Source organism: Enterobacter sp. 5-4, assembly GCF_000612205.1.
GTDB lineage: Bacteria > Pseudomonadota > Gammaproteobacteria > Enterobacterales > Enterobacteriaceae > Enterobacter > Enterobacter roggenkampii.
The window spans coordinates 1-57,671 of the sequence record NZ_JFHW01000008.1 but is presented as its reverse complement, the minus strand read 5'-3'; the positions used below and the strand labels follow the sequence as shown (position 1 = coordinate 57,671).

Here is a 57,671-nt window from a genome sequence, read left to right as displayed (position 1 = left end):
GTGAGGGTGGTTGTTGGCTTAACTGACGTAAACATGTTATGACCTTCGCTGATATATCTTTTAAATCATATCCGGACGAGCCGTTAAACTTTAAAAATTTGCTGCCGATAGTTCTTTTCAATGCCATCAATATGCCTGTAAAGATGAACAAAATCATATCAGCATATTTGGTAGTTGCGTATTTGTCGGCTCGACTTATTGCACATTCCAATAGTGCGAGAGACTGGATAAAAACCGTTGTGTTTCGATAAAAAATCACAAAAAGGATGTGCGTATGTTGAAAAGATTAGTCGCGGGGCAGATGAGCTTACCGATGACTTTCTGGGGATGGGGAATTTGCGGTAATTTTCTACTGGGTCTCATGGGGCTTGCTGGAGTGCAGACCGGTCACCCGGCCATGGTGCCGCTTTCCTATATACTTAAAGCCATTCTGTTCAGTGCTGTACTTTCCGGCATAACTTTCATTCTGCGTCGAAAAATCACGGTATTGGGTGGGATCGCTTTTTTTATTATTTTGATTCAGGTGATTATGAGTGTAGTGATGACGATAGGCCTTTTCTCGTTATTTTTTGAATAATCACAAGAAAGAGCGTTCCGGTTTGCCAGCAGGATCCCTGACGGTTAGTAACATCGAGAACTCGTGCCTCCTTATGGCGAAGGAGGCACGCCGTTGCTGGCTGGATAGCCGATATTATTTTAGGTTGCCGATCTCGCTCAGGAATTCGTCAACCTGCTCGGGCGTCGCCGTGTCTGCCTGGTAAAGGATATCGAGCTTAACGTTCTTCAACCCGCAGAAGCCAAATACCCCTTCGATGATTTGCGTCTGAATCGCCGTCGAGTAGCCGTGTTTGTCGAACCCGGTAAGATCGCTACCGCCAGTGGCAATCAGGCGGACGGGAACATCCCTTAAGTTGCCCACAATCCGGCCGTCGTCGGCCACCTTATACGCCCAGTTCAGGGTTAACACGCGATCGAACCAGCCTTTCAACAGCGCGGGAACCGACCACCAGTACACCGGGAAGACGAATACCAGCATATCCGCGCGCTCGACGCGCTGCTGCTCGCGCAGAATATCGTCGGGGAGGGCGCTCGGATCGCCGTGATACAAATCGAGATCGGCTCGGGTCATCGACGGATTAAACCCTTCAGCATGCAGATCGGCGATCTCAACCTGCGTACCTTCCTCGCGTAATTTCCCGGCAATACGAGCTGCCAGCGTATGGGATAACGAATTGTCGATCGGGTGTGCCGTCACGATCAGCGCGTTTTTAAGGGCATGTGTTGCAGACATAGCGACCTCCAGATGGGGGAGAAGTGATTTCTATATTACTGTTGGTAACTTAGGTGTCAATCCGCCCCCGGCGATCATTTTGTGCTATTCGCGTAGGTCTCCAGCACCCCGGTCATGGCGCCGCAGAGCATATCTTCTGCCACATTTCGGGCGAGCACGCCGTTGCCCGCCGCGGTGCTGAGCGCCTCCGCCGCGCCAATGATGGCCGTCAGTACCGCTTCTCCCTGAACGCCTTTTAAGACGATAAAAGGAGAAAGCGCGGTGCGCAGGCAGTCGGCACATTCGGCCACGCACGCTTCCCGAAACGTCTGCAGCGCGCGAGAACCGGACAGCGCCGCAGCGATTGGCCCGGTTTCAGGCCCGGCGGCAATCGCACAGTCGATATAGGCCGCGCTGAAAAAGCGGATCGTCTTCTCCAGCGTTTTGCTGTCCACCGCCAGCGTCTCGCGGAATTTTGCCAGCTGCCGATCGCTATAGTCCTGGTACAGCGCCATCAATAGCCCTTCACGATCGCCAAAGTGGTCGTAGGGGATGGGCTTGGTCACGTTAGCCCGTTCTGCCAGATAGCCAAGGGTCAACGCCTCCGTGCCTTGCTGACGCACGATCCCTCGCGCAACCTCCAGCAGCTGCACGCGGCGGTCCTCTTTTCTTAAGCGCTTAACAACCATGCTTGCCTCAGGTCAGTTATCTACTGATGGTAGTTTACACGTTTTCCGTGGCAGGCTGCACGCGTTGTTCAACCGGGCGGATCCGGAACCAGATCGCATACATCGCGGGCAGGAAGACGAGCGTAATGATCGTCCCGCCCAGCGTTCCGCCGATCAGCGTCCAGGCCAGCGTGCCCCAGAACACCGAATGCGTCAGGGGAATGAACGCCAGCACGGCCGCCATGGCGGTGAGTAAGACCGGCCGCGCTCGCTGGACCGTCGCCTCGACCACCGCCTGGAACGGATCGAGGCCGTCCTTCTGGTTATGATCGATTTGACCGATCAGGATCAGCGTATTGCGCATCAGAATGCCGGAGAGGGCGATCAGGCCGACCAGCGCGTTGATGCCAAACGGCTGATTAAATATCAGCAGGGTCGGCACGACGCCAATCAGCCCCAGCGGCGCGGTTAAGAACACCATGACCATCGCGGAGAGTGAGCGCACCTGCAAAATGATGATCAGCAGCGTCAGGGCAATCATGATCGGGAACAGCGGTAACATGGCCTGCGTGGCTTTGCCCGACTCCTCAATCGACCCCGCCATGTCAATGCGGTAGCCGGCCGGCAGCGAATCAACGATCGGCTGGAGCTGCTTCATGATGGCGACCGACACGTCCGGCGGCTGAAGATTGTCGGCGATATCGCCCCGTACGGTAATTGTGGGGGTGCGATCGCGGCGGCGCAGGACCGGGTCTTCCATGCCGACCTCTATCCTGCCAATTTGAGACAGCGGCACGCGCTGTCCCGCATTGCCGACCAGGGTAAAGCCTTCGATTTTTGCCGGGTCAAGGCGGATATCTCCCGCCGCGCGGGCAACGACGTCTACCGATCGAATATCCTCCCGCACGGAGGTGACAGGCACGCCTGATAACAGGAACTGAAGCTGCCCGGCAACGGCGCTGGAGGTTAAGCCGGTCGCCTGCAGGCGGTTCTGATCGAGAGTGAAATGGAGCACCGGAACGCGCGAGCCCCAGTCGGTGTTAACGGTTCGCATCATCGGGCTTGCCTGAAGCACGGCTTTCACCCGTTCGGCGATGTCCTGCACCTGTTTGACGTCCGGCCCCGACACGCGCCAGGCAACCGGGAAAGGCGAGTAGGGGCCAAACACCAGCTGCGTCACCCGCACGCGGGCTTCGGACGCAAGGCCGCTGGCGACGGCCTCCCTGAGCCTGAACTTGAGCGCCTCGCGTGACGTCTCGCTGTCCGTCAGGATCACGATTTTCGCAAAAGAGGGATCGGGCAGCTCGGGGGCCATTGCCAGATAGAAACGGGGCGAGCCCTGACCAATATAGGCCGTGACGATTTTGGCTTCCGGCTGCTTGCCCAGCCACGCTTCTATTTTTGCGGTAGCGGCGCTGGTTTGTGCAATCGAGGTGCCATAGGGCATCTGCACTTCAACCAGCACTTCCGGGCGATCGGAGGTCGGGAAGAACTGTTTTTTTACCAGCCCCATACCGAGCACGGCCAGAATGAAAATGGCGACCACGGACCCGGCCACGCGCCACTTTCTGGCGATAACGCGGCCAAGCAGCTGGCGAAAGCGGTTATAGCGAGGCGTGTTATAGATGGCGGCATGGCCGCCTTCCACTTTGGGGATCGCCGGCAGGATCTTCACCCCCAGAAACGGCGTGAACACCACCGCCACAAACCATGAGGCAATCAGGGCGAGGCCGACAATCCAGAACATATTGCTGGTGTATTCCCCGGCGGTCGACTGGGCAAACCCATTCGGCATAAAGCCAATCGCCGTCACCAGGGTACCGGCCAGCATCGGCGCGGCGGTGTGGCTCCAGGCGTAGGCCGAGGCTTTGATTCTGTCGTAACCTTCCTCCATCTTCACCACCATCATTTCGATGGCGATAATGGCATCGTCAACCAGCAGGCCGAGGGCGAGGATCAGGGAGCCCAGCGTGACGCGGTCAAAGTTTATTCCCGCGGCCTCCATCACTACGAAAACGACCGCCAGCGTCAGCGGTACCGCCGCCGCAACCACCACCCCCACGCGCCAGCCCATGCTGACAAAACAGACCACCATGACCACAAGCAGGGCGACGAAGAATTTGATCATAAACTCATCGACCGAGGAGCGGATATTCACGGACTGGTCGGTGACTTTGGTCAGGGTCATGCCAAGCGGCAGGCTATCGTTGATTTTCGCCGTCTCCGCATCCAGCGCTTTACCCAGCGCCAGGCCGTTCCAGCCCTCACGCATGACAACGCCCAGCAGCAGGGCGGGTTCATGCTGATTGCGTATCAGCATCGTCGGGGGATCTTCGTAGCCTCGTTCAACTGTTGCCACATCAGACAGCGTGAGCGTTTTGCCCTGAGCGACTAAAGGCGTATCGCGGATTTTCTGCAGTTCATCGAACGCGCCGTCCAGGCGGATAAAAATCTGCGCGCCCCGGGTCTCAATGGCACCCGCCGCGGCCAGGGCATTCTGGCCGTTGAGAGCATTGAAAATATCCTGCGGTGAGAGGCCCATCGTCGCCAGACGGTCATGGGAGAAGGCGATATAAATCCGCTCGGCCTGTTCACCGATGATGTTCACTTTTTTGACCCCTGGAACGTGCAGAAGCTGCTGGCGCAGGCCTTCGGCATCGCGTACCAGCTGCCGCTGCGGTTCGCCTTTTGCTTTCAGAGCAAAGAGGGCAAAGGTGACATCCGAGAATTCGTCATTGATCATCGGGCCGATGACGCCCGCCGGGAGACGCTGGGATTCATCCCCAAGCTTTTTACGCGCCTGATAGAACTCCTCCTGCACCTCAGAAGGCGGGGTCTTGTCCTGCAACGACAGCGTGATATACGCCATGCCGGGACGAGTATAGGTTTCGGTACGGTCATACCATTTGAGTTCCTGCAGGCGCTTTTCCAGCGGCTCCGCGACCTGATCCTGGATCTCCTGCGCGGTCGCACCCGGCCAGACGGCAATCGCCGTCATCTGCTTCACGGTGAAGGGCGGATCTTCCGCGCGTCCCAGTCCAAAAAAGGCGTAAATACCGGCAATCGTCACCAGAACGATCAGAAACAGCGTGACGGAACGCTCGCGGACGGCCAGCGCTGACAGGTTGAAGCGGCTTTGGCTCATGGCGCGTTCTCCGCCGGAGCGGCATGGCGCTGTTCTGCCAGCCTGACAACTTCACCTTCGTGCAGAAGATGGGCACCTAACGCAACGATCTTCTCCCCGGGCTTCACGCCGCCCGTGACCTGGACCGCATCTTCGCCCACGCTCAGCACCGTAACCGGCGTCCATGTGACCTTTGCCGGCTGGGCGGAAATGCGCCAGACGCCGGGCCCTTTACCCGCATCGTAGAGTGAGGCCAGCGGGACTTGCATGGCCTGACCTTCCGCTTTCGGGTCTTCAAGGCTGAGCGTGACGGTCGCCCCCAGCGGCGCGTTCGCCAGCTGGCCAGCCAGCACGTAGCGTGCTTCATACGTACGGGTTGTGGCATCCGCGGAGTCAGACAGCAGGCGCAACGTGGCGGTGACCGGGTGTTGTTCACGGCCATAAAGCGTGGCCCGTGCTTCGCTGCCGACGGCAGGGCGCAGCGTCTCCGGAAGCTGCACGAGCGCTTCGCGCTGTCCCGCTCTGGCAAGGCGGATCGCCACCTGTCCGGCGCTGACCACCTGACCGGGTTCGGCAAGCGTCTCCATCACCACGCCGTCTGAATCCGCCAGCAGGACGGCATAGCCCGTGGCGTTTTGCGCCACGTTGGCCTGCGCCCGGGCGGCGCTGAGATCCGCCCTGGCCGTATCGGCCGCCGCTTTAATCTGATCGTACTCCGCGGCGGACACCGCGCCGGACGCCACCAGACCGCGATAACGCGCCTCATCGCTGGTGGCTTTTCTCGCCCGCGCCTGGGCAGCATCCACCGCGCGCTGCTGCGCCTGAGCCTGTAATTTCAGGTCAACCGGATCCAGACGCAGTAAGGGCTGGCCCTGTTTGACGGTCTGCCCCGTATCCACCAGGCGTTCGAGGATTTTACCCTGAACCCTGAAGCCCAGGTCGCTTTGCGTTCTTGCCACCACCACGCCCGTAAAGGTGCGAGCGGCTGGATTCGCCCTCTCGACGGAGGCGGATCTGACAAGCGGTGGCCTGGTGCGCGGATCGTCACTCGCGGAAATATCGCCGCATGCCGCGAGGGCAAACGGCAGAAGACATATGGCAAGGCGGGCTGAAGTGAGCCTGAGCATGGGAAACCCTTTTGAAGTAACAGGACAGTTTCCGCATTCTGTGATTAGTGACCAATAAAGTCAATGGTCACCAATCAGGGGGCCAGGCTTCTTAAAATCAGTGAGGAGAGAAGTACCGCCGCCGTTGGGGCAGTTTCAAGGTTGTACTGCAGCTGAACGGGGTTAATGTAAGGGCACATCACCATGTAAACGGCAAAGGTGACCTCGTCCAGCGGCGTCTTCCTTTCGAACTCTCCAGCCTGTCTGCCTTCGATAATGATGGTCTCAATCAGCTTCAGGAGGCTTTCGGTATACCTTTCCGTCGAAGGCCACTTCTCCCGTGACGCGACGGCGGCGATGTCGTAGAGCTTGCGATCGTGGAAAAACAGCTCGCTGCCGGCCTCGGTGAGCGACTTAAAAAGACGGCGGAGTTTTTCGCTGGCTGACGGCGCATCCTCAATGGCGGAAAGCACGGCCGCCATGATCAGCTCCAGGCGGTTAGCGCAGATCACTTCGCCGATAGCCTGCTTGGAATCGAAGAACTTATAAATGTAGGATTTTGAAAAACCGATAGATTTCGCCAGCTCGGCGACGGTGGTTTTTTCATAGCCGTAATGGCCGAAGTGCTCAAAGGCCGCTTCGACGATTTGCTCTCTGACAGAATGGTCAAGTGGACCACGTATTGATGGGGCGTTCATAGTTTTAGTCATTATGTAAGCTTAGCGTGACGGGCCAGGGTTGGCAACGAGTGACCGTTTTGCACTTTGGTTACTGTTATGCTGTCTTACGTCGTGAAGACGGGACAATCGGCCAGGTGGAGTAAGTGTATCACTGTTTTTTACGTTAATGTTTTTTAAGCCAGTCGAGAAAAAACTGGCTGAACGCCGTAACCTGAAGCGGCTGCAGCTTGCGCTGCGGGTAAACAAACTGCAGCCCGACATCTTTGCGATCGTAGCGGCTAAAGCCGGTGAAGCTGTCGGCAAACAGCACCGTGAGTCTTCCGGCGTCAACGTCGTCTTTGACGTCCCACCACGATTTCCCGGCGATGCCCGCTCCGCCCAGGGCCCACTGACGAAGCAATGCCCCGTCGTCGCACACCATGGCGGGCTCGACGCGAACAACGCTTTCCTCTCCCTCATGTTCAAAGCGCCATTCGTTCATCACCACGCCCTGAGACTCCAGCGCCAGGCACCGGTGCCGGGCTAGATCGGCAAACGTGGCGGGGATACCGTGGTCGTTAAGATACGCCCCGGAGGCAACCAGCACCCGACGGTTCGGGCGGATGTTTCTGACGACAAGGCTGCTGTCCGGCAAATTGCCGAAGCGCACGCTCATATCCAGCCGGTTAGCGACCAGATCCTCAACGTGTTCTTTTAGCGAGATGTAAAATTTTACGGCAGGATGGTGACGCGAAAATTCAATGACGGCGGGGCTGAGATACTGTCTGCCAAAGTCCGAGGGCGCGGAAAGGCGAATATTGCCGCTGAGCACGCCCTCTTTTTGCGTCAGCAGCGACTCGGCGTGATGCACCTCTTCCAGCACGCGCAGCGCGGCGTGGTAAAACTCTTCCCCTGCGCGGGTCAGGGTGAGGGATCGCGTTGAGCGATGAAACAGGCGCGCCTGGTAACGCTCCTCAATCGCCTTCAGCCTGGCGGTCATCGTGGCAGGAGAAAGCGACAGGCGACGTCCGGCGGCGGAAAGACTCCCGGCCTCGGCAACTGCCACCAGTAAGGCCATGTCTTCGAGTTTACCCATTATTCATCTTTTCCGAAAAGTGCATCTATTTTTAGCGTAATTATCAAAATCAGATGCCGACTGTAAAGTGATTTCATCCAAACCATAAGGGATGAAAACATGAAACCTGCTTCACTCTTTGAACGCTACAGGCTGGGGTCGCTGGACCTGAAAAATCGTATCGTCATGGCGCCGATGACCCGCGCGCGCTCCCTTCAGCCGGGCAACATTCCCTCTGCGCTAATGGCGGAGTATTACCGGCAGCGGGCCAGCGCGGGGTTAATCATCACCGAAGCCACGCAAATCTCGCCTCAGGGTCAGGGATACTCCTGGACGCCCGGCATCCATTCGCCGGAGCAGGTTTCAGGATGGCAGCTCACGACGGGGGCCGTGCATCAGGCGGGCGGGGTCATTTTTTCTCAGCTCTGGCACGTTGGGCGAATGTCGCACGCCAGTTTTCACCAGGACGGTCAGCCCGTCGCCCCGTCAGCGCTGGCCCCGGACGCGCAGGTGTGGGTGGTGAATGAGCGAGGAGAAGGCCAGATGGTTGACTGCCCGCAGCCGAGAACGCTCTCACGCAAGGACATTCAGAACATCGTCGCGGACTATCGCCAGGCCGCTTTGAATGCCGTTCAGGCCGGGTTTGATGGCGTGGAGGTCCACGGCGGAAACGGCTATCTGATCGACCAGTTCCTGCGCCAAACCTCCAACAAACGCACGGACGAGTACGGCGGTACGGTGGCTAACCGGATCCGCTTCGCCCAGGACGTGTTAAGCGCGATTGCCGGGGCGATTGGTCACGAACGTACGGGCATTCGTCTTTCGCCGTTTATTACCCAGCGCGGGATGAACGACCCGCAGGTCTCTGAAGCCATACTCGCGCTTGCGGCCTGGTGCGAACAAAAAGGGATTGCGTTTATCCACCTGGCGGAAGCCGACTGGGACGACGCGCCGCAGATTCCTGAGCATTTCCGTCAATCGCTTCGCGAGACCTTCAGCGGCACCCTGATCGTCGCGGGTAACTATGACCTTGCCAAAGCCGAAGACATTCTGGCGGCGGGCTATGCCGATTTGATTGCCTTCGGACGACCGTTTATTGCCAACCCGGAATTGCCTCACCGGCTGGCGCACCGCTTGCCGCTGGCCCAGGTGTGCGACCCCGCCACGCTGTTTGGCGGCACCGCCACGGGCTATACCGATTACTCAACGTACACCCAGCAGGAGGAAACTTTATGACCCGTAAAACCTTAATTATCGGCGGCGCTTCCGGCATCGGTTTCGCCGTGGGCACCCTGCTTGCCGGGCGCGGCGAGGAGATTATGCTTGCGGGACGCGATAGCGCGAAACTGGACGCGGCACGGCAACGACTGGGCGCTCATGCCGCGTCTGTTAGCACTCTCGTGCTCGATTTCAGCCGTGAGGAAGAGCTTGTTGCGCTCAGTGAAACGCTGGGCGAGGTCAATAATATTGTCGTCACGGCGGGTTCACAGGCGCCGGGCGGGCTGCTTTCCGGACTGGATCTCCGTGCGGCAAGACAGGCCTTTGATACAAAATTCTGGGGAAGCCTGAATGTCGCCCGCTATCTCAGCGGGAACATCGCTCCCCGCGGTACGCTGACCTTCACCAGCGGCTTTGTGGCGCGCCGCACCGTGGCGGGCGCCATCGTAAAAACCACGATGAATGCCGCCATTGAGGCCGCGACAAAAGTGCTGGCGAAGGAGCTTTCCCCGCTGCGCGTCAACGTCGTGAGTCCGGGGCTGACCGACACGGAAGCGTATGCGGGGATGGACGCCGCCGCGCGGGAAAAAATGCTCGCAGGCGCGGCGGAAACCCTGCCAGCCAAAGCCTGGGGAAGGGCGCAGGACATCGCACAAGGGTATCTTTTCGCCATGGACAATCCGTTTGTCACCGGGTCGGTCATTGATATTGAGGGCGGGGCGTTAATTAACTGACCCCTCATTAATGTGATCCGCAGGGCATCGTCTGCGGGTAATGTAATACTCTGTAGAGAGACATCATGAAATATACGACGTGCTTTCGTCCCGCTATCGCGGCGCTTATTTTTGCTGGTCTGTCGGGCAATGCTATTTCCGCGCAGGGGGAAAGGGTACAGCCGAAACAGCTGATTGTGGACAAGAGCCTGCCCCAGGTGCAATTAAAGACGAATGAAGCCGTTGCCAGAGAATATGCCACGTTCTGGAACACCGGTAATGAAACTCTGGCGCGTGATGCCCTGGCGGCAAACTTTGTTGATAAAACACCGCCGGAAGGCCGTAAGCAGGGGCCGGAAGGCGCTATTTTAGCCTCGCGGGCGTTTCGCACGGCCGTGCCCGATTTGCGCTGCGACGTTGAGCAGATGATTATTTCAGGCGACCGCGTGGTCTCACATTTACATTTTTACGGCACATTCACCGGGACATTTGGCAGGCTGAAAGGAAAGGGGCAGAAAATAGATTTTATTGCCACGGATATCTATGCAATCCGTGACGGTAAAATTGCAGCGAACTGGCATATTGAGGACAACCTGACGCTGATGAAACAGCTGGGCTCGCTGTAAAGTCATCACTCCGGGGCGGCCCGGAGTAATGCGAAAATCCTATAACCCCAGATCGCTCAGCGAGGGGTGATCGTCCGGGCGTCTGCCCAACGGCCAGTGGAACAGTCGCTCGGATTCTTTTATCGGCATATCGTTAACGCAGGCAAAGCGGCGCTTCATCAAGCCGTCCGGTGCGAACTCCCAGTTTTCGTTGCCGTACGAGCGGAACCAGTTTCCTGAATCATCATGCCATTCATAGGCATAGCGGACCGCGATGCGGTTATCCGTAAAGGCCCACAGCTCTTTAATCAGACGATATTCCAGCTCTTTTTTCCATTTCCGCGCCAGGAACGCCTGCGCTTCCTCCCTGTTGGTGGCGAATTCTGCACGGTTGCGCCATTGGGTATCGAGCGTATAGGCCAGCGCAACGTTCGCCGGATCGCGGCTGTTCCAGCCATCTTCTGCCAGCCTGACTTTTTCAATAGCGCTTTCACGTGTGAAGGGCGGTAAGGGAGGACGTGTGTTCATGGCAATTACCTCGTTATGTGATTATGTAGACAGATCTGTCTACTTGCGCTAATCTATGCCTGAAAAATAACGCTGTCAACATCCGTTTTGAGGCCATCGACAAATGAAAGCAGAATTCGAAAGCAACGATAAAAAAATAAGCGTCAGGGATAAAATATTACTGACGGCGCACGATCTGTTTTATTCCACAGGCTTCAGAGCGACGGGGGTGGATACGCTGATTAAAGAGGCGAAAGTGACGAAGGTGACGTTTTATCGCCATTTTCCGAGTAAGAGCTTGCTTATTCTCGCCTATTTACACTATCGACATGAAATATGGATTAACTGGTTTGAGGCCACGCTTCGTCGACATCTCGTTGAAGGCCAGACGCCTGCGGACGCTCTATCGGCTACCCTTTATGAATGGTTTATTTCGCCTGAGTTTCACGGCTGTGCGTTTATTAATGCCAGCGCCGAAGCCAAATCCGAAGATATTGAAAGCGAAATAAAAGCGATATGCCGCGATCATAAAATCGAAACAAAGAACATTATTGCGTTGCTGACAAAGATTGCGGATGAGCGCGTCGTCAATGAAATCATGCTGCTCATTGACGGCGCCATTATTCATGCGCAGATGGGCATGGAGACGGATGAGGTCATCGCGTCGTTGAAGAGGGCGCTGGCAGACTTAATCGGGGGCTAGCGAGGATCCCCTTAGTCCTCCAGACGAAGGCTGACAGGTGCATTCAGCATTTGCGAATAACAGTCGGCTGGCGTGCGCCGAGGATGAACAATCCTCGGCCTCAGCATGTGCCGCTATACCATGCTGTAAACCCCCGCTCCCCAGTACCCCTTACCCGGACGAGTCTGTTCTTTCCAGCCTGATGCGGTCAGTTCTTTTGCAATGAACCGGTTGATGACCCCGTGCCCCATGAGCAAGACGGGGCCGTCAGAGTCCTTCGCTACATTCACCAGGATTTCTGCCGCCTTAACGGCACGTTCTTTTGCGGCGCTTACGCGCTCTGACTCGCCAGACAGGCCGCAGAGCCAAAGAACGCGAAACAGCGCTGCCCAGTAAAAAGGCGATAGCCGGAACCCCGGAATACGGAACACCGGCAGCTCTGCTTCCCGAAAAACCTCATCAATTAAGCCCGGTTCACACCCCAGCGTTTTCAACGATGAAAGGGCTCGCGGGAGAGGGCTGCTGAGAAACGTCAGTGCGCGGTACGCGAGGATTTGAGCCATCTCCGAAGGTCTGTCGCGGCCCGTTGAAGAGCGGTTATAGCTGTCGATCCATCCCACCATTTCCCTGTACGACACCTTTCCGGCGCCCCTGTATTCGGGTTCGCCGTGGCGCATCAAAATAATTTCCATATGTCTTCATCGCTCACCATCCATTCACCAGAGGCAGACTAGCGCGTTCTCACACTGATGTTCACCCACCCGTTTTGGAGTGTCAGGGCGGTGATCGCACTTATCAGACTTGTCGGTCTGTTAATTAATAAGTAGACTAGCCAGTCTTTTAAATGATCAAAGAGATAATTCAGTGTCAAAAATCACGTCATCTATCACAACACTCTGTCTTTCAAGAATTTTATTGACCTTTTTCTTCTGGATGGCAGGCTTTTATGGGTTGTTCAACTTTGGAGAGATTGTGCTGGAAATGGTGGATGTGGGTCTCCCCTGGCCCGTCTTATTCGCGACAGGCACCATTCTCTGTCAGCTTGTAGGCTCTGCTCTGGTGATTTCGAATTTTGCCGGCTACGGATGGATTGGATCGGCAATGCTGATTGTGTTTACATTACTCACCATTCCGGTGGGGCATCCATTCTGGAAATTTAGCGAGCCCCAGCGCACCCAGGAGTTTCATATCGCGCTTGAACACATAACCGTTATCGGGGGGCTCATGATGAGCATGCTTTTGTCAGGTCGTAAACGATGAGAGAAAAGGTTCGGCAGAAAGGCCGCCCAAAAGATCCGTCAAAGGAGCAGGCGATACTGCAGGCCGCAAGAAGCCTGTTTCTCGAGAAAGGCCTCGATGTCACGACGGAAGAAATTGCCCGCGTTGCCGGGGTGGCAAAAGCCACGCTTTATGCCAATTTCGCGGATAAAGACCTGCTTGTTGAGGCCGTACTCCGTAAGGAATCGGATCTGACCATCAGTGACAGTGATTTTTCCGAGCGGCATCATCTGTCGTTGACCGAGGTCTTAACCGCGTTTGGCAACCGTTTTGTCCGCTTCATCAACCAGCGCGAGCTGACGGGCTGGGACCGCTTAATTGCCTCCGCCGCTATTCGTCATCCGGAGTTACCCGCGCGTTTTTATGCGGCAGGTCCCGGCAGGGCGCAGCAGATGCTGGAGACAATTATCGGTGAAGCCGTTGAAAAGGGCTTACTGATCGCGTGCTCCCCGCGCGAAGCGGCTGACGACCTGGCCGGGTTGTGGCTCGGGATGACAAGCCTTGAGATAAAGCTTGGCGCCAGAAAAAGCTTATCTGATGAAGAAATTGCTCGTCGGGTTACGCATGCGATCGCTGTTTTTATGTGCGCGTATTCAGTGGAAAAGCGCTGAGCATAACCATTTAGAGTAAAGGTAACGGAAATGAGAACACAGAAACGATGCCTCGGCTGCGTGGCTATTGTGGTTGATGACTACGATCGCGCCATTGAGTACTACACAGACAAGCTGGGGTTTACCCTCGTAGAGGATACGCCGCAACCGGGTAAACGCTGGGTGGTCGTCTCGCCCAACCCGGAAAGCGACTGCAATATTTTGCTGGCTCGTGCGTCTAACGAGAGGCAGGAAGGTTTTATCGGTAATCAATGCGGTGGCCGAGTATTCCTGTTCCTTCAGACGGATGATTTTTGGCGCGATTACCATGCCATGAAGGCAAAAGGCGTTCATTTTTGTGAAGAACCTCGTGAGGAAGAGTACGGTACGGTGGTGGTGTTTGAAGATATGTACGGCAACCGCTGGGATCTCTATCAACATGCCCAACGCGGGTGATTACGCGGGATACCTTCCATGACGCTTCGAATTCGACAGGCCACCGGGGCCGATTCAACGCTATTAAGCGAGTTAGGATATCGTATCTATCCCGCGCATTTTCAGCATTTGTGGGTATCAGACGCCGAGATGACGGCTTTTCTGGACGCCGAGTATGCCCCCTCCGTCATTGAGCAGAGCCTGACCGAGAGCCATGTTTCCTGGTTTGTGGCAGAAACCGATCGGCCAGTGGGATTCATAAAAGTGACCTGGGACGCCATGCTTCCGGAAACGGACAAGAGGGGCGTTCTCCTCAACAAGCTCTACCTCGATCCTGCCGAGACCGGCAAGCACTATGGTCAGGACATGTTCAATAAAATTATCGACATGGCCCGGAGCAGGGGAAAGGACTCTCTCTGGCTGGAAGTGCTTGAGCAGAACGCAGGAGCGTACCGGTTCTACCAGAAGCAGGGCATGCTCTGCATTAAGAACGTCCTTTTTGAAACAGCCTCACAGCAGAGCATACTCAAAATTATGGGGATGTCTCTTTAGGGCCAGGGCTCTCGTCCCGCTGTGCCAGCGACAGCGCGCTGGCGCTAGCGGGATCGAACAGCGAGATGCTCTCAATCTGATTGAGTAAAATCACCTTGCGGAATGACATGGCGCTGCGGGGTTCCGAGTCGAGCGTAATGTCATGCTCCGCATACCACCGGCTGTAATTATTCTCGATGCGCAGGTTCATCGTCTTCGCATCCCGGTACCCGCTCAACATCGGGATCAGCACGATATTGGCCGTTTTTTCATATTCCAGCGTTGCGGTGTGGATCATACCCACGTATATCCGCCTCGAGCGGAGCGTGACCTGCGCCAGCTCGCCTTGCTCCATACACTGATAGAGCAGTTGTTCAATCCCGCTCGCCTGCGCAAGCCGTTTGTAGAGCTTTTTCCGACTCTCACCGTCCAGCCTGGCGCTGCCTGCCCAGTTAGAGCGGTAGAGGCAAAACAGAATGGCAAACGCCAGCATCACCACCACCGGTGCCTGAATGCCTAAAAAACTCCAGTTCATAAAGTCGATTTGCCAGTCGGTGTATTTCGGTGAGGCAAAGTGGAAAGCGTTGTTGGCGGCAGAAAGGGTGAGCAGCAGCAGCCAGAGCAGCCCCGTAGCAATCACCCCCTGCAGAACGAAAATACAGCCGTAAAGCGCAACGAGAAAATAGACGTCCCAGCCAAAGGAACGCTTGATTTTAAAGCGGGTCGACAGGTCGCGGCTGGTGTACCAGTACCCGCAGACCATCAGCACCATAAATATCGCCGTTCCCATATCAGGCCCTCTTCAGCGCGTTAACGTGACGCAGAAAGTCCTGCCGCACCTCGTTGCTCTTGTAGTTCACCGAGGCGTTCCCGTCCTGGTCGATAATGATGCGGTCGCCATCTTCCACGGCTTCAATAATTTCCTGCTGACTCATCACCTGCAGTAAGGATTCCGGGCTTGAGAAGAGGGAGAGAAAGAAACGTTTCATGTCAGGCATCCTTATGAATAAAAAGGATAAGCCTGGAAGATGACCGCTGAATTTGCCTTAAGGATAACCTGAAAGTGAAAGCCGGGTGGCGGCTACGCCTTACCCGGTCGACAAAACCGTCAAATGATTGAGTTATCAAGTTGTTGATATTTATGGTTAATAAAAAATAAATTTGCACAAACTTGGACAAATAACGTTAATTGTGTAAGTTTTAAGTATGCGATTACGCCACGTTGTTTACAGCCAGGATGTGACCCATGAGCACTTTGCCCTCTGTCGTGAGTCGGTTTGTTGAGTACTACGCCGCACTGGATAGCCAGCCGCCGTCCGCGCTGGTCGGGCTTTACCATTCAAATGCCACGCTTGTCGATCCGTTCGGCGAGCACGACGGTATCTTTGCGCTTCAGCGCTATTTCACCCATCTGCTGGCCAACGTCGAGAACTGCCGTTTTTCTATCGACCCGCCGCTCTGCAGCGGGAACCGGTTTGTTGTCACCTGGGTGATGCACTGGTCGCATCCGCGCATTGCCGGAGGCGAACCGCTCGATCTGCCGGGGTGCTCGGTGGTGGAGACGGAAAACGATCTCATCACCCACCAGCGCGACTACTACGATGCGGGAGAGATGATCTACGAACATCTTCCTCTGCTGGGCTGGGCGGTACGCGGCGTGAAGCGGAGGGTCAAATCATGAAGACGGTACTGATTACCGGTGCAAGTTCGGGCATTGGCGCCGGGCTGGCGAAATCCTTCTCCGCTGACGGCTATCATGTGATTGCCTGCGGGCGCGATCCGGCGCGTCTGGAAGCGCTGCATCAGACCTGCCCCAATCTCACCGTTCGCCTGTTCGATATGACGGACCGGGAGGCCTGCCGACAGGCGCTGACCGGCAGCTACGCCGATTTGATTATTCTCTGCGCCGGTACCTGCGAATACCTCGACGGTGGCGTGGTGGATGCAGCGCTGGTGGAGCGGGTCATGAACACCAATTTCCTCGGGCCGGTGAACTGCCTTGAGGCGCTGCAGCCGCAGCTGGTTCGAGGCAACCGCGTGGTGCTGGTGAGCTCGATGGCCCACTGGCTGCCTTTCCCCCGCGCAGAGGCCTACGGTGCGTCCAAAGCGGCGCTGAGCTGGTTTGCCGAAAGCCTGCGCCTGGACTGGGAGCCAAAAGGGATTACCGTTACGGTTGTCTCTCCGGGCTTCGTCGATACGCCCCTGACGCGAAAAAATGATTTTGCCATGCCGGGTCGGGTGACCGTCGATGAGGCGGTGAAGGCGATCCGTATCGGGCTGGCGGCCGGGAAAATGCACATCGCGTTTCCTGCCGGATTTGGCTTCATTTTGCGGCTGCTCTCAGGGCTGCCTGCTTTTCTTCAGCGCACGCTGCTGCGCAGGATGGTGCGTTCATGAACATTGCAATTATCGGCAGCGGCATTGCCGGGCTGACGTGCGCCTGGCGACTGGCAGGGCACCATCAGGTGACCCTGTTTGAAGCGGGATCCACACCGGGCGGCCATACCGCAACGGTTGACGTGACGACGCCACAGGGCACATACGCGATCGATACCGGGTTTATCGTCTACAACGACCGCACCTATCCGCGCTTTATGGGCCTGCTCAGCGAGCTGGGTATCAGCGGGCAAAAAACCCAGATGAGCTTTTCAGTACACAACCCCGAGACGGGGCTGGAATACAACGGCCACACCCTGACGTCGCTGTTTGCCCAGCGCCGAAATCTCGTCAATCCGACATTCTGGCGGCTGCTCGGTGAAATCGTCCGCTTCAATCGTCTGGCAAAACAGGCGCTGGACGGGGAAGTGGACCCGAACGCCACGCTGCAGACGTTTCTGGACCAGCACGGCTTTACGCCGTTTTTTGCGCGCCACTATATTCTGCCGATGGGGGCCGCTATCTGGTCATCCTCGCTGCAGGAGATGAAGCGTTTCCCGCTGCCGCTTTTTTTACGTTTCTTCCAAAACCACGGTCTGCTGGATATCACCCATCGCCCGCAGTGGTACGTGGTGCCGGGCGGCTCGCGAGAGTATATCCGCGCGATGCTGGACAAACTGGGCGATCGGCTGACGCTGCATCTCAATTCACCGGTTCAGCGGGTGAGCCGCCACGAGGACGGGGTCACGCTCCAGCTTGAAAACGGCAGCCATTCCTTCGACCAGGTGATATTTGCCTGCCACTCCGGCAGTGCTCTGGCGATGCTTGACGACCCGACCTCCGCAGAGCGCGAGGTGCTGGGCGATATCGGCTGGCAGCGCAACGAGGTGGTGTTGCACAGCGACCCGCGCTGGCTGCCGGTGCGGCCGCGCGCCTGGGCGAGCTGGAATTACCGGCTGAGCGCGCAGGCGCAGGCCAGCGCCTGTGTGACCTACAACATGAACATTCTGCAGGGGCTGCCTGCGGGCAGCCCGCTGTTCTGCGTCACCCTGAACCCGGACGCGCCGGTGGATGAGCGCTTCGTTCTGCAACGCTTCGTTTATGAGCATCCGCTGTTTAACCCGCAAAGCTGGCGGGCGCAGGCGCGGCGCGGCGAGATCAACGGTCACCAGCGGAGCTGGTTCTGCGGAGCCTATTGGTACAACGGTTTTCATGAAGACGGCGTGCGCAGCGCGCTGGACGTGGTCAACGCGATAGCGGCCGGAGAGGGGAACTGAGATGAACAGCTGCCTCTATCACGGCGTATTGCGCCACCGCCGCCTTCAGCCGAAAACCCATGAATTTCGCTACAGAGTCTTTATGGCCTGGCTGGATCTTGATGAGCTGCCGCTGCTGGCGTCCGTCGGCGTGCGCCGCAATCGCTTTGCCGCCGCCGCGTTCCACGACGCGGACTATCCGCTCGGCACGCCGCTCAAAGAGAACGTGCTCAGCAGGCTGGAGAGCCTGACCGGGGAACGGCCGGACGGGCGGGTCATGCTTCTGACGCAGTTGCGGTATTTCGGGTTCCATTTTAACCCGGTCAACTTTTACTACTGCTATGACGGGAAGGGGACTCTGCGCTGGGTACTGGCGGAGGTTCGCAACACGCCGTGGAACGAGCGTCATTATTACGCGGTCGACGGGCAACATGCCCAGCCCACGGAAAAAGCGTTTCACGTTTCCCCCTTCAACCCGATGGACATGATCTACCACTGGCGCTTCAACGATCCGGATAACACGCTGCATATGCACATTGAAAATCATCAGGAAGCGAAGGTGTTCGACGCCACGCTCGCCCTGCGCCGGGAGCCGCTGACCCGTCCGGCACTGCGCGCGCTGCTGCTGCGCATCCCGCTTATGACCCTGAAAACCGTTTTCGCCATTTACTGGCAGGCGCTGAGGCTGTGGCTCAAGCGCGTGCCGCTGTATAACCATCCCGTCAGCAGGAGTGAACGCTCATGACCGATCCCGTCTTTGCGTTAGAACCCGATATCCCGCGCAACGTCCGCCTCGCGCGATGGCTGCTGTTTCGTCTGTTAAGCGGCATCCGCGGTGGTTCGCTCACCCTGCGTGAAGGGGCGCAGACCTTCCATTTTGGCGAGCCATCCTCCACGCTGCACGCCGACGTGCAGATCCTCACGCCCGCCGTCTACTGGCGCGTCTTAACGGGCGGGAGCCTTGCCGCCGCTGAAGCCTGGATGGACGGCGAATGGGAAACCGCGCAGCTCACGCCGCTTCTGCAAATCCTTGCCCTCAACGGCGAGGTGCTTGGCCGTCTTGAGAAAGGGTTCCGGCTGCTTGGCCGACCGCTGGAGCGTTTTCGCCACTGGACGCGGCGTAACTCCCGCGCGCAGGCGCGTGAAAATATTGCCGCCCATTACGACCTGGGCAACACCTTCTATGCCCATTTTCTGGACAGGGAACTGCTTTACTCCAGCGCGCTCTTTACCGCAGACGAGCAGGATCTCACGACGGCTCAGCAGGCCAAAATGGCGCGCCTGTGCGACCAGCTGGCGCTTAGCGAGGCCGACCACCTGCTGGAAATCGGCACCGGCTGGGGGGCGATGGCGGAATACGCGGCCCGTCATTATGGCTGTCGGGTGACTACCACCACGCTGTCGCAGGAGCAATACGTCTGGGCAACCGAGCGGATCGCCCGCGCCGGGTTGCAGGATCGTGTTGAGGTGCTGCTCTGCGACTATCGCGACCTCACCGGGCAGTACGACAAGCTGGTCTCAATAGAGATGATTGAAGCCGTCGGGCAACGCTATCTGCCTACATTCTTCCGGACCTGTCAGGCGCGGCTGCGCCCGGGGGGACGAATGGCGATTCAGGCCATCACCATTCAGGACCAGCGCTATCGCGACTACAGCAAAAGCGTCGATTTTATTCAGCGCTACATTTTCCCCGGCGGCTTCCTGCCGAGCATCACCGCGATGAACGAGCTGATGACGCGCCACACCGATTTCGTGGTGCGCAATCTCTTCGACATGGGGCCGGACTACGCCCGCACGCTGGCGCACTGGCGGCAGCGCTTTGTCCACGCCTGGCAGGAGATTGAAAAGCTCGGCTTTGATGAGCGGTTCCGCCGCATGTGGCTTTATTACTTTGGCTACTGTGAAGCCGGGTTTAACGCCCGCACCATCAGCGTGGTGCAGCTGACCGCAGAGCGCGTATGAGACGATATCTTCAGGTCTTCCTGCTGGCCGTCGCGTTCGATCTCTACTGGGCGCTGGTGGTGCTCTTTCGCGAACAGGGCCTGATTATCTGGCTCGCGCTGGCGATCCTGGCGTGCCTGCTCTTGCCGTCTGTATACCGTTTTTACGCCATTGGGCTGGCCGCGGCGGGCAGTTTGCTGGATACGCTCTGGGCGCTGACGGGGCTGATCGCCTTCACGGGTGATGCCCTGATGCCGCTATGGATGGTGGCATTATGGCTGATGTTCGCCACCGTCTGGACGCAGCTTACGCGCACCACCACGTTGCCCGGCTGGCTGCTCACCCTGCTGGCCGCCGTGGGAGGGCCGGTGGCGTACCTGATTGGCGAGCGGCTGGGTGCCATCACGTTTCTGGAGCCGACCTTTATCGTCATCAGCTGGATGGCGCCGGGCTGGCTGGTGTTGATGCTGTTTTTCCACCTGCTGATGGGGAGACAAAAATGAGAGCTGCGGTTTTGTTGCTTTGTCTGACGCTGGTTGTTCCTGTTGCTCAGGCCGCCGACTGGCTGGCGTGGCGGAAGGTGGGTGATGCCACGCTCACCTGGGGGCCATTCACCGTCTATACCTCCCAGCTGCGTACGCCGGACGGGCGTTACGGTCGGGAGAACCAGGATCAGGCGCTGATTATTACCTATGCGCGCGATATCGATCGCGATGAGCTGGTCGAGGCGACCCGCGACCAGTGGCAGGCGCAGGGGATCCTGCAACGGGAACCCCGAAGCGAAGCCTGGTTACAGATGCTGCGCTCTCTGTGGCCGGATGTCCGGCCGGGCGCACAGCTGGCGTTTGTGCTCGACGACGGGCAGGGGCAGTTCTGGTATCGCGCGTCAGCGGCGCAAAAAGCCTTTATTCCACTCGGACCGCGTCAGTCAGAAGCGTTCAGCACCCGCTTCCTGGCCATCTGGCTCGACCCTCGTACGCAATACCCTGAGCTGCGTCAGCAGTTAATCGGAGGCCAAAAATGAAACGTATCCTGATGATGGCGCTGGCATTGACGATGCTGCTGGCAGGCTGTAGCACGGAGGTGACCGAGTATCGCCAGCAGCAGCCGCGGCTGGATATCTTCCATTACTTCCAGGGCAAAACCGAAGCGTGGGGGATGGTACAGGATCGCAGCGGCAAGCAGATCCGCCGCTTTCACGTTGAGATTGCCGGGGACGTTATCGGCGATACGCTGACGCTGAACGAGCACTTCGTTTATGACGACGGTGAGAAGCAGCAGCGGGTCTGGCATATCCGCCGCGTGGGGAACGATCGCTACGAAGGCACGGCGGGGGATATTGAAGGGGTAGCAACGGGGCAGGCCGCCGGCAACGCGTTCAACTGGCATTACAGCATGAACGTGAAGGCCAACGGCAGCACCTGGCTACTGAACTTTGACGACTGGATGTACCTGCAGGATGAGAACCATCTGTTTAATAAAACCGAGATGAAGAAACTGGGCGTCACCGTCGCCACGGTAACGCTGTTCTTTACCCGTAAGACTTCAGCTTAGTCGCGGACGCTGCCGGTTTTGCTGCTGGAGTAGATGAAGTACAGGGCAATCCCCAGGCATACCAGCGCGCTCAGACGGCTCGGTGAAAACGAAATGGCGGGATTGCCCAGCCAGCCAAAGTTATCAATCAGCATACTCATGGCGAGCTGGCCGAATATCACCGCCACCGTGGCGACAGCGGTGCCGATCCGCTGTACGGCGAGCACCATTATCACGATATAGGGCACGCCAAACATCGCCCCGAGGAGCTGCCATTTCGGCACGTCCAGCAGCGTGACCGCCTGCTTAGGCTCAAAGAAGAAAATGAGCAGGGCGGTCACCAGCGCGCCGACGGAAAACGTTAGAAACGCGCTCTTGAAAACGCCCACGCTGCTGCCGAGCTGCCCATTAATTGCGGCCTGTATGCTCAGCGTCGCGCCGCCGCAGATGGCCAGAATTATCATCATCAGTGTCATGTGTTTACCCCTTTGCGACCAGTACCAGTGCGGCAATAATAAAAACCAGCGCCACGATGCGTCTTGCGTTTATCTTCCTGTGCGGCGTACCCAGCAGGCCAAAGTGGTCAATGATCAGGCTTTTAAAAACCTGACCTGCCAGAATGCCAATCATCGTCAGCGCGATGCCGATAGTCGGCGTGGCGAGCGTCAGTATGACGACGTAGATCGGACCCAGCACCCCGCCGAGGAGCTGCCAGCCGGGCTGTGCGAAAAACGACGGGCTGTTGCGCGGGCTGAAAAACAGCATCAGCAAAAACGTCAGCGCGGCGCCGACGCCAAAAATGCTGAACGTCGCCCATAAATCCCCGACTTTTCCCCCCAGGGGGCCCAGCAGTCCCGCCTCGACGGAGAGGCCCATCCCGCCAGCAATCACCAGTAAAATCAAAACCAACTGCATTCTTCTTCCTCCGTTTTCAGGCGAAGAAGATTACGTGGGTTGTGCAATGAGAAAAATGCCATAATGCTGCAAACACCTTTGCAGGATATGCATTAATGGTTGACGCCAGCAACATCAACATCCGCGCGCTGCTGATCTTTATCGACGTGTATGAAGCGCAGAACTTCTCCGTCGTGGCGCGGCGGCAGGGGATATCGGCCTCGCAGATATCGCGCGTGATCCACCAGCTCGAGGATGCGCTCGGGCAGCAGCTTTTCTATCGCAATACGCGGGCCGTCATTCCCACGGAAAGCGGTCATCTGTTTATTCGCTATGCCCGGTCAATGGCGGAAAACCTGGAAGAGGCGCGCCGGGAGCTGGACGCGCGTGCGGTGGAGCCGTCCGGTGCGATCCGCATTAACGGACCGGTGTTTTTCGGCCAGAAGCACATAGCCCCAGGACTTCCCGGCCTGTCGGCACGCTATCCTCGCCTGAGCGTAGAGCTGACGCTGACCGATGATTTCATTGACCCCCACCGGGATGCGGCAGACCTTATCTTCCGCATTGGCGTGCTGACGGACTCGTCGTTTCGCGCGCGGGTGTTTGGGCAGCAGGTGTACCATCTGGCCGCGTCGCCAGACTACGTGCGTAAACACGGTGCGCCAGAAGTGCCGGACGATCTGAACCGCCATCATTGCCTGGTGTATCGCGGATCGTCAGGGCCTAACCGCTGGCTGTTGCGCAGGGCGGGTGAGGCGTGGACACACTATCCCGTGACGCCATTGATGACCTCGAATAATGCGGAAGCGTTGCTGGCTGCGGCGCTTGGCGGGATGGGGATTGTGCTGTTTCCGGACTGGCTGGTGAGCGAGCCGCTCCAGCGCGGTGAGCTGATTCCGCTCCTGCCCGCGCTGGAGTGCGCCATCACTACGGAACAACAGGCTATCGCGGCGATCTACCCTGATGCCCGACATCCGCCCCTGAACGTCAGGGCGGTGATTGATTATTACGTCGAGCGCTTTGGTACGCCGCCGTACTGGCAGCGTAAGGGGATTACGCGCCAAGCTCCTGGCGGATAATTTCTGCGCCAGCGCTGAGTGCTTTAAGCTTGCCGTTGGCAACCTGACGGGAGAGGGGCGCCATGCCGCAGTTGGTTGACGGGTACAGCTTGTCGGCGTCGACAAACTGCAGCGCTTTTCGCAGCGTATCGGCCACTTCCTCCGGCGTTTCAACCGTGTTGGTTGCCACGTCGATCGCCCCAACCATCACTTTTTTACCGCGGATCAGCTCCAGCAGATCCATCGGCACGCGGGAGTTGTGGCACTCCAGGGAGATGATGTCGATGTTAGAGGTCTGCAGCTTAGGGAAGGCCTCTTCGTACTGGCGCCACTCCGAGCCGAGCGTCTTTTTCCAGTCGGTATTGGCCTTGATGCCGTAGCCGTAGCAGATGTGGACCGCGGTTTCGCACTTCAGCCCTTCAATGGCGCGCTCCAGCGCGGCGATGCCCCATTCGTTGACCTCATCAAAAAAGACGTTAAACGCCGGTTCATCGAACTGGATAATGTCCACGCCTGCGGCCTCTAGCTCTCGCGCTTCCTGGTTGAGGATTTTGGCGAATTCCCAGGCCAGCTTTTCGCGGCTTTTATAGTGCGCGTCATACAGGGTGTCGATCATGGTCATCGGCCCCGGCAGGGCCCATTTGATCGGCTTGTCCGTGAGCTGGCGCAGGTACTTTGCATCGTCGACGAAGACCGGTTTCTGACGCGCAACCGCGGAAACCACGGTCGGCACGCTGGCGTCATAGCGGTTACGAATGCGCACCGTCTGGCGGTTCTCAAAATCGACGCCGCTCAGGTGTTCAATAAAGGTGGTGACGAAGTGCTGGCGGGTCTGTTCCCCGTCGCTGACGATATCGATTCCCGCGCGGATCTGCTCATCCAGAGACAGGCGCAGCGCATCCTGCTTGCCTGCCAGCAGTTCCTGATCCTGTAACTTCCACGGTGACCAGAGCGTCTCAGGTTGCGCAAGCCAGGTCGGCTTTGGCAGGCTGCCAGCCGTTGAAGTCGGGAGCAATGTTTTCATAATAAAAGACCTTTTTTAATGTATTAAAGCGTGTAGTTATCAGACCACTGCTCAAGAATGTGTTTGTAAGGCTTAATAAAGTACTCTTCGGTAAACCGACCCTGTTCAATCGCCAGACGGCTTCGCTCTTCCCGGTCATACACAATTTTGGTTAAGGAGTGATCCTGCTGGTTCAGATCCGGTCGGTAGCACAGTCCCGCCGCCGAGTTGGCGTTATAAATTTCCGGGCGATAAATCTTCTGGAACGTCTCCATCGTGCTGATGGTGGCGATCAGTTCGAGGTCGGTGTAATCACTCAGCAAATCCCCGGTAAAGAAGAACGCGAACGGCGCCACGCTGTGTTCCGGCATGAAGTAACGCACGCTCAGGCCCATCTTCGCGAAGTACTGCTCCGTAAGCGATTCGCCATCCGGCTGGTACTCAACGCCCAGCACGGGGTGCTGGTTACCGGTGCGGCGATAGGTATCTTTGCTGGAGACGCTCAGGCAAATCACCGGTCCTTTTGTGAAGTTCTCTTTGTATTCAGGTGAATTCACAAAATGGCGGAAGATATTGCCGTGCAGTTCGCCAAATTTTTCCGGAATGCTGAAGTGCTGCTGGTTCTTGTTGTGCTCCAGCAGCAGCACGCTGAAATCATAATCCCGCACGTAAGACGAGAAGTTATTCCCGACGATGCCAGGGATACGCTGGTTGTTTTTCTTGTCGACAATGGTGGTTTGCAGTATCTCAATGGCCGGGAACGGCTTTTCCGCGCCAATATTCAAATCGACAGAGATGATTTCCAGTTCAACCGCATAGCGATCGGCGTTTGGGTTATCCCAGCGCGCTAAGGCATTAAAGCGGTTGTTGATCATCACCAGCGTATTGCGCAGGTTTTCCTGACGTTTTTCCCCGCGCGCCAGGTTGGCGAAGTTGGTGGTCGTACGCGTATTTTCTGACGGGTTGTAATTCTCATCGAAGCAACTGCGCTTAAGGGTATATGTGAAAGCTTTGCTCATTGTGGTTATGCATCCTAAGTTCATGTTGCTAAGAAGTTACCAATGCATAATTTATGCCTGAGCCCGTGGCGCAGGGGAAGTGACTTAATTTCAATGCAACATGAGGGAAGTTCATGAACGGACTGCGATGGTTATCTGCTTCGTGATTGTTCAGGCGGCGCTGGGAAGAAATAGGCTGGTTGCAATTACAACCAGCAATGGATGTTGCGGATTTCAGTTCATTGTATCAATCAGCGCGGACAACATTTCGCTGAAGTTAACATGTGATTCAATGGCAAATTCGGTCGATGCCTTATCACGGATCTCGAAACAGTCATCTTTGAAGTTGTAGGCAAACACGGACATAGCATCTTCACCAATGAGTACCTTGTCAGTAAGGTTTGGATCAACATAGATATCGTTGTCACGTATTTCAACGTTTCGAATGTAGATATTCGACCATACGGGTTCACCGTTTTCCGCCTGCGCCAGGCTGTACAGCGTCAAACCGTTATACTCAAGTCCATCCATGATTTCGAACATACCAGAGTAGTCCAGCCGGTTAATCATCAGGCGTTGGATATCCTCGTAAACTCTTCTCTTCTGAGCATCCCATTCAGCAGGGGCGGCGTTGCGCATCAAATCTGCTATTACGTCTGGATCTACTGGGTTCGCTACGGGGAAATTATTGTCAACCAGCAATGTTTTAAGGATATTTGGGGTGAAATAACTCTTCAACTGAGCGGGAAGCAAAGCAGGCATTGCTATTGTTCTTCCTTCTTCGTCGCAAAACTCGACAAGATAGGCCAGCGTCGGGGTATTGAAAACCATAACAATCGTACCAATAGTCCCTTTTACCAGCCCTTCATTCGGTAAATCCTCTCCTAAAACCACAACGTCTAATTCGGCTCTTTTCATTTGTATTTTCTCATTTAACGAATAGGGTTGTCAGGCGAGGAACTAACGCGTCTGTTTCATACATCCAGCCAGTACGCACGATTGCTGTTTCACCGTTGACGCCTAAAATGGGCATTTCGACAGCCATTGTTTGACCGTAACTATTTGCCTGCAAAACTTTTGCTGGGGCCAATAATACGCCGTCCTGAATTCTTGCGGCTAAAACATCTGCATTAGTTGGGTTGTATCCCAGCGCTGACTCAAACACTCGGGCTTTGTGTCCTCCAGTAGGATGTGTTGAATCTAAAGCATAAGCCGCGAGTTTTTTCGGGTCGACAACCGCGTGTTCAGCATTCACTAGTGTGCCGCTCTGAGAGGTGAAACCTTTTACATATGGGCTCTCAAATGCTGGTATTTTACTGAGCCCCGATATTTCATCTATTTCGCTTAAAGGATTTAACCTGCCCATTGTTAATCCTGCCGCAACGGAGGCGCTCGCAATGATTAACCCTTTGTTGTTCATGACTTGCTCATAACCTGCTGGAGCATCTCCGCCAAGCTGCAGCGCGGTTTCTTGAAACCCTGTAATATTGCCGTTATAAATACCACCAGCGGCGAGCAGACGACCCACAGCTTTACTGTTCAGCGTTTTCTCCGACGGTGCAGAGGTTGGCGCGTAATAATCATAATGCATCCGTTGAGTAGGAGCGGGCTTCCTGCCTTGCCGATCGGCAATAACGTGCCGGTAGGCACTCAGGATTTCGTCCTTATACCATGCATGCCACGATGAGGAAGTAGGGGTAAAAATTAGCTCGCCGTTATTGTCGATATAAAACGGGTTCCGGTCGCTGCTCCAGCGCCTGGAGGTATCCACACCAACAAGCCAACCAATTTTCAGCTCGTGTTTTACTTCGTCATAAATGGGATCTGCGTCGCTGCGATACCTGCGTTCATACGGTCTTTGATGTGGGGATACGCTATATTTTTTCTTGGGGAGACCAAAAGTAAGACTGTGACCGTTCGCTTCATAAGAAAGATCGTAATAAATACATGCCTCTCTCAGCGAGCCCGCAGGCGTCAGAATATATTGAAAATCTTCAGGGTCTAATCGCCGTGTTAATTCATGTGACCTGTAGAGTCGAAACATATGAAATCCTTATCCTTTATTTTTGTGTGGATTCTCCGCCTCGACAGTTTAAAAATCAACCGATGAACACAGTGAATTTTTAACAATTCAGTGCTGATCGTGAATAGAAGCAGACAAAAAATGTAAATTACAGTCTCCTGAAATGCGCTATGAATATACTAACGCCTGTAGTGGGTACAGATATAAACCTCACATCATATTTATGAACGGCTCATTTTTTAAGAAAATGACCTGGTAATTTTTAACCACTATTCACGCATTACCATTCGTAGAAGCTGCATGAAGAATGAACCAGACTCCGGCAGCAAAACGCCATGCCTGCTTCTCTGGCACACGCTCTGCAATTCCCGCTATAATCCCCAAAATTTCCAACCGGTTTAGAAATAATCATGACAAAACTCACCTTACAAGAGCAGATGCTGAAAGCGGGCCTCGTCAGCAGCAAGAAAGCGGCGAAAGTGCAGCGCACGGCAAAGAAATCACGCGTTCAGGCGCGTGAGGCTCGGGAAGCGGTAGAAGAGAACAAGAAGGCGCAGATCGAGCGTGACAAGCTGCTGAGCGAGCAGCAGAAGCAGGCCGTGCTGGCGAAAGAGTTTAAGGCGCAGGTGAAGCAACTGATCGAGATGAACCGCATCACCGTCTCAAGGGGTAACATTACCTTTAACTTCACCGACGGTAATCTGATCAAAAAAATCGAGGTGGACAAGCAAACCCAGGCTCAGCTGATCAACGGCCGTCTGGCGATTGCCCGCTTGGTCATCAACGCCAGCGGCGACTGTGAATACGCGATTATCCCGGCGGTAGTGGCCGATAAAATTGCCCAGCGCGATGCCGACAGCATCGTGTTAAACAGCGCGCTCAGCCAGGAAGAGCAGGACGAAGACGATCCGTACGCGGACTTCAAAATCCCTGACGATTTGATGTGGTAAACCACATTTAGAAAGGGACGGCGTGGCGGGCGTTAACCGGCTCGCCGCTCGCGGGATGAATAAAATTCAGCTCGCTGGCATGCAGCATCAGCCGGGGCGCGTTTTCAGCGCCCGGCACGTCAAGACCGCCATACAGATCGCAACCCAGAATCGGATGCCCCAGCTGCTGGCAGTGAATACGCAACTGATGGGTTCGCCCGGTCTCCGGGATCAGTTTCACCCGCGTTAACGGTAATCCCGCCCCCTGATAAAACCGTTCCACGACCTTGTAGCGGGAGCGGGCGGGTTTACCGGTAATGGCGCAGATCGACATCAGCGGAAACAGCGCCGGGTCTTTGGCAATCGGTGCATCAATAACCCCTTCATCATTTTCCACGTGGCCGCAAAGCAGGGCGCTGTATACTTTCTCCACGCTGCGCTGGCTAAACTGCTGGCACAGTGCCGCGTTAATGGCCTTATTGCGCGCAACCACCATCAGCCCGGACGTGCCAAAATCCAGACGGTGCACCAGCGTGCAGCCCGGGAACGCCTGAACCAGACGATAGTGGACGGAATCGAGGTTTTGCGGATTTTTGCCTGAGAGGCTGAGCAGGCCGGAAGGCTTGTCGATCAGCAGCAGATGTTCATCCTGCCAGAGGATCTGAATGTCATCGTGACACGGTGGGGCAATAAAAGAATCAATGATCGCAGACATCAGGCCGCCCGGCTGGAGAGTGGGAGCGGATGATAACGAAATGCGGGGGAAAAGAAAAACCCTCCCACCGGGCGGTGAGAGGGGGAAATCTTACGCGGCTACCAGGCTGTCGATGGCGGCTTTCGCGTCGGTCTGCGCTTTGGTCGCCACTTCCGGACCGTAAGCGATACCTTCCGCGAACACGAAGTTCACGTCAGTGATACCGATGAAGCCCAGGAACAGGCTCAGGTACGGCGCAACCAGGTCGGTTGGGGTATCTTTGTGGATACCGCCGCGGCTGGTCAGCACGATAGCGCGTTTGCCTTTTACCAGACCTTCAGGGCCGTTCTCGGTGTAACGGAAGGTTACGCCAGCACGCGCCACCAGGTCGAAGTAGTTCTTCAGCTGGGTTGGGATGTTGAAGTTGTACATTGGGGCGTTGATGACGATGACGTCATGCGCCTGCAGCTCAGCAATCAGCTCGTCGGACAGGGCCAGCGCTTCCTGCTGACGCGGGCTCAGCGGCGCATCGCTTGGGCGCAGCGCGCCAACCAGCTCGCCATCAAGCACAGGAATGGGGTTTGCAGCCAGGTCACGCACGGTGATTTCGTCAGCAGAATGCTGTTCACGCCACTGTTCAACGAAGTAATCAGACAGCTGACCAGACTGAGAGTACCCTGCCAGAATACTGGATTTCAAAACTAATACTTTGCTCATGGGTGATTCCTGTTGTTGCATTTGATTGAAGGGGGTTGCCCCGTTGCTTGTTGACACTCTATTCACAATCCTGCCACAGAGATAGCGCAATATATCGAAGCCTATGTTCGAATTTTTTGAATAAGGCACGAAAGGCGTCAGTGTGGTACTCTATAGCAATCATTAAAAAGAGAGTTTATCAGGGCGTGTACTGCCCTTTAACGCTATGACAGAACAACAAAAATTCACCTTCCCGATGCTCCTGCAACAGCTCGATTCTCTGACGCTGCGCGACAAACAGCGCTTCGCCCGCCGTCTGCACGGCGTCAAGAAGGTTAAAAATCCTGATGCTCAACAGGCCATTTACCAGGAGATGGCGAAAGAGATTGAACAGGCGGCAGGGAAGGTTGTGCTGCGCGAAGCTGCGCGCCCGGCGATTACCTACCCGGAAAACCTGCCCGTCAGCCAGAAGAAACAGGACATTCTTGAGGCCGTACGCGACCACCAGGTGGTGATTGTCGCGGGTGAAACCGGTTCGGGGAAAACCACCCAGCTGCCGAAAATCTGTATGGAGCTGGGCCGCGGGATCAAAGGCCTGATTGGCCATACCCAGCCGCGTCGTCTGGCGGCGCGCACCGTTGCCAACCGTATTACCGAAGAGCTGCAGACGGAGCCGGGCGGCTGCATCGGCTACAAGGTGCGATTCAGCGACCACGTGAGCGATAACACCATGGTCAAGCTGATGACCGACGGTATTCTGCTGGCGGAAATTCAGCAGGATCGCCTGCTGATGCAGTACGACACCATCATCATTGACGAAGCGCACGAGCGCAGCCTGAACATCGACTTCCTGCTCGGCTACCTGAAAGAGCTGCTGCCGCGTCGCCCGGATCTGAAAGTTATCATCACCTCCGCGACCATCGACCCGGAACGCTTCTCGAAGCACTTCAACAATGCGCCGATTATTGAGGTGTCGGGACGCACGTATCCGGTTGAAGTGCGCTATCGCCCGATTGTAGAAGAGGCGGACGATACCGAGCGCGACCAGCTGCAGGCCATCTTCGACGCCGTTGACGAGCTGGGCAACGAAAGCGCGGGCGACATTCTGATCTTCATGAGCGGCGAGCGCGAAATCCGCGACACCGCCGATGCGCTCAGCAAGCGCGACCTGCGCCACACCGAGATCCTGCCGCTGTATGCCCGCCTGTCCAACAGCGAACAGAACCGCGTCTTCCAGCCGCACAGCGGACGCCGCATCGTCCTGGCGACCAACGTGGCGGAAACCTCGCTCACCGTGCCGGGCATTAAATACGTGATCGACCCGGGCACGGCGCGCATCAGCCGCTACAGCTACCGCACCAAGGTTCAGCGGCTGCCGATTGAGCCGGTCTCTCAGGCTTCTGCTAACCAGCGTAAGGGCCGCTGCGGCCGCGTGTCGGAAGGGATCTGCATTCGTCTCTATTCCGAAGACGATTTCCTGTCGCGCCCGGAGTTTACCGACCCGGAAATTCTGCGCACCAACCTGGCGTCCGTTATCCTGCAGATGACCGCCCTGGGGCTGGGCGACATCGCGGCGTTTCCGTTCGTCGAAGCGCCGGATAAACGCAACATTCAGGACGGCGTGCGTCTGCTGGAAGAGCTCGGGGCGATTACCACCGACGAGCAGGCGACGGTTTATAAGCTGACGCCGCTGGGCCGCCAGCTCAGCCAGCTCCCGGTCGACCCGCGTCTGGCGCGCATGGTGCTGGAAGCGCAAAAGCACGGCTGCGTGCGCGAGGCGATGATCATTACCTCGGCGCTCTCCATTCAGGATCCGCGCGAGCGTCCGATGGACAAACAGCAGGCCTCGGACGAAAAGCACCGTCGCTTCCACGACAAAGAGTCCGATTTCCTCGCCTTCGTGAACCTGTGGAACTACCTCGGCGAGCAGCAGAAGGCGCTCTCTTCGAACCAGTTCCGCCGCCAGTGCCGGGTGGATTTCCTCAACTACCTGCGCGTGCGCGAGTGGCAGGATATCTATACCCAGCTTCGCCAGGTGGTGAAAGAGTTGGGCATTCCGGTGAACAGCGAACCGGCGGAGTACCGCGAAATCCATATCGCGCTGCTGACCGGCCTGCTGTCCCACATTGGGATGAAGGACGCCGAGAAGCAGGAGTATACCGGCGCGCGCAACGCCCGTTTTGCCATCTTCCCCGGTTCCGGCCTGTTCAAGAAGCCGCCGAAATGGACCATGGTTGCCGAGCTGGTAGAAACCAGCCGCCTGTGGGGACGCATTGCCGCCCGTATCGATCCGGAATGGGTCGAACCGGTGGCGCAGCATTTGCTTAAGCGCTCGTACAGTGAACCGCACTGGGAGCGCGCGCAGGGCGCGGTGATGGCGACCGAAAAAGTGACCGTTTACGGCCTGCCGGTGGTCGCCGCGCGCAAGGTCAACTACAGCCAGATCGATCCGGCGCTCAGCCGCGAGCTGTTTATCCGTCACGCGCTGGTGGAGGGAGACTGGCAGACGCGCCACGCCTTCTTCCGCGAAAACCTGAAGCTGCGCGCGGAAGTGGAGGAACTTGAGCACAAGTCCCGCCGCCGCGACATTCTGGTGGACGATGAAGCGCTGTTCGAGTTTTACGACCAGCGCATCAGCCACGATGTGATTTCCGCCCGCCACTTCGACAGCTGGTGGAAGAAGGCCAGCAAAGAGACGCCGGACCTGCTCAACTTCGAAAAGAGCATGCTGATTAAAGAGGGGGCGGAGTCGGTCAGCAAGCTCGACTACCCGAACTTCTGGCATCAGGGCAACCTCAAGCTGCGGCTGACCTATCAGTTCGAGCCGGGGGCAGACGCGGACGGCGTGACCGTCCACATTCCGCTGCCGCTGTTAAACCAGGTGGACGAGAGCGGTTTCGAGTGGCAAATTCCCGGCCTGCGCCGCGAGCTGGTGATTGCGCTGATCAAATCTCTGCCGAAACCGGTGCGCCGCAACTTTGTGCCTGCGCCAAACTACGCGGAAGCGTTTTTGGGCCGCGTCACGCCGCTGGAGCTGCCGCTGCTGGACGCGCTGGAGCGCGAGTTCCGCCGCATGACCGGCACCACCATCGACCGCGACGACTGGAACTGGGATCAGGTGCCCGATCACCTGAAAATCACCTTCCGCGTGGTGGACGATAAAAACAAAAAGCTGCAGGAAGGGCGTTCGCTCGGCGAACTGAAAGAGGCGCTGAAAGGCAAAGTCCAGGAGACGCTCTCTGCGGTGGCCGACGACGGCATCGAGCAGAGCGGGCTGCACATCTGGAGCTTTGGCCAGCTTCCGGAGAGCTACGAGCAGAAGCGCGGTAACTATAAGGTCAAGGCCTGGCCTGCGCTGGTGGACGAGCGCGACAGCGTGGCGATCAAGCTGTTTGATAACCCGCAGGAACAGCAGCAGATGATGTGGCGCGGGCTGCGTCGCCTGCTGCTGCTCAACATCCCCTCGCCGATCAAGTATCTGCACGAGAAGCTGCCGAACAAGGCCAAGCTGGGGCTCTACTTTAACCCGTACGGCAAGGTGCTGGATCTGATTGACGACTGCATCTCCTGCGGCGTGGACAAACTGATCCACGAGGCGGGCGGCCCGGTCTGGACGGAAGAGGGCTTTGCTCAGCTTCATGAAAAGGTGCGCGCGGAGCTGAACGACACCGTGGTGGAGATTGCCAAACAGGTCGAGCAGATCCTCACCACCGTGTTCAATATCAACAAGCGTCTGAAAGGGCGCGTGGATATGACCATGGCGCTGGGGCTGTCGGACGTGAAGGCGCAGATGGCGGGGCTGGTTTACCGCGGCTTTGTCACCGGCAACGGCTTCAACCGTCTCGGCGATACGCTGCGCTATCTGCAGGCGATTGAAAAACGGCTGGAGAAGATGGCTATCGACCCGCACCGCGACCGCGCGCAGATGCTGAAAGTGGAGAGCGTGCAGCAGGCGTGGCAGCAGTGGCTGAACAAGCTGCCGCCAGCGCGCCGCGACGATGAAGACGTGCAGGCTATCCGCTGGATGATCGAGGAGCTGCGCGTCAGCTTCTTTGCCCAGCAGCTCGGTACGCCGTATCCGATTTCGGATAAGCGTATCCTTCAGGCGATGGAGCAGATTTCCGGTTAAACCCTTGCCCGGTGGCGCTGCGCTTACCGGGCCTACGAGTGCGAAATGTAGGCCGGGTAAGGCAAAGCCGCCACCCGGCTGGTTATCGTTCTACAATCGCCAGCGTAAACCCATCCCATCCCTTAATCCCCACCGTTTGCAGCGCGGTGGCGGTTAAGCGCGGGTTATCGCCCATCATCTCAATAAAACGCCGCACGCCCAGCACGCGCGCGTCGTCGCTTTGGCCGTTAATGACTTCGCCATCACGGACCACGTTATCGCCGATAATTACCGTACCGGGGCGGGAGTAGTGCAGCGCCCATTCCAGATAGCCGGGATTGTTCGGCTTATCGGCATCAATAAAGATCAGGTCGAACGGCGGAACCTCGCCGAAATTCTCCAGCGAGCTCAGCGCCGGGCCTTCAATTAATTCAATGCGTTCGTTTAACCCCGCAAGCTGAATATTCTCGCGCGCAACGCGGGCATGCGTGGGATCGGCCTCAAGCGTAATCAGCTTACCGTCCGGCGGCAGCGCGCGCGCCATCCAGATTGAGCTGTAGGCACCCAGCGTCCCGATCTCAAGAATGCGTCTTGCCTGCGTCATGCGCACGAACAGCGCCAGCAGCTGCCCCTGATTAGCCGCGACATCATGTTCAGGCAGCCCGGCGCGTTTGTTGTTTTCCAGCACCTGATTCAGTACGTCATCGTCAGGAATAAGCGAAGAAATCATGAAATTATCAACTGCAGACCACTGTTGTTGCATAGATTGACTCCTTGTGGGGATTGCCGGGTGGCGGCTACGCCTTACCCGGCTTACAGGGCTGAGGAATAAACGCCGGGTGGCGCTTCGCTTACCCGGCCTACGGGGCGAAATGTAGGCCCGGTAAGCGAAGCGCCACCGGGCAGGTTTTCAGGCACTGACCCAGCCGCCGCCCAGCGCTTTATACAAATCAATCTGCGCCAGCAGCAGGTTATTTTTCACCTGCACGACGCTGGTCTGGACCGAGAACAGCGTGCGCTGCGCGTCCAGCACGTCAAGATAGGAGGAATAACCGTTGCGATAGCGATTCTGCGCAATGCGCAGCGTCTCCTGGGCCACATCCTGCTGGGCAAGCAGCTCCGTCAGCTGTTCCTGATAGCGCGTAATCGCATCAAGGCTGTTGTTCACTTCGGCAAACGCGTTACGCACGGTCTTTTCATAGGCGTACAGCGCCTGGTTTCGCTGGGACTGGGAAATGTCCACCTGCGCATTCAGCGCCTGGCGGTTCAGCAGCGGGGCAAGGATACTGCCTCCGACGCTCCAGAGCTGGAGCGGGTTGTCCAGCAGGCCGGAAAGGGTGCGATCCTGAACCGAACCGTTGGCGGTCAGGTTGATCGACGGCAGCAGGCTGGCGCGCGACGCCGCGAGCGAGGCATCCGCCGCCACCAGCTGGCGTTCGGCCTGGACGATATCCGGCCTGCGGTTCAGCAGCGTAGAAGGCAGCTGCGACGGCAGCGTTAGCGGCGTCAGTGCTGCAAAGCTTTCGCTACGCGCCAGGTCGCCCGGGTTGCTTCCCAGCAGTAGGCTGAGGGCATTCTCCTGCTGTGCAATCTGGTGCTGCAGCACGGGCACCTGCGCCCGCGTTGAGCGAAGTTCGGAATCCGACTGCATCAGCTCCAGGCGCGAGCTGTAGCCCGTCTCAAACTGACGCTTCGCAAGGTTAAACGCCTCTTCGCGCGATTTCAGCGTGGACTCGGTCACCCGCAGCTGCTCGTCAAGCGAGAGCAGGGTGACATACCCGGATGCCACAGACGAGGCGACGGTCAAATCCGCGGCCGCGGCGGCGGCTTTTTGCGCCGCAAGCGTAGCTTCGGCAGCGCGCGAGGTGCTGCGGTTGACGCCCCAGATATCCACGTCATAGCTTGCCGTCAGGCTCCCTTTGTACAATGTGCCGTAAACCGGCAGCCCGGTCGCCGCGGATTGTGAACGGGCGCGCGTCCCGGTTACGCCCGCGTCGAGGGAGGGAAACAGGCTGCCGTCGGCCGCATAGACCCGCGCCTGATACTCGTTTATCCGTTCGCGGGCGATCAGCACGTCGCTGTTGTGCTGTAGCGCCTGATCCACATAGCGGCTCAGGTGGTTGTCATGGAAATTACGCCACCAGAGCTGCTCCGTCGGGCTGGCAGGGCCGGAGACGGTGCGCCACTGGGTGGGGATGTGCAGCGTCGGCTGTGCCGGTTTGACGTCAACGGACTGGCATCCGGCCAGCATGACCGCCACCACCAGCGCGGCTATCGGGCGAAGGATCATTGCTTCGCCTCCCGCGTATCAATGGTTACCTGCACCGACATACCCGGACGCAGCAGCGCGGAATCTTCTGGCTTACCGAGCACCTCAATGCGCACCGGAATACGCTGGGCAATTTTGACAAAGTTCCCGGTGGCGTTATCCGGCGTGATGGCGCTGAATTCAACCCCGGTCGCCGGAGAGATGCTCTCCACGCGCCCCTGATACGCCTTGTTGTTCAGGGCATCAACGGTGAACTTCACCGGCTGGCCGACGCGCAGCTCCGCGAGCTGGGTCTCTTTAATGTTGGCGATGACCCAGTGCTGCGGCGGCACCAGGGTGGTGAGATGGGTTCCGGCGGTCACGTAGGCCCCGAGACGCACGGCGATCTGGCCGAGCTGGCCGTCACGCGGCGCCACAATGCGGGTGTTTTGCAGGTCAATCTGCGCCAGTTCCAGCGCTGCTTTGGCGTTTTCAACATCCGCTTCCAGCGCACCGCGATTGACAATCACCGTCTGCAGATCCTGACGCGACATCTCAAGGGCGGCTTTCGCCTGGTCGATGTCGGCGCTGCCCTGAGCGGCACTGGCCAGCGCGGCGTCGCGCTCGCGAATGGAAAGCGAGCCGTCCGCCGTCAGCTCTTTCACCCGTTTTAAATCCGCCTGGCTTTTCAGGCTCTGGGCGCGGGCATTTTTCAGCGCGGCGTCATTTTTGGCGATCGTTGCTTCGGCGCTTTTACGCTGCTGCAGGTTGTTATTCAGGGCGGCAATTTTCATCGCCAGCTGCGCCTCTGCCTGATGCACCCGCTGACGATAGATACGGTCATCGATCTGCAGCAGCAGATCGCCTTTTTTGACCTGCACAAAGTCCTGAACCTTCACCTCGGTGATATAGCCGTTCACCTGCGGGCTGATAAACGTCGTCTGGCCGCGCACGTAGGCGTTATCGGTAAACTGCGCGTGACGGGTGAACGGCGGGAGTTGCCACGCATAAAGGATCACCAGCACGCCGACAATACCGATGGCGGCGGCGGTGAAAACGGAAACAATGCGCACATTTTTGCGGGTGTTGGCCTGCTCTTTGGCGGCATCCTGCTGACTCATAAACTCTCCAGAACTCTTTCAATTATTTGTTGCCGGTGGCGTTCTTCAGCGCCAGACGGGCAGTGATGCGCAGGCGCAGCAAGCGCCATAAAATCCAGACCAGCGTGGCGGCAGCGATGCTCGCCGTCAGCAGATAAGTATCGTTATAAGCCAAAATATTCGCCTCCAGCGCGGTGACCGTTTGCAGCTGCGTTATCGCCTGGGTTCCCAGCAGCGCGCTGTCGCCAATCAGGCTTTTGTACATTTGGGTATAAAGCTGAATTCGCTCGTTGACCAGCGGGTTGAGCGTGGTGAGCTGGTCCGCCAGCAGGCTGGAGTGGTATTTCTCGCGCCAGGTCTGGAAGGTGCCGAGGATCGCGGAGCCCAGCAGGCCGCCCAGGTTCTGGCTCATGCCAAACATCACCGAGAAGCTGACCAGGTTACGCGGGTCGGCGATCACCCCGCCAATGGCGGCCAGCATAGCGGGCGCCAGGAAGAAGGCGCTGCCGAAGCCCAGCAGGAACTGGCTTACCATCAGCTGATCCGGACGGGTCAGGTTGTTGGACTGGCTGTCCAGCAGCGAGGCAACAATCATCAGCGCCAGAGACGTGATGATTGGCCACGCCAGTTTCGTCGGCTTGATGGTGAGACAGCTGGTGACAATCCCGCAGACGATACCGGCGAAAATGGACCACGCAAGGTGCGTCATCTGCTCGTTCTGTAAGCCCACGTACTGCAGCCAGCCGATGACGCCGGTGTTCTGCTCGGCCAGCACGATACGGATCAGCAGCATAATCAGCCCCAGGCGGACGATGCTGCCGCTCGACAGCCAGCGGGTGTTCAGCAGCGGGTTGCTGCGGTTATGTTCAAAGACGATGGCTGCGACAATCAGCACCAGCGATAGCGCCAGCGACCAGCCGATCCACGGCGCTTCGAACCACCAGTCAAGGCGGCCCAGAGAGAGGACGGCACAGAGCAGGGCCATCCCGGGGGCCAGTAAAAAGAAGGTGATAAAGTCTTTTTTCTCAAAGACCTTGCGCCGGTCGCCCGGTGGTAGTTTTAAGGCGATGACGCAGGCCAGGGAGATCAGCGCCAGTCCCAGCTCGAAGAAATAGAGCCCGCGCCACTCGTCCAGCTGCAGCAGCTCGGTTGAAAACAGGCGGGCCAGCGGGATGGCGAGCGACGATCCGGTGATGCCGATGGTCAGTGCCTTCAGGCGGTGCTTCGCAGGCCAGGCCTGGATCTGATAGTAAATCCCCAGCGAGCTGAGCGCGGCGGCCACCATGCCGTGCGCGGCGCGCACCATCAGCGCCGAGCTGAGATCGTTAACGAACAGGTGGAAAAAGGTGACCAGCACGTACAGCACCAGAAAACCTTCCGTAAAGGCGCGCAGGCCGTACTGCTGGCGGAATTTAACCAGCAGCAGGTTGATGGAGATGTTGGTCATCACATAAACCGCGGGCAGCCAGGCGATTTCGGTTGACCAGGCGCCGAAGGTCCCCTGCAAATTTTGCAGGTTGGCGGTTACCACCGCATTCCCCAGCGCTCCCGTCAGGCAGACCAGCAGGCCCACGACGCCATAGGCAATGCGTTTTGGCGTACTGTGTTCGGGCGTGGAGGGCGAACCCAGCAGGGCGGGTTTCTCATGTGGCTGCCACTCGCGAGGAGCATAAGGGTCGCGTTCGGGCAGGCGCATAACGTCGTTTACCTTAGAAATGATTGAATAATTAGCGGGCTAGCGATTCTACGACTCCCGCAAATGATAATTCAAGTGAATATGATTTACGCATGTTAATCAAATGGTGAAGGGAAATTTAAGGAAAAAGAGCGGCCCGCAGGACGGGCCGGGAAGGGTCAGAGACGTTCGGGCTGCGCCTGGATGAGAGTGGCGCGCTTAACGCGGCTGGCGCAGAAAATCGCGATTAAAGAAATGGTCACCGTGACGGCAAGATACCAGGCCACCGGCACCCAGTCGCCGTCGTATTTTGCCAGCAGGCCGGTGGCAATCAGCGGCGCGGTACCGCCTGCCAGCGCGGCACCCAGCTGATAGCCGAGCGTAATGCCGGTGTAGCGCACGTTTGCGCTAAAGATTTCAGAGCACAGCGTGCCGAGTACCGCCGTGACAGGGGCCCACAACACGCCAAAGGCGATGACCGTCGCGAGCACGATACCCCACGTGGTGCCGGTATTGAGCAGCATAAACCACGGTACGATAAACAGGCCCAGCACGAAGACGCTGATTGCGTACATGCGCTGACGGCCTACCTTATCGGAGAGCAGCCCCATTAGCGGGATCATAATGGTCGCCACCAGGGCTCCCAGCGTCACGGCTTCCAGCGCCTGCGATTTCTGATACGTCAGCGTGCTGGTGGCATAGCTCACCACGAAGGTCGAGAAAATATAGAACGGCGCGGTTTCAACCACCTTCAAACCGGCGGCAATCAACACTTCACGCCAGTGATGTTTCAGCGTATCGCGCAGCGGGGCCTTCGCTACCTGACCGGACGCTTTCACTTTCTGAAAATCGGGCGTTTCGTCAATATCTTTGCGGATCCACAGGCCGAGCAACACCAGTACCGAGCTCAGCAGGAACGGGATGCGCCAGCCCCAGGAGAGAAATTCCTCCTCGCTGAACAGGGTCATCAGCGACACGATAAAGGTTGCCATCAGCATGCCGATGGTGACGCCCGCCTGCGGAATACTGCCGAAGAAGCCTTTACGTTTTTCTGGCGCGTATTCATAGGCCAGCAGCAGCGCGCCGCCCCATTCACCGCCGATGCCCATCCCCTGAATGATGCGCATCAGGATCAGCAGAGCAGGCGCCCACAGGCCAATCATCTCATACGTGGGCAGCAGGCCAATCATAACGGTTGCACCTCCCATCAAAGAGAGGGTCAGCACGAGGGTTTTTTTACGTCCGATGCGGTCGCCGATGTGGGCGAAAAGTACCCCGCCAATGGGGCGAATAAAGAAGGTTAATGAGAAAGAGAGATAAGAGAGGATGAGTCCGATCACCGGATCGACCATCGGGAAAAAGATCTTATTGAAGACCAGCGCGGCCGCCGTACCGTAGAGAAAATAGTCAAACCATTCAATGGCGCTCCCGGTAAGGCTGGCGATTAACACCTTTTTATTTTTACGTAACACCGTCGTCGTACTTTCATGTTCTGTCATGACCTGAAACCCCGCCACGTTGATGATGAGAGAGGTGTCACCTGGCGCGCTTCAGGTGCAACCTGTGATGATAAAAAAGGTTGTGAAATTGTTAAGCAACTTAGGGTTGGATGTTGTCTTTGGCAAGCGCAGGGGGGATAAAACTGGTCAGATCACGGCGAAATAAGCAGCGTTGGGTGCTTTTTCATGCCGCCTGCACAATACAATGTTTTGTAGGGCTGGAAATCAAAAGCATAATAGGCAGGTGCAACCCGATGATTTTTGGATGTTTCTGGTTATTTCAGAAAAATGATAAATTCGGCGCTTCAACAACGTGAGGAGATCACCATGGTTCAGGCCCATTTTCCCGTTCTGGCGGATGCCACGCTGGCGGCTTTCAATACTGTCGGTGAATGGCTGGCGCAGGACGACCTGAGCGCGACCCGTCCGAGCCCGGAAGTCGATGCGGTGATTCTGGCCGGAAACGCGGTGATCCCCACCATTGATGCGGCCTGCCGTATTGCCGCCCAGAGAGATGTACCGCTTCTGATCAGCGGCGGCATCGGCCATTCGACCCCCTTTTTATATACCGCCATTGGTAATCATCCGCGTTACCACACCGTACCGGTCACCGGGCGGGCCGAAGCGAGCATTCTTGCCGACATTGCGCGGGCGTTCTGGCAGATCCCCGAGGCGCAGCTGTGGGTTGAGGATCGCTCCACCAACTGCGGTGAAAACGCGCGTTTTAGCTGGAACATGCTGAAACAGCATCATCGAACGACCGGGCGGGTGCTGGTGGTGCAGGATCCGACGATGCAGCGCCGCACGATGGCGACGTTTGCCCGCGTGTGTCGTGATGAGCCCATTTCGCCGCAGTGGGTCAGCCATCCCGGGTTTACGCCGACGCTGCAAAACGGTAACGAGGGCGTGGAATTCAGCGAGGGCCACACCGGGCTGTGGTCCGTTGACCGTTACCTTTCACTGGTTATGGGGGAGCTGCCGCGACTGTATGACGACGCCAACGGCTATGGCCCGGCCGGGCGGGATTATATTGCTCACGTTGAATTCCCCGAGGCCGTCATGGCAGCGTGGAAACAGCTGCAGCAGGATCCTGTCCTGAAGGGCGCACGTAAAATAATTTAGGCTCGGAACAATCCCCTCGCCCCATTGGGGAGAGGGTGAGGGGGGAAATCACAGCGCCGCAAACTTATCCAGCGTCCGCACCAGCTGCGTCACAAACCCATACTCGTTGTCATACCAGGCAACGGCTTTCACCAACTGAAGGTCTCCCGCTTCTGACACCTCCGTCTGCGTGGCGTCAAACACCGAACCATAATGCGAGCCAATCACATCTGACGACACAATCTCTTCATCGGTATACCCGAACGATTTATTGCCCTGAGTGGCCTTTTTCAGCGCGGCGTTGATCTCCTCAACGGTCACTTTCTTGCCCAGAATGGCCACCAGTTCGGTCACGGAGCCCGTTTTAACCGGCACGCGCTGGGCGTGGCCTTTCAGTTTGCCGCTGAGCGCAGGGATCACCAGACCGATGGCCTTTGCGGCTCCGGTGGTGTGCGGAATGATATTCTCTGCCGCCGCCCGGGAGGCGCGAAGATCTTTCCCGCGCGGGCCATCCACCAGCGCCTGGGTACCGGTATAGGCATGAATGGTGGTCATGGTGCCCACCTTAATTTCAAACGCGTCGTTCAGGGCTTTTGCCAGCGGGGCGAGGCAGTTGGTGGTGCAGGAGGCGACGGAAATAATGGTATCACTGGCGTCAATGGTCTCGTCGTTCACGCTGTAGACGATGGTTTTCATGTCCCCCGCGGGCGCAGAGATCAGCACCTTCTTCGCGCCCGCGTCCAGGTGCGCCCGTGATTTCTCTTCAGACGTATAAAAGCCGGTGCACTCCACAACGATATCCACGCCCGCGGTTTTCCACGGAATGTGCTTTGCCTCTTTTTCGGCATACACCGCGATGGTTTTACCGTCAACGATCAGCGCATCCTCGGTGAAATCCACGCTCCACGGGAAGCCACCGTAGTTGGAGTCGTGCCTGAGCAGGTAGGCCAGCACTTTGGGAGAGGTGAGGTCGTTGATGGCGACGACGGTATTACTGTCCTGGGTTTCAAGAAGGCGGCGCAGAACAAGACGTCCGATGCGTCCAAATCCGTTAATGCCAATTTTACTCATGGTGTTCTCCTGTAAACGTGTCGATGTGACAGTTTGAACTCATCCAGGCTTAGACCATCACGGGCAGGGCGGCAATTGAAGATGCTTCATGCGGGAGGATGTATTTGAAAAACCATACAGAAAAGTTAATGAATTTTTAAGGAAAGGAGATTATGTTGGCGCGGTAACTGTTTTTAATCGAGAAATCACATGCGCACTAAATATACAAGCCTGCAAATTGGCATCCATTGGCTGGTGTTTCTGTTAATCATCGTCGCCTACTGCGCCATGGAGTTCAGAGGTTTCTTCCCGCGCACCGCGCGCCCGACGATCAACATGATCCACGTCTCATGCGGGATCAGTATCCTGGTGCTGATGGTGACGCGTCTGCTGGTTCGCCTGAAATTCCGCGCACCACCGATTCAACCGAAGCCAAAAGCGATGGTGACGGGGATGTCTCATCTGGGGCATCTGGTGATGTATCTGCTGTTTATTGCGCTGCCGCTGATTGGCATTGTGATGATGTATAACCGGGGCAGCGACTGGTTTGCTTTTGGCCTGGCGATGCCGCATGCGGCGGAGTCCAATTTTGACCTGGTAGATATGCTGAAAGAGTGGCACGAGACGCTGGCAAATCTGGGCTATTTTGTGATTGGCCTGCACGCCGCGGCGGCGCTGATGCATCACTATTTCTGGAAAGATAATACCCTTCTGCGCATGATGCCGAAAAAGCGTTCGTAGTCTTCTCGCCCGGCGGCGCTTCGCTTGCACGGGCCTACAAACGGCTCTGAATCGTAGGCCGGGTAAGCGCAGCGCCACCCGGCTTGTTTTTAACCCAGCAAAGCACGCTCTTCAACTGTTAATGCCAGCGCCTGGGTTGACCCCGTCTCAGACGACGTCACCGCCGCTTCCAGCACGGCCATCACCGCCAATGCCTCAACAGGGTGGACAGGATTGGCGATTTCCCCGCGTAGCGCATCACGCACGTTGATGTAGTACTGACGCTGATCGCCTTTCGGGGTAGGGATCGTCTGCGATGCACCGTCAGCGCCAAAGAACACCATGCTGTCGCTGTCTTCGCCCCAGGCCTCACTGCCGGGGATCACCCCGGAGAGCAGCTGTGCTTCCTGCTGATCGATTCTGGCCTTCACCACGCTGCCCTTGTCCCCGTGGACGGCAAAGCGCGCCGTACCGCCCGCCACCAGCATGCTGGCGTGCAGAATCACCTTATGCTCCGGGTAGTTTAAGACCACGTGCGCCCAGTCGTTAATTTCTGCACCGTCGCGCAGCGTCGCGATATTCCCCTGAACCGACTGCGGCAGGCCAAAGAGCTGCAGCGTCTGGTCGATAAGATGAGGACCCAGGTCAAACCATAAGCCACTTCCGGGGACGTTCTGCTCGCGCCAGCGCACGCGCACTTCCGGGCGGAAGCGGTCGATATGCGACTCCAGGTGTTTGACCTTGCCGAGCGTGCCCTGCTCAATAACCTGCTTAATGCCGAGGAAATCGCTGTCCCAGCGGCGGTTGTGGAAGACGGAGAGCAGACGCTGCTTTTCCTCCGCCAGCGCAATCAGGTCGCGGGCTTCCTGCATGTCGAGGGTGAAGGGCTTATCCACCACGACATGCTTGCCGGCGTTCAGAGCCAGCGTCGCCAGCGGGGCGTGCGTGGCGTTGGGGGAGGCAATCACCACCAGATCAACATCCGGATGCTGAATAGCCTCTTCAGGGGTGGCGACCACCTCTACGTCCGGCAGATCGCGTTTAACCTTCTCTTCATCACGAGAAGAGACCACGGCCAGCTTAAGCCCGTCCACAGACTGGATTAACGGGGCATGGAAGGTTTTGCCCACAAATCCATACCCGATCAGCGCAATGTTAATTGTTCGAACTGTACTCATGAACTTCTCCACGTTAATTCGCGCACACCGTGACCTGCAATGCGCCAGGGTCCCCAAGCTCAGGCCAGGGACGATCTAAAAAGAGTTGTTGAATGTTGGATAACCCGGAAACCAGATACGGCTCGCAGCGGTTGACCTTCAGGTGGTCGGCAACAATCCAGTGCGCATGGCTTGCGTCAAGCATCGCGCGCTTAACATCGGCATCCGCTTCTTTACCGGCGCTCAAACCGAGTTCGGCATGAATGGCGCACGCCCCGAGGATGGCGATATCTGCCCGATAACGGGACAGCAACGACAACGTGGCGCTTCCGGCAAACAGGCGCTGCTGGTGGTCCCATTTCCCCCCGAGCAGGATCAGTTCAACGTCTTCCCGGTCGCTAAAATGCTGGGCGATATCCAGCGACGTGGTTATGACGGTGAGCGGCCCGCGAAGAAAGGAGGCGACAGCCATTACCGTGCTGCCCGCATCCAGAAACAGGGTAGAACCCGCAGGGACCTGCAGGGCGACCTGTTTTCCGAGGCGCTGTTTGGTTTCCGGCAGCAGCGTATTGCGGCCCTGACGGTTCATGGCGGAGAGATTCAGCGCGATGGCTCCGCCGTGGTTCTTCTGCGCCAGGCCCTGGTTCTCCAGGTCGGTCAGATCCCGACGGATGGTATCGGCTGAAACCTGCAGCTTTTCTGCCAGTTCGGTGATGCTGGCCTGGCCTTGCTCGCTCAGGATATCCAGAACGTGGCGCTGTCGTGCAGTTTTGTGCATCGGTTACATTCCTGCAAAATATCGCAATAGTTTGCATAATACAGCATTTTAACGCAGAGAGAAGGGCAACGTGGTTTTGATGTCGGGGAGAGAGGTGATGATTCAGATGCGTGATTATTAAAATTTTATTAAACAGGTATAAGCAAGCCGTTTTGAATGTTAATCATAATGTTATCGTTATGTTTTATTTAACGGTTTGGATTATGTAACCAGTGCAACACCATTGTCTGGAGTTAAGTTTCGACAAAATAGATATTTATAGATATTAATTGCTTTGATTAGTTTTTTAATAGCGATAAATCCCAATTCATCCTGTTTGGCTACTTAAATTGACACTTCTTTGAAAATCTTTGTGTCTGACCCGCGCGGAAATTAACGCAAAAATGTGCAGGGAGCAAATTAAGAATTTTCCTTAAATAACAGACGGTTTATATGTTTCATCTGAAAGGTCATTTTAAGACTTTTGTCCAGAAACCCCATCTTTTTTCTTAATTGTAACACCACATTAACATTGTGGGTGTAGTGGCCTATAACACATTTTGTTATGCTGCTAACCACTTTAGGAAATAAGTAAATTCTTAATTAAATAAGACGCAGGCAGATCTCATCTCCAGGGGGAAATGGGTATGGGGAGTTTTACCTAAAATTCGGCAAGGATGCTAAAAAAGATATTTGTCTAATTATCTATACCTCTTTTTGGGTAATTGCTTCAGTGTCACTCAGAGTCAGGGAGATAAAATGACGATATTACGAAAGCCAATGTTACGCCGATTTACAGCAGCGCTGGCATTCATTTCATTAGCCATAAATACGGCGTACGCCAATAGTAATCAGGTGGGTATTGCCCCGGTTGCCAGGACCACCTTAAAAGAAAGTATTCTTTTTGCTATCGATCGCGATCCGTCTATTAGTCAGCAGGCCGCGCAGCTCGGTATTGGTCAGGCACAAATAGATGAAGCGCGCAGCGGCTGGATGCCGCAAATATCGCTGAACGGGAGCACGGGCCATAGCCAGACTACCGATTCCAGCGGGTCGCTGAAGAATTCAGCCGCCTGGGGACTGAGCCTGACGCAGCTGATCTATGATTTTGGCAAGACCAATAACAGCATCAGCCAGTCTTCCGCCCAGCGCGATAGCTATCGCTACCAGCTGATGAGCACGCTCTCTGACGTGGCGGAAAAAACGGCGCTGAGCTATGTCGAGGTCAAACGCTATGCCGATCTGCTGCAGGCAGCAAAGGAGAACGTTCAGGCCCTGAAAAATGTTGAGCAGCTGGCAAAGCTGCGCGCCGACGCGGGCGTGAGCTCGACCTCCGATGAGCTCCAGACCCGCACGCGTATTGCCGGTATGCAGGCAACGGTCGCGCAGTATCAGGCCGCCTTAAACAGCGCCCGCGCAAGGCTTGCGGTATTAACCGGCATGCAGGCAGAAAACTATTCGCCTGTACCCGCAAACCTCGCGGTTGAACCTGATTCGCTCAACCGCATTGATTATTCGCTGATACCGGCGGTCATGGCCGCGCAAAACATGGAGCGCTCTGCCCAGTATGGCGTGGAGACGGCGAAGTCCCAGCACTGGCCGACCCTCAGCCTGAAGGGCGGACGTACCCGTTACGAGTCGGACAACCGTTCGTACTGGGACGACCAGATCCAACTCAACATTGACGCACCGCTTTATCAGGGCGGCGCGGTCTCTGCACGCGTGCGGCAGGCTGAAGGCGCGCGGGCGATGGCCTCCTCTCAGGTCGATCAGGCGCGTTTCGACGTCCTGCAAAAAGCCTCCGTCGCGCAGGCGGACTGGACCGGCGCGCGGGGAAGAATGGAGGCCGGGAAACAGCAGCTGCAAAATGCGCTGCGCGCCCGTGATGTTTATAAAAATGAGTACACCCTGAGCAAGCGGAGCATTAACGATCTGCTCAGCGTTGAGCAGGATGTCTGGCAGGCCACCTCGGCGAAAATAATCGCTGAGTATGATGGCTGGAGTTCGGCAATTAATTATGCTTCCGCGGTTGATAATTTAATGCCGCTTATTGGAATAGAGAAAAGCGCTGCCGCAAAACTACCCGATTTGAGTTAAAAAAAGACGCGTATTGTCGCGCAAAATAAGTCTGAAAATAATGGGTGTTTTTTCCCAGGGATAGCTACATCCGTCTGGTGGACATATCCACAGGAATCCGCACACCTGCAAGGAGAGAAATATGAGTAACATAAAGGTTGTTGATGTCATCATTCGCAAAACGGCGGAGAAAACGAAATTAACCGGCGAAGGAAATTTGTCGGTCTCTATTTCCTCCCCGAGCGTGATTGAAGTCCAGGGTTCTGCTCAGGATGTGGTGCGATATGTCCGCCAGGGTAAAGACCTCCTCATTTATATGAAAGATGGCAGCGTGATTCGCTGCAATAACTATTTTGTTGAAGATCCTGAGACGCACAACCAGTCAGAGCTGGTGTTCAACGATCGTCAGGAACTGACGCATATTTCTTTTGCCGATACCGGGGAAGCGTCAGGCGTTGCGGTGACCGAGCTAACCGCGCAGGCCACACCGATTAGCAGCATTCAACCTTTCCTGGAGCAGGGAAGCGTCTTAAGCGACGCCCCGTGGGGCTGGATTGCGGGAGCTGCATTAGGCGGCGGTGCCATCGGGGCGCTGCTGGCAAACGGCGGCGACGGCGAGACTAAAACAAAAGTTATTGATAATACGAAAGAGGTGGAAAGCGCCACGCCAACCTTCCTGCTGTCGGATAAAGCGGGCGACAAGCAGGGCGTGCTGACAGCAAACGCGATCACGGACGACAACACGCCAACCTTTAGCGGTACCGGTCAGCCGGGCGCGACCATCCAGATCAAAGACAGCAGCGGCAGCACCATCGCCAGCGCCATGGTCGGTAAAGAGGGCACCTGGACGGTAAAATTACCGACCCAGACGGACGGGGAACACACCTGGTCGGTGGTGCAGATCGACGGCAGTAAAACCACCGATGCGGGCAACATTACCGTAACGGTCTCGACCGCCGAGGCTGCCATTACGCTGGCTACCACGGCGGGCGACAACGTGCTTAACGCCAGCGAGCAATCCGCGGGCTTTACGCTCTCCGGTGCCAGCAAGAATCTGGCGCAGGGTACCGCACTCACCGTGACGCTGAACGGTAAAACCTATACGACGGAAGTGGGGGCTGACGGGACGTGGAGTGTTAACGTGCCCGCGGCCGACGCGCAGGTGCTGGGCGATGGCACCTGGACGGTCAACGTCAGCGGCAAAGACGCGGCGGGTAACACGGTGAGCGGCAGTCAGACAATCGGCGTGGATAGCGTCGCGCCAACCCTCTCTGTCGATACCCTCGCGCAGGACAACATCATTAATGCCGCCGAGCACAGCCAGCCGCTGACGCTGACCGGCAAAACGACTGCGGAAGCCGGTCAGATCGTCACGGTCACGCTGAACGGTAAAAACTACAACGCCACGGTGGGCAGCGACGGTACCTGGTCCGTCACGCTTGCCGCGGACGACGTGCAGGCGCTCAACGAGGGTAATCACACCCTGACGGTGAACGTCAGCGACAAAGCGGGCAACGGTTCGTCTGTCACCGCAGATTTCACGGTGGATACCACCGCGCCGGTGGTCACCATCGATACCGTGGCGGGCGACGACATACTGAACACCAGCGAACAGGGCCAGGCGCAGATTATTTCCGGGCAGACGAGCGGCGCGTCGGCAGGCGATGTGGTCACCGTGACCGTTGGCGACCAGTCCTTCACCGGCGTAGTGCTGGCGGACGGCAGCTGGAGCGTGGGCGTTCCGGCATCCGTGCTGGGCGCGCTGGGTGAAGGCAACCACACGATTTCAGTATCCGTGACCGACGCGGCAGGCAACACCGGCAGCGCCACGCACGGCATTACGCTGAGCGGCAACCCGCCAGAATTTACGATTGACGCCATTAGCCAGGACAACGTGCTGAATGCCCAGGAGGCGATGCAGCCGCTGAGCCTGACCGGTACCAGCAACCTGCCTGACGGCAGCGCCATTACCGTGACGCTGAACAACGTCAGCTATCAGGCCACCGTTGAAAACGGCATCTGGGCGGTCCAGGTGCCGGTTTCCGACGTGCTGAATCTGGCGAACACCCTCTACACCGTCAGCGTCAGCGGCACTGACAGCGTGGGTAACAGCGGCTCTGCCGGGGCGACGCTGCTGGTGGATACCGTGCTGCCGCAGGTGATCATCAACACCTTTGCGGGCGACAACCTGGTCAATAACGCCGAAGCGGGTGTCGATCAAACCCTCAGCGGTCGCGTTACCGGCGCGGCGGCGGGCGATACCGTTTCTGTCACCGTGGGCGGCAAGAGCTACACCGCCACGGTGGGCAGCGATCTGACCTGGAGCGTGAAAATCCCGTCAGCGGATCTTAAGGCGTTCGGCGACGGCGATTTAACCTTCACCGCGTCGGTGACCAATTCGCACGGCAATACCGGTACCGGCGAGCGCGATATCAACATCAACGCACAGCTGCCGGGCCTGCGCGTGAACACCATTTCCGGCGATGACGTGGTCAACGCCATCGAACAGCAGCAGGATCTGACCGTCACCGGCGCCAGCACCCACCTGGCCGCGGGCACGCCGATCGTCGTCACCATTAACAACGTCGAATATAACGCCGTGGTTACCGCCAGCGGCGGCTGGAGCATTGGCGTTCCTGCTGCGGACCTGCAGGCCTGGACCGCGGGAGAGGTGACGGTTAGCGTCAGCGCAAAAGATGCCTGGGGCAATACCGTTGCGGCTGAACACCCGATTGAACTCGATCTCAACGCCGTGGCGGTCACCATTGATACCGTCTCCGGCGATGACCTGCTGAATGCGGCAGAAAAAGGTGCCGATTTAACCCTTTCCGGCCAGACGCAGGGCGTGGAGGCGGGGCAGACCGTGGTGGTGAAATTCGCCGACCAGACCTTTACCGCCCAGGTGCAGCAGGATGGCTCCTGGAGCCTGACCGTGCCCGCCAGCGCCATGGAAACCCTGATCGACGGGCGCGCGCAGGTGAGCGTCAGCGTCACGAACGTCAACGGTAACAGTGCCGACGCGTCGCGCGTGGTCACGGTGGATACGCTGCCGCCGGCGATTACCCTCGATAACCTCACCAGCGATAACATCATCAATGCGGCTGAGGCGCAGCAGGATTTAGCCTTAAGCGGCACCAGTACTGCGGAACCGGGCCAGACGGTCACCGTGACGCTGAACGGCAAAACGTATCAGACCACGGTCCAGACGGACGGAACCTGGCAGCTGATCGTACCGGCGGCTGACGTCGGTGCCCTCAACGATGGCATCGTGACCGTGACGGCCACCGTAAGCGACGTGGCGGGCAACAGCAGCAGCGCCGACCGCGTTGGGCTGGTGGACGCGACCGTGCCGCAGGTGACCATCAACCACTTCGTCACCGACACCAATACCGTTAACCAGCTCGCCCATGCACAGGCGCAGATCCTGAGCGGCTCCGTCACCGGGGCGGCAGCGGGCGATCGGGTGACTATCACTATTAACAGCGTCGATTACACCACCGTGGTGGATGCGGCGGGGAACTGGAGCCTTGGCCTGCCCGCGTCTGTCGTGCAGGGGCTGACGGACGGCACCTGGACCATCGACGTCTCCGTGACCGACCGATCCGGCAATACCGGAAGCAGTTCACTGGATGTGGTGGTGAATACCGTGACGCCTGTCATCGGTATCAACACGCTGGCGGTGGACGACGTGATCAACGCGGCAGAGAAAGGCGAAGAGCTGCAGATTTCCGGCACCAGCAACCAGCCGGAAGGCACGACCATTACGGTGACCCTGAACGGCATTCACTACACGGCTACCGCTGACGCCAGCGGAAACTGGAGCGTAACTGTTCCGGCGGCAAACGTCTCGGCGCTGGGCGAAGCGAATTACACCGTGACGGCGAACGTCACCGATAGCGTCGGCAACAGCGCCTCAACCTCGCACGACGTGCTGGTGGACAGCTCGCTGCCGGTGGTAACGATCGACACGCTGGCGGGCGACAATATCGTTAACGCGGCGGAAGTGGCGGCAGGGCAAACCCTGACCGGTAAGGTGACAAATGCGACGCCAGGTGACACTGTCACGATTACCCTGGGCGGCCAGACCTTTACTGCCACCGTGCAGGACGATCTCACCTGGAGCCTGCCGTTAACCCAGAGCCAGTTGACCGCGCTGGGCAACGGCGATCTCACCGTATCGGCCAGCGTCACCAACGCGCACGGCAATACCGGTTCTTCTTCGCTCGACTTCACCATCGACGCCCAGCTTCCGGGGCTGCGTATTGATACGGTCGCAGGCGACGACGTGATCAACGTGATTGAGCACGCGCAGAACCTGATTGTGTCCGGCACCAGCACCGATCTGGCGGCGGGCAGCGCCGTCACCGTGACCATCAACGGAAAAGCGTATTCCGCAACGGTGCTGGCGGACGGCTCCTGGCAGGCGGCGGTACCGGCGGCGGACGTGTCCCAGTGGGCAGATGGCTCGCTGGATATCAAGGCAAGCGCGCAGGATGCCTCCGGCAACCCGGTGGCTATCGGGACCGTCGTGGACGTCGATCTCGCGCCTGTCGCCATCACCATCAGCAGCGTGACCGACGACAACGTCCTTAACGCAGCGGAAAAAGGCCAGGATCTGGTGCTGTCCGGCACCACGTCCAACGTTGAAGCGGGCCAGACCGTCACCATTACCTTCGCAGGAAAAACGTACACCACGACGGTGGATGTCAATGGCGACTGGACCTGGACCGTTCCGGCTGCCGATCTGAGCGGCCTGAAAGACGGCGACGCCAGCGTGCAGGTCAGCGTCACCAACGTGAACGGCAACGCCGCGTCTTCGGCGCAGGCATTCAGCGTCGACACCACCGCGCCGACGGTGACCATCAACACCATCAGCAATGACAATATGCTGAACGCGGCAGAGGCGGCGCAGGATCTGATCCTGAGCGGCACCTCTACTGCCGAAGCGGGCCAGACGGTCACCGTGACCTTCAACGGCAATCAGTACACCGCGCAGGTGCAGGCGGACGGCAGCTGGACGCTCGACGTGCCTGCAGCCGATCTCGCGGGCATCACCGATGGCGGCGTCGCGGTCACGGCGACCGTGTCCGATAAAGCAGGTAACCCGGCCAGCGCGGGATCCTCGGTGCTGGTGGACACCACCGTGCCGCAGATCACCTTCAACATCGTTGCCGGCGACGACATCGTGAATATTGCCGAGCACGGCCAGGCGCTGATCGTCTCCGGTAAGGTGACGGGCGCGCAGGCGGGCGACGTGATTACCGTGACCCTGAACGGTAAAGATTACACCGCCATGCTGGACGCGTCCGGCAGCTGGAGCGTGGGCGTTCCGGCGGCGGACGTGGGCGCGCTGGTCAACGGCGACCAGACGATCTCCGCGACCCTCACCGACAAAGCCGGTAACAGCACCACTGCGACGCACGAATTTGACGTCTCCCTGACCGCGCCGGTGGTGGCCATCAATACCCTGGCGGCTGACGACGTGATCAATGCGACCGAGAAAGGCCAGGATCTGCAGGTGTCCGGCACCAGCAACCAGCCGGAAGGAACCGCCATTACGGTGACCCTGAACGGGATTAACTATACGGCCACCACCGACGCGAGCGGGAACTGGAGCGTGACCGTTCCGGCGGCAAACGTCTCGGCGCTGGGCGAAGCGAGCTACAACGTGACGGCGAGCGTAACTGACGCCGCGGGCAACAGCGCGAGCACCGGCCACAGCGTGCTGGTCGACAGCGCGCTGCCGCAGGTCACCATCAATCCGGTCGCGACGGACGATGTCATTAACGCCGCGGAAGTGGCTGCCGGACAGACCCTGAGCGGGAAAGTGAGCGGTGCGGCGAGCGGTGACACTGTCACCATTACCCTCGGCGGCAATACGTATACCGCGACGGTTCAGGACGATCTGAGCTGGTCGGTCAACGTGCCGTCCTCGGTCTTAACCGCCATCGGTAACGGCGATCTGACGGTGTCAGCCAGCGTCACTAACGGCCACGGCAACACCGGCACCGGCGAGCGCGACATCACCATTGATGCCAACCTGCCGGGCCTGCGCGTCGATACCGTGGCGGGCGACGATGTGATCAATAGCATTGAACACGCTCAAAATCTGATTATCACCGGTTCCAGCGACGGTCTGGCAACGGGCGCGGCGCTGACCGTCACCGTCAACGGCAAAACCTACGCGGCCACCGTACTGGCGGACGGCACCTGGACGGCGGCCATTCCGGCGGCCGACGTCAGCGCGCTCGGCGCGGGCACGGTTACCGTGAAGGTTGAAGGTCATAGCGCGGCGGGCAACCCGGTTTCCATCAGCCATGACGTGAAGGTGGATCTGGCGACAGTCGCCATCAGCATTAACCCGATTGCCTCTGACGACGTGATTAACGCGGCGGAGAAAGGCGCGGACCTGGTGCTGTCCGGCTCCACCACCAACGTGGAAGAAAACCAGACCGTTACCATCACCTTCGGCGGCAAATCGTACACCGCGACGGTGGATGCCGACGGCAACTGGACGGCCACCGTGCCGTCTGCCGATTTGGGCAGCCTGAAGGACGGCGACGCCAGCGTGCAGGTGAGCGTCACCAACGTGAACGGCAACAGCGCGTCGGCAGGCCGCGAGTACAGCGTGGACGCCACCGCGCCGACGGTGTCTATCGAGATCGTCAGCGACAATAACATCATCAATGCGGCCGAGGCGCAGCAGGATCTGGTCGTTAATGGTGTAACCAACGCCGAAGCGGGCCAGACCGTCACCGTGACCCTGAACGGCGTGGACTACACCACCACCGTGCAGGCAAACGGCAGCTGGAGCGTGACCGTGCCTTCCGCGGATGTCGGCGCGATTACCGACGGTAACTACACCATTAGCGCGGCGGTCTCCGATAAGGCGGGCAACCCGGCCTCTGCGGATCGCGACGTGCTGGTCGATACCACCGTCCCGCAGCTGACCATTCACACCGTGTCCGACGACGACGTGATCAACAGCGCCGAGCACGCGCAGGCATTGATTGTCACGGGCTCCGTGACCGGCGCGGCGGCGGGCGACGTGGTCACCGTCACCCTCAACGGCAAATCGTACACCGCCACCCTGGATGCCTCCGGCAACTGGAGCGTGGGCGTGCCTGCGGCAGACGTTACCGCGCTGGCCGCCGGGGATTACACTATTACCGCGGCGCTGACCGATAAAGCGGGCAACAGCAACAGCGCCACGCACGGTGTGGCGGTGAACCTGACCGCGCCGGGGCTGACCATTGACACCGTTTCCGGTGACGATGTGATCAACAGCACCGAGAAAACCCAGGATCTGACGATCTCCGGTACGGCGTCCGGCCTGGCGGCAGGCGCGGTAGTGACCGTGATGCTGAACGGCAAAGCGTACAGTGCGCAGGTGGACGATGACGGAAAATGGATCACCACCGTTCCGGCGAGCGAGGTCGGTCAGCTGGGCGAGGCACTTTATACCGTCACCGCGTCAGCCACGGACAGCGTCGGCAACAGCACCAGCGCGACGCACACGGTAAACGTGGAGTCCGTTCTGCCGGGCGTGATTATCAACACCATTGCGGGCGACGACGTGATTAACGCCGCCGAGCTGGCTGCCGGCCAGACCATCAGCGGTAAGGTGGTGAATGCCGAAGCGGGCAACACCGTGACCGTGACCATTGGCGGCAACCGCTACACCGCAACGGTGCAGAGCGATCTGACCTGGTCCGTCGATGTGCCGGAATCTATCCTGACCGCCCTGGGCAACGGCGATTTAACGGTGACCGCCAGCGTGACCAACGGCGTCGGAAACAGCGGATCCGCTGAGCGCGATATCACGATCGACGCTAACCTGCCGGGCCTGCGCGTGGATACCGTGGCGGGCGACGACGTGATCAACAGCATCGAGCACGGGCAGAATCTGATTGTGACCGGATCCAGCGATGGCCTGGCCGCAGGTACCACCTTGACCGTCACCGTAAACGGCAAAACCTACCCGGCCACCGTGCTGGCCGACGGCACCTGGCGTGCGGCCATCCCGGCTGCGGACGTGGGTGCCCTGGCGGCAGGCACGGTCACCGTGACCGTGGCAGGCCAGAGCAGCGCCGGTAATCCGGTCTCCATCAGCCATGATGTGACGGTGGACCTGGCGACCGTTGCCATCAGCATCGATGCGATTGCCGCCGACGACGTGATTAATGCCGCCGAGAAGGGCGCGGATCTGGTGCTCTCCGGGGCGACCTCGAACGTTGAGGAAAACCAGACCGTTACCATCACCTTCGGCGGCAAGAGCTACACCGCGACCGTCGGCGCCGACGGCAAATGGACGGCCACGGTGCCAGCCGCCGACCTGACGGGTCTGAAAGACGGCGACGCCAGCGTGCAGGTGAGCGTCACCAACGTGAACGGCAACAGCGCCTCGGCGGGACGTGAGTACAGCGTGGATGCCACCGCGCCGACCGTCACGATTAACACCCTGGCGACGGATGATATTCTGAACGCCGCCGAAGCGAAGAGCGATCTGACGGTTTCCGGTACCAGCACCGCCGAAGCGGGCCAGACGGTCACCGTGTCGCTGAACGGCAAAGACTACACCACCACCGTCAGCGCGGACGGCAGCTGGACGCTGAACGTTCCGGCGGCCGATCTGGCAGGATTAACCGACGGCAGCGTCACCGTGACCGCATCGGTCAGCGACAAGGCGGGTAACCCGGCTTCCGTGGACCACAACCTGACGGTGGATGTGACCGTTCCTGCGGTCACTATCAACACCATCGCGGGTGATGATGTGATTAACGTGGCTGAACACAGCCAGGCACACGTTATCAGCGGCACCGCCACCGGCGCGGCCGCGGGCGATAAGGTGACCGTCACCATCGGCGGCCAGACCTACACCACCGTGCTGGACGCGGCGGGGAACTGGAGCGTGGGCGTCCCGGCGAGCGTGATTTCCGGCCTCAGCGACGGCACCGTGACCGTCACGGCGTCCGTCACCGACGCGGCGGGCAACACCGGCACCGGCAGCCATAACGTGACCGTCGATACCGGTCTGCCTTCGGTCAGCTTCAACGCCATCAGCGACGATAACGTGCTGAACGCGGTGGAAAAAGGTCAGGATCTGAGCGTGAGCGGCACCAGCGCCAACCTGGCGGAAGGCACCGTGGTGACCGTGACCCTGAACGGCAAAAACTACACGGCGACGACGGCGGCAGACGGTACCTGGAGCCTGACGGTTCCGGCGGCGGATCTGGCCGGTCTGGGTCAGGCCAACTACACCCTGAACGCGACCGCCACCAACGGCGTGGGCAACAGCGTGAGCAACACCGCGAACCTGCTGGTGGACACCGCGCTGCCAACGGTCACCATCAACACCGTGGCGGGCGATAACGTCATTAACGCGGCGGAAGTGGCCGCAGGCCAGACCCTGAGCGGCACCGTGGCGAATGCCGAAGCGGGCAATACCGTGACCGTGACCATTGGCGGCAACAGCTACACCGCAACGGTGCAGAACGATCTGACCTGGTCTGTCAACGTGCCGTCTGACGTGCTGACGGCGCTGGGTAACGGCAGCCTGAGCGTGACGGCGACCGTTACCAACGGCCACGGTAACACCGGGACCGGCGAGCGCGAGATCGCTATCGACGCTAACCTGCCGGGTCTGCGCGTCGATACCGTGGCGGGCGACAACGTGGTCAACAGCATTGAGCATGCGCAGAACCTCATTGTCACCGGCTCCAGCGACGGGCTGGCACCGGGTACGGCCCTGACCGTCACCGTAAACGGTAAAGACTATGCGGCCACGGTGCTGGCGGACGGCAGCTGGAGCGCGGCTGTTCCATCAGCGGACGTGAGCGCGTGGCCGGAAGGTACCGTCAAAATCAGCGTTACCGGCGACAGCTCAGCGGGTAACCCGATTACCATCAGCCACGATGTGACGGTAGATCTGGCGACCGTTGCCATCAGCATCAATCCGATTGCGACCGACGACGTGATCAACGCGGCGGAGAAGGGCGCGGATCTGGTGCTGTCCGGTGCGACCATCAACGTGGAAGCCGGGCAGACCGTGACCATCAGCCTGAACGGCAAAATCTACACCACCACGGTGGACGACAGCGGCAACTGGACCTGGACCGTACCGTCTGCGGATCTGGCTGGCCTGAAAGACGGCGACGCCAGCGTGCAGGTGAGCGTCACCAACGTGAACGGCAACAGCGCCTCGGCGGGCCGCGAGTACAGCGTGGATGCCACCGCGCCGACCGTCACGATCAACACCCTGGCGACGGACGACATTCTGAATGCCGCCGAAGCGAAGAGCGAACTGACCGTGTCCGGC

General features: G+C 58.0%; 50 protein-coding genes. 24 read left to right on the top strand and 26 right to left on the bottom strand.

The genetic code is table 11. The features are described 5' to 3' along the window. Nucleotides 1–274 precede the first annotated feature (274 nt). Nucleotides 275–577, top strand: coding sequence for a hypothetical protein (locus AA74_RS0104235; RefSeq protein WP_025911309.1), 303 nt, complete (start codon nt 275–277; stop codon nt 575–577). 114 nt (nt 578–691) lie between these two features. Here AA74_RS0104235 and AA74_RS0104230 read toward each other — a convergent pair whose 3' ends face one another. From AA74_RS0104230 to AA74_RS0104205, 6 genes are all read right to left on the bottom strand, one after another. After that, complete coding sequence (locus AA74_RS0104230) at nt 692–1,291, bottom strand: NAD(P)H-dependent oxidoreductase (protein ID WP_025911307.1); 600 nt, start codon at nt 1,289–1,291, stop codon at nt 692–694. Nucleotides 1,292–1,365: 74 nt separating this feature from the next. Then, nucleotides 1,366–1,959 (bottom strand): TetR/AcrR family transcriptional regulator, encoded by a 594-nt coding sequence (locus AA74_RS0104225; RefSeq protein WP_008502347.1) that lies wholly within the window; start codon nt 1,957–1,959, stop codon nt 1,366–1,368. A 34-nt stretch (nt 1,960–1,993) separates the two neighbouring features. Then, nucleotides 1,994–5,083 carry an efflux RND transporter permease subunit gene (locus tag AA74_RS0104220; RefSeq protein ID WP_025911305.1) on the bottom strand — a complete coding sequence of 1,030 codons (3,090 nt, stop codon included), beginning with the start codon at nt 5,081–5,083 and terminating at the stop codon, nt 1,994–1,996. Then, nucleotides 5,080–6,189, bottom strand: a complete 1,110-nt coding sequence (locus AA74_RS0104215; protein WP_023292505.1) for an efflux RND transporter periplasmic adaptor subunit — start codon at nt 6,187–6,189, stop codon at nt 5,080–5,082. Before AA74_RS0104215 ends, AA74_RS0104220 begins: the two co-directional genes overlap by 4 nt. Nucleotides 6,190–6,263: 74 nt before the next feature. Next, nucleotides 6,264–6,878, bottom strand: a complete 615-nt coding sequence (locus tag AA74_RS0104210; protein WP_025911302.1) for a TetR/AcrR family transcriptional regulator — start codon at nt 6,876–6,878, stop codon at nt 6,264–6,266. 133 nt (nt 6,879–7,011) lie between these two features. After that, nucleotides 7,012–7,923 carry a LysR family transcriptional regulator gene (locus tag AA74_RS0104205; RefSeq protein WP_025911300.1) on the bottom strand — a complete coding sequence of 304 codons (912 nt, stop codon included), beginning with the start codon at nt 7,921–7,923 and terminating at the stop codon, nt 7,012–7,014. Between the two features lie 99 nt (nt 7,924–8,022). Between AA74_RS0104205 and AA74_RS0104195 the strand changes: the two genes are divergently transcribed. From AA74_RS0104195 to AA74_RS0104185, 3 genes are all read left to right on the top strand, one after another. Beyond that, nucleotides 8,023–9,138, top strand: coding sequence for an alkene reductase (locus tag AA74_RS0104195; protein WP_025911298.1), 1,116 nt, complete (start codon nt 8,023–8,025; stop codon nt 9,136–9,138). Next, a complete protein-coding gene (locus AA74_RS0104190; RefSeq protein ID WP_025911296.1) occupies nt 9,135–9,854 on the top strand; it encodes an SDR family oxidoreductase in 720 nt (239 codons plus the stop codon). The genes AA74_RS0104195 and AA74_RS0104190 overlap by 4 nt, the downstream gene beginning before the upstream one ends. Before the next feature lie 65 nt (nt 9,855–9,919). Then, complete coding sequence (locus AA74_RS0104185; RefSeq protein WP_025911294.1) at nt 9,920–10,459, top strand: ester cyclase; 540 nt, start codon at nt 9,920–9,922, stop codon at nt 10,457–10,459. Nucleotides 10,460–10,498: 39 nt separating this feature from the next. Here AA74_RS0104185 and AA74_RS0104180 read toward each other — a convergent pair whose 3' ends face one another. Next, nucleotides 10,499–10,966 (bottom strand): nuclear transport factor 2 family protein, encoded by a 468-nt coding sequence (locus tag AA74_RS0104180; RefSeq protein WP_032663571.1) that lies wholly within the window; start codon nt 10,964–10,966, stop codon nt 10,499–10,501. Nucleotides 10,967–11,069: 103 nt separating this feature from the next. Here AA74_RS0104180 and AA74_RS0104175 point away from each other — a divergent pair, with 103 nt between their 5' ends. After that, nucleotides 11,070–11,648 (top strand): TetR/AcrR family transcriptional regulator, encoded by a 579-nt coding sequence (locus AA74_RS0104175; RefSeq protein WP_025911291.1) that lies wholly within the window; start codon nt 11,070–11,072, stop codon nt 11,646–11,648. 113 nt (nt 11,649–11,761) lie between these two features. Here AA74_RS0104175 and AA74_RS0104170 read toward each other — a convergent pair whose 3' ends face one another. After that, the gene (locus AA74_RS0104170) at nt 11,762–12,319 is read right to left on the bottom strand and encodes a histidine phosphatase family protein (protein WP_032667246.1); all 558 of its coding nucleotides are present in this window, start codon (nt 12,317–12,319) and stop codon (nt 11,762–11,764) included. Between the two features lie 172 nt (nt 12,320–12,491). Here AA74_RS0104170 and AA74_RS0104165 point away from each other — a divergent pair, with 172 nt between their 5' ends. The 4 genes from AA74_RS0104165 to AA74_RS0104150 are packed head-to-tail and all read left to right on the top strand — an operon-like array spanning nt 12,492 to nt 14,482. Next, nucleotides 12,492–12,887, top strand: a complete 396-nt coding sequence (locus tag AA74_RS0104165; RefSeq protein WP_023292497.1) for a DoxX family protein — start codon at nt 12,492–12,494, stop codon at nt 12,885–12,887. Next, nucleotides 12,884–13,516, top strand: a complete 633-nt coding sequence (locus AA74_RS0104160) for a TetR/AcrR family transcriptional regulator (protein WP_021241367.1) — start codon at nt 12,884–12,886, stop codon at nt 13,514–13,516. Before AA74_RS0104165 ends, AA74_RS0104160 begins: the two co-directional genes overlap by 4 nt. 30 nt (nt 13,517–13,546) lie before the next feature. After that, nucleotides 13,547–13,951 carry a VOC family protein gene (locus AA74_RS0104155; protein ID WP_008502334.1) on the top strand — a complete coding sequence of 135 codons (405 nt, stop codon included), beginning with the start codon at nt 13,547–13,549 and terminating at the stop codon, nt 13,949–13,951. Nucleotides 13,952–13,969: 18 nt separating this feature from the next. Beyond that, on the top strand, nt 13,970–14,482 hold the full coding sequence (locus AA74_RS0104150) for a GNAT family N-acetyltransferase (protein ID WP_025911286.1): 513 nt from the start codon (nt 13,970–13,972) through the stop codon (nt 14,480–14,482). On the opposite strand, the gene AA74_RS0104145 is transcribed toward AA74_RS0104150, so the two are convergent. Together AA74_RS0104145 and AA74_RS0104140 are read right to left on the bottom strand one after the other, a co-directional pair. Beyond that, nucleotides 14,463–15,251: a hypothetical protein gene (locus AA74_RS0104145; protein WP_008502332.1), complete on the bottom strand. Its 789-nt coding sequence runs from the start codon at nt 15,249–15,251 to the stop codon at nt 14,463–14,465. The genes AA74_RS0104150 and AA74_RS0104145 overlap by 20 nt on opposite strands. Nucleotide 15,252: 1 nt before the next feature. Then, nucleotides 15,253–15,450: a hypothetical protein gene (locus AA74_RS0104140; protein ID WP_008502331.1), complete on the bottom strand. Its 198-nt coding sequence runs from the start codon at nt 15,448–15,450 to the stop codon at nt 15,253–15,255. Between the two features lie 257 nt (nt 15,451–15,707). On the opposite strand from AA74_RS0104140, the gene AA74_RS0104135 reads away from it, so the two are divergent. The 8 genes from AA74_RS0104135 to AA74_RS0104100 are packed head-to-tail and all read left to right on the top strand — an operon-like array spanning nt 15,708 to nt 21,588. Next, a complete protein-coding gene (locus tag AA74_RS0104135) occupies nt 15,708–16,142 on the top strand; it encodes a nuclear transport factor 2 family protein (protein WP_008502330.1) in 435 nt (144 codons plus the stop codon). Continuing rightward, nucleotides 16,139–16,858: an SDR family NAD(P)-dependent oxidoreductase gene (locus AA74_RS0104130; RefSeq protein ID WP_023292494.1), complete on the top strand. Its 720-nt coding sequence runs from the start codon at nt 16,139–16,141 to the stop codon at nt 16,856–16,858. The genes AA74_RS0104135 and AA74_RS0104130 overlap by 4 nt, the downstream gene beginning before the upstream one ends. Further along, complete coding sequence (locus AA74_RS0104125; protein ID WP_025911283.1) at nt 16,855–18,114, top strand: NAD(P)/FAD-dependent oxidoreductase; 1,260 nt, start codon at nt 16,855–16,857, stop codon at nt 18,112–18,114. Before AA74_RS0104130 ends, AA74_RS0104125 begins: the two co-directional genes overlap by 4 nt. A 1-nt stretch (nt 18,115) precedes the next feature. After that, nucleotides 18,116–18,838: a DUF1365 domain-containing protein gene (locus AA74_RS0104120; RefSeq protein WP_025911282.1), complete on the top strand. Its 723-nt coding sequence runs from the start codon at nt 18,116–18,118 to the stop codon at nt 18,836–18,838. Then, nucleotides 18,835–20,055 (top strand): cyclopropane-fatty-acyl-phospholipid synthase family protein, encoded by a 1,221-nt coding sequence (locus AA74_RS0104115; RefSeq protein ID WP_025911280.1) that lies wholly within the window; start codon nt 18,835–18,837, stop codon nt 20,053–20,055. Before AA74_RS0104120 ends, AA74_RS0104115 begins: the two co-directional genes overlap by 4 nt. Then, nucleotides 20,052–20,537, top strand: coding sequence for a DUF2878 domain-containing protein (locus AA74_RS0104110; protein WP_021241374.1), 486 nt, complete (start codon nt 20,052–20,054; stop codon nt 20,535–20,537). Before AA74_RS0104115 ends, AA74_RS0104110 begins: the two co-directional genes overlap by 4 nt. Further along, on the top strand, nt 20,534–21,058 hold the full coding sequence (locus AA74_RS0104105; protein WP_023292489.1) for a hypothetical protein: 525 nt from the start codon (nt 20,534–20,536) through the stop codon (nt 21,056–21,058). Before AA74_RS0104110 ends, AA74_RS0104105 begins: the two co-directional genes overlap by 4 nt. After that, nucleotides 21,055–21,588: a DUF3833 domain-containing protein gene (locus AA74_RS0104100; RefSeq protein ID WP_023327407.1), complete on the top strand. Its 534-nt coding sequence runs from the start codon at nt 21,055–21,057 to the stop codon at nt 21,586–21,588. The genes AA74_RS0104105 and AA74_RS0104100 overlap by 4 nt, the downstream gene beginning before the upstream one ends. Here AA74_RS0104100 and AA74_RS0104095 read toward each other — a convergent pair. Next, nucleotides 21,585–22,043 carry a DMT family transporter gene (locus AA74_RS0104095; protein WP_025911274.1) on the bottom strand — a complete coding sequence of 153 codons (459 nt, stop codon included), beginning with the start codon at nt 22,041–22,043 and terminating at the stop codon, nt 21,585–21,587. The genes AA74_RS0104100 and AA74_RS0104095 overlap by 4 nt on opposite strands. A 4-nt stretch (nt 22,044–22,047) precedes the next feature. After that, nucleotides 22,048–22,482: a DMT family transporter gene (locus AA74_RS0104090; RefSeq protein ID WP_023292486.1), complete on the bottom strand. Its 435-nt coding sequence runs from the start codon at nt 22,480–22,482 to the stop codon at nt 22,048–22,050. A 95-nt stretch (nt 22,483–22,577) separates the two neighbouring features. Between AA74_RS0104090 and AA74_RS0104085 the strand changes: the two genes are divergently transcribed. Continuing rightward, the gene (locus tag AA74_RS0104085) at nt 22,578–23,540 is read left to right on the top strand and encodes a LysR family transcriptional regulator (RefSeq protein ID WP_023327409.1); all 963 of its coding nucleotides are present in this window, start codon (nt 22,578–22,580) and stop codon (nt 23,538–23,540) included. On the opposite strand, the gene AA74_RS0104080 is transcribed toward AA74_RS0104085, so the two are convergent. From AA74_RS0104080 to AA74_RS0104065, 4 genes are all read right to left on the bottom strand, one after another. Then, nucleotides 23,515–24,543: a methionine synthase gene (locus tag AA74_RS0104080; protein ID WP_025911261.1), complete on the bottom strand. Its 1,029-nt coding sequence runs from the start codon at nt 24,541–24,543 to the stop codon at nt 23,515–23,517. The two genes, AA74_RS0104085 and AA74_RS0104080, sit on opposite strands and share 26 nt — an antisense overlap. Before the next feature lie 23 nt (nt 24,544–24,566). Continuing rightward, nucleotides 24,567–25,541 (bottom strand): DUF1852 domain-containing protein, encoded by a 975-nt coding sequence (locus AA74_RS0104075; protein WP_025911259.1) that lies wholly within the window; start codon nt 25,539–25,541, stop codon nt 24,567–24,569. A gap of 213 nt (nt 25,542–25,754) precedes the next feature. Next, nucleotides 25,755–26,438, bottom strand: coding sequence for a YrhA family protein (locus AA74_RS0104070; RefSeq protein WP_025911257.1), 684 nt, complete (start codon nt 26,436–26,438; stop codon nt 25,755–25,757). Nucleotides 26,439–26,448: 10 nt separating this feature from the next. Next, nucleotides 26,449–27,564, bottom strand: coding sequence for a DUF6883 domain-containing protein (locus tag AA74_RS0104065; protein ID WP_025911255.1), 1,116 nt, complete (start codon nt 27,562–27,564; stop codon nt 26,449–26,451). A 389-nt stretch (nt 27,565–27,953) separates the two neighbouring features. Between AA74_RS0104065 and AA74_RS0104060 the strand changes: the two genes are divergently transcribed. After that, nucleotides 27,954–28,493: a DUF2058 domain-containing protein gene (locus tag AA74_RS0104060; RefSeq protein ID WP_023327414.1), complete on the top strand. Its 540-nt coding sequence runs from the start codon at nt 27,954–27,956 to the stop codon at nt 28,491–28,493. 7 nt (nt 28,494–28,500) lie between these two features. On the opposite strand, the gene AA74_RS0104055 is transcribed toward AA74_RS0104060, so the two are convergent. Both AA74_RS0104055 and azoR read right to left on the bottom strand, forming a co-directional pair. After that, a complete protein-coding gene (locus AA74_RS0104055) occupies nt 28,501–29,187 on the bottom strand; it encodes an RluA family pseudouridine synthase (protein ID WP_025911252.1) in 687 nt (228 codons plus the stop codon). A 90-nt stretch (nt 29,188–29,277) separates the two neighbouring features. Further along, nucleotides 29,278–29,883, bottom strand: a complete 606-nt coding sequence (gene azoR / locus AA74_RS0104050) for an FMN-dependent NADH-azoreductase (protein ID WP_008502313.1) — start codon at nt 29,881–29,883, stop codon at nt 29,278–29,280. Nucleotides 29,884–30,088: 205 nt separating this feature from the next. Between azoR and hrpA the strand changes: the two genes are divergently transcribed. Next, complete coding sequence (gene hrpA, locus AA74_RS0104045; protein WP_025911249.1) at nt 30,089–33,991, top strand: ATP-dependent RNA helicase HrpA; 3,903 nt, start codon at nt 30,089–30,091, stop codon at nt 33,989–33,991. Nucleotides 33,992–34,073: 82 nt separating this feature from the next. Here hrpA and AA74_RS0104040 read toward each other — a convergent pair whose 3' ends face one another. The 5 genes from AA74_RS0104040 to AA74_RS0104020 form a co-directional block, all read right to left on the bottom strand. Next, a complete protein-coding gene (locus tag AA74_RS0104040; RefSeq protein ID WP_008502311.1) occupies nt 34,074–34,733 on the bottom strand; it encodes an O-methyltransferase in 660 nt (219 codons plus the stop codon). A 147-nt stretch (nt 34,734–34,880) separates the two neighbouring features. After that, complete coding sequence (locus tag AA74_RS0104035; RefSeq protein ID WP_025911247.1) at nt 34,881–36,260, bottom strand: efflux transporter outer membrane subunit; 1,380 nt, start codon at nt 36,258–36,260, stop codon at nt 34,881–34,883. Continuing rightward, the gene (locus AA74_RS0104030; protein WP_025911245.1) at nt 36,257–37,339 is read right to left on the bottom strand and encodes an HlyD family secretion protein; all 1,083 of its coding nucleotides are present in this window, start codon (nt 37,337–37,339) and stop codon (nt 36,257–36,259) included. Before AA74_RS0104030 ends, AA74_RS0104035 begins: the two co-directional genes overlap by 4 nt. Before the next feature lie 22 nt (nt 37,340–37,361). Further along, nucleotides 37,362–39,014, bottom strand: a complete 1,653-nt coding sequence (locus AA74_RS0104025) for an MFS transporter (RefSeq protein WP_008502308.1) — start codon at nt 39,012–39,014, stop codon at nt 37,362–37,364. Between the two features lie 158 nt (nt 39,015–39,172). After that, nucleotides 39,173–40,492, bottom strand: coding sequence for an MFS transporter (locus tag AA74_RS0104020; protein WP_025911241.1), 1,320 nt, complete (start codon nt 40,490–40,492; stop codon nt 39,173–39,175). Nucleotides 40,493–40,819: 327 nt separating this feature from the next. Between AA74_RS0104020 and AA74_RS0104010 the strand changes: the two genes are divergently transcribed. Next, the gene (locus tag AA74_RS0104010; protein ID WP_025911239.1) at nt 40,820–41,614 is read left to right on the top strand and encodes a YdcF family protein; all 795 of its coding nucleotides are present in this window, start codon (nt 40,820–40,822) and stop codon (nt 41,612–41,614) included. A 48-nt stretch (nt 41,615–41,662) separates the two neighbouring features. Here AA74_RS0104010 and gap read toward each other — a convergent pair whose 3' ends face one another. Further along, a complete protein-coding gene (gene gap / locus AA74_RS0104005) occupies nt 41,663–42,664 on the bottom strand; it encodes a type I glyceraldehyde-3-phosphate dehydrogenase (protein ID WP_025911237.1) in 1,002 nt (333 codons plus the stop codon). 189 nt (nt 42,665–42,853) lie between these two features. Between gap and cybB the strand changes: the two genes are divergently transcribed. After that, entirely contained in the window at nt 42,854–43,384 is a 531-nt protein-coding gene (gene cybB, locus AA74_RS0104000; RefSeq protein ID WP_025911235.1) for a cytochrome b561, read from the top strand. 89 nt (nt 43,385–43,473) lie between these two features. Here the strand turns inward: cybB and AA74_RS0103995 are convergent, their stop codons facing one another. Further along, the gene (locus AA74_RS0103995; RefSeq protein ID WP_025911233.1) at nt 43,474–44,541 is read right to left on the bottom strand and encodes an oxidoreductase; all 1,068 of its coding nucleotides are present in this window, start codon (nt 44,539–44,541) and stop codon (nt 43,474–43,476) included. A gap of 13 nt (nt 44,542–44,554) precedes the next feature. After that, nucleotides 44,555–45,298 (bottom strand): DeoR/GlpR family DNA-binding transcription regulator, encoded by a 744-nt coding sequence (locus tag AA74_RS0103990; protein WP_025911230.1) that lies wholly within the window; start codon nt 45,296–45,298, stop codon nt 44,555–44,557. A 738-nt stretch (nt 45,299–46,036) separates the two neighbouring features. On the opposite strand from AA74_RS0103990, the gene AA74_RS0103980 reads away from it, so the two are divergent. After that, nucleotides 46,037–47,374, top strand: a complete 1,338-nt coding sequence (locus AA74_RS0103980) for a TolC family outer membrane protein (RefSeq protein WP_025911228.1) — start codon at nt 46,037–46,039, stop codon at nt 47,372–47,374. A 121-nt stretch (nt 47,375–47,495) separates the two neighbouring features. Next, a partial coding sequence (locus AA74_RS0103975) for an Ig-like domain-containing protein (RefSeq protein WP_025911227.1) occupies nt 47,496–57,671 on the top strand: 10,176 nt, incomplete at its 3' end.

Excerpts from the sequence above, each read along its gene's own strand:
- AA74_RS0104235 (WP_025911309.1), top strand. The coding sequence starts at position 275 with ATGTTGAAAAGATTAGTCGCGGGGCAGATGAGCTTACCGATGACTTTC.
- AA74_RS0104230 (WP_025911307.1), bottom strand. The coding sequence starts at position 1,291 with ATGTCTGCAACACATGCCCTTAAAAACGCGCTGATCGTGACGGCACAC.
- AA74_RS0104225 (WP_008502347.1), bottom strand. The coding sequence starts at position 1,959 with ATGGTTGTTAAGCGCTTAAGAAAAGAGGACCGCCGCGTGCAGCTGCTG.
- AA74_RS0104220 (WP_025911305.1), bottom strand. The coding sequence starts at position 5,083 with ATGAGCCAAAGCCGCTTCAACCTGTCAGCGCTGGCCGTCCGCGAGCGT.
- AA74_RS0104215 (WP_023292505.1), bottom strand. The coding sequence starts at position 6,189 with ATGCTCAGGCTCACTTCAGCCCGCCTTGCCATATGTCTTCTGCCGTTT.
- AA74_RS0104210 (WP_025911302.1), bottom strand. The coding sequence starts at position 6,878 with ATGACTAAAACTATGAACGCCCCATCAATACGTGGTCCACTTGACCAT.
- AA74_RS0104205 (WP_025911300.1), bottom strand. The coding sequence starts at position 7,923 with ATGGGTAAACTCGAAGACATGGCCTTACTGGTGGCAGTTGCCGAGGCC.
- AA74_RS0104195 (WP_025911298.1), top strand. The coding sequence starts at position 8,023 with ATGAAACCTGCTTCACTCTTTGAACGCTACAGGCTGGGGTCGCTGGAC.
- AA74_RS0104190 (WP_025911296.1), top strand. The coding sequence starts at position 9,135 with ATGACCCGTAAAACCTTAATTATCGGCGGCGCTTCCGGCATCGGTTTC.
- AA74_RS0104185 (WP_025911294.1), top strand. The coding sequence starts at position 9,920 with ATGAAATATACGACGTGCTTTCGTCCCGCTATCGCGGCGCTTATTTTT.
- AA74_RS0104180 (WP_032663571.1), bottom strand. The coding sequence starts at position 10,966 with ATGAACACACGTCCTCCCTTACCGCCCTTCACACGTGAAAGCGCTATT.
- AA74_RS0104175 (WP_025911291.1), top strand. The coding sequence starts at position 11,070 with ATGAAAGCAGAATTCGAAAGCAACGATAAAAAAATAAGCGTCAGGGAT.
- AA74_RS0104170 (WP_032667246.1), bottom strand. The coding sequence starts at position 12,319 with ATGGAAATTATTTTGATGCGCCACGGCGAACCCGAATACAGGGGCGCC.
- AA74_RS0104160 (WP_021241367.1), top strand. The coding sequence starts at position 12,884 with ATGAGAGAAAAGGTTCGGCAGAAAGGCCGCCCAAAAGATCCGTCAAAG.
- AA74_RS0104155 (WP_008502334.1), top strand. The coding sequence starts at position 13,547 with ATGAGAACACAGAAACGATGCCTCGGCTGCGTGGCTATTGTGGTTGAT.
- AA74_RS0104150 (WP_025911286.1), top strand. The coding sequence starts at position 13,970 with ATGACGCTTCGAATTCGACAGGCCACCGGGGCCGATTCAACGCTATTA.
- AA74_RS0104145 (WP_008502332.1), bottom strand. The coding sequence starts at position 15,251 with ATGGGAACGGCGATATTTATGGTGCTGATGGTCTGCGGGTACTGGTAC.
- AA74_RS0104140 (WP_008502331.1), bottom strand. The coding sequence starts at position 15,450 with ATGAAACGTTTCTTTCTCTCCCTCTTCTCAAGCCCGGAATCCTTACTG.
- AA74_RS0104135 (WP_008502330.1), top strand. The coding sequence starts at position 15,708 with ATGAGCACTTTGCCCTCTGTCGTGAGTCGGTTTGTTGAGTACTACGCC.
- AA74_RS0104130 (WP_023292494.1), top strand. The coding sequence starts at position 16,139 with ATGAAGACGGTACTGATTACCGGTGCAAGTTCGGGCATTGGCGCCGGG.
- AA74_RS0104125 (WP_025911283.1), top strand. The coding sequence starts at position 16,855 with ATGAACATTGCAATTATCGGCAGCGGCATTGCCGGGCTGACGTGCGCC.
- AA74_RS0104120 (WP_025911282.1), top strand. The coding sequence starts at position 18,116 with ATGAACAGCTGCCTCTATCACGGCGTATTGCGCCACCGCCGCCTTCAG.
- AA74_RS0104115 (WP_025911280.1), top strand. The coding sequence starts at position 18,835 with ATGACCGATCCCGTCTTTGCGTTAGAACCCGATATCCCGCGCAACGTC.
- AA74_RS0104110 (WP_021241374.1), top strand. The coding sequence starts at position 20,052 with ATGAGACGATATCTTCAGGTCTTCCTGCTGGCCGTCGCGTTCGATCTC.
- AA74_RS0104105 (WP_023292489.1), top strand. The coding sequence starts at position 20,534 with ATGAGAGCTGCGGTTTTGTTGCTTTGTCTGACGCTGGTTGTTCCTGTT.
- AA74_RS0104100 (WP_023327407.1), top strand. The coding sequence starts at position 21,055 with ATGAAACGTATCCTGATGATGGCGCTGGCATTGACGATGCTGCTGGCA.
- AA74_RS0104095 (WP_025911274.1), bottom strand. The coding sequence starts at position 22,043 with ATGACACTGATGATGATAATTCTGGCCATCTGCGGCGGCGCGACGCTG.
- AA74_RS0104090 (WP_023292486.1), bottom strand. The coding sequence starts at position 22,482 with ATGCAGTTGGTTTTGATTTTACTGGTGATTGCTGGCGGGATGGGCCTC.
- AA74_RS0104085 (WP_023327409.1), top strand. The coding sequence starts at position 22,578 with ATGGTTGACGCCAGCAACATCAACATCCGCGCGCTGCTGATCTTTATC.
- AA74_RS0104080 (WP_025911261.1), bottom strand. The coding sequence starts at position 24,543 with ATGAAAACATTGCTCCCGACTTCAACGGCTGGCAGCCTGCCAAAGCCG.
- AA74_RS0104075 (WP_025911259.1), bottom strand. The coding sequence starts at position 25,541 with ATGAGCAAAGCTTTCACATATACCCTTAAGCGCAGTTGCTTCGATGAG.
- AA74_RS0104070 (WP_025911257.1), bottom strand. The coding sequence starts at position 26,438 with ATGAAAAGAGCCGAATTAGACGTTGTGGTTTTAGGAGAGGATTTACCG.
- AA74_RS0104065 (WP_025911255.1), bottom strand. The coding sequence starts at position 27,564 with ATGTTTCGACTCTACAGGTCACATGAATTAACACGGCGATTAGACCCT.
- AA74_RS0104060 (WP_023327414.1), top strand. The coding sequence starts at position 27,954 with ATGACAAAACTCACCTTACAAGAGCAGATGCTGAAAGCGGGCCTCGTC.
- AA74_RS0104055 (WP_025911252.1), bottom strand. The coding sequence starts at position 29,187 with ATGTCTGCGATCATTGATTCTTTTATTGCCCCACCGTGTCACGATGAC.
- azoR (WP_008502313.1), bottom strand. The coding sequence starts at position 29,883 with ATGAGCAAAGTATTAGTTTTGAAATCCAGTATTCTGGCAGGGTACTCT.
- hrpA (WP_025911249.1), top strand. The coding sequence starts at position 30,089 with ATGACAGAACAACAAAAATTCACCTTCCCGATGCTCCTGCAACAGCTC.
- AA74_RS0104040 (WP_008502311.1), bottom strand. The coding sequence starts at position 34,733 with ATGCAACAACAGTGGTCTGCAGTTGATAATTTCATGATTTCTTCGCTT.
- AA74_RS0104035 (WP_025911247.1), bottom strand. The coding sequence starts at position 36,260 with ATGATCCTTCGCCCGATAGCCGCGCTGGTGGTGGCGGTCATGCTGGCC.
- AA74_RS0104030 (WP_025911245.1), bottom strand. The coding sequence starts at position 37,339 with ATGAGTCAGCAGGATGCCGCCAAAGAGCAGGCCAACACCCGCAAAAAT.
- AA74_RS0104025 (WP_008502308.1), bottom strand. The coding sequence starts at position 39,014 with ATGCGCCTGCCCGAACGCGACCCTTATGCTCCTCGCGAGTGGCAGCCA.
- AA74_RS0104020 (WP_025911241.1), bottom strand. The coding sequence starts at position 40,492 with ATGACAGAACATGAAAGTACGACGACGGTGTTACGTAAAAATAAAAAG.
- AA74_RS0104010 (WP_025911239.1), top strand. The coding sequence starts at position 40,820 with ATGGTTCAGGCCCATTTTCCCGTTCTGGCGGATGCCACGCTGGCGGCT.
- gap (WP_025911237.1), bottom strand. The coding sequence starts at position 42,664 with ATGAGTAAAATTGGCATTAACGGATTTGGACGCATCGGACGTCTTGTT.
- cybB (WP_025911235.1), top strand. The coding sequence starts at position 42,854 with ATGCGCACTAAATATACAAGCCTGCAAATTGGCATCCATTGGCTGGTG.
- AA74_RS0103995 (WP_025911233.1), bottom strand. The coding sequence starts at position 44,541 with ATGAGTACAGTTCGAACAATTAACATTGCGCTGATCGGGTATGGATTT.
- AA74_RS0103990 (WP_025911230.1), bottom strand. The coding sequence starts at position 45,298 with ATGCACAAAACTGCACGACAGCGCCACGTTCTGGATATCCTGAGCGAG.
- AA74_RS0103980 (WP_025911228.1), top strand. The coding sequence starts at position 46,037 with ATGACGATATTACGAAAGCCAATGTTACGCCGATTTACAGCAGCGCTG.